At 60.1% G+C, this 56505-nt stretch carries 51 protein-coding genes (2 of these 51 cut by a window edge); 30 read left to right on the top strand and 21 right to left on the bottom strand.

The genetic code is table 11. The features are described from left to right. Positions 1-1032, top strand: the 3' portion of a protein-coding gene (sstT, locus tag ACZZ0B_RS07335) for a serine/threonine transporter SstT (protein WP_440095367.1). 201 nt of this gene lie to the left of the window's left edge; the window shows 1032 of its 1233 coding nt (coding positions 202-1233); the start codon falls outside the window, past its left edge; its stop codon occupies positions 1030-1032. Positions 1033-1185: 153 nt separating this feature from the next. On the opposite strand, the gene ACZZ0B_RS07330 is transcribed toward sstT, so the two are convergent. Next, the gene (locus ACZZ0B_RS07330; RefSeq protein WP_008077741.1) at positions 1186-1695 is read right to left on the bottom strand and encodes a DUF1993 domain-containing protein; all 510 of its coding nucleotides are present in this window, start codon (positions 1693-1695) and stop codon (positions 1186-1188) included. Between the two features lie 125 nt (positions 1696-1820). Between ACZZ0B_RS07330 and ACZZ0B_RS07325 the strand changes: the two genes are divergently transcribed. Continuing rightward, positions 1821-2468, top strand: a complete 648-nt coding sequence (locus ACZZ0B_RS07325) for a YceH family protein (RefSeq protein ID WP_463544734.1) — start codon at positions 1821-1823, stop codon at positions 2466-2468. A 133-nt stretch (positions 2469-2601) separates the two neighbouring features. On the opposite strand, the gene ACZZ0B_RS07320 is transcribed toward ACZZ0B_RS07325, so the two are convergent. Continuing rightward, complete coding sequence (locus ACZZ0B_RS07320) at positions 2602-3120, bottom strand: cupin domain-containing protein (RefSeq protein WP_463544733.1); 519 nt, start codon at positions 3118-3120, stop codon at positions 2602-2604. A gap of 203 nt (positions 3121-3323) precedes the next feature. After that, positions 3324-4142 (bottom strand): shikimate 5-dehydrogenase, encoded by an 819-nt coding sequence (locus ACZZ0B_RS07315; RefSeq protein WP_008077746.1) that lies wholly within the window; start codon positions 4140-4142, stop codon positions 3324-3326. A gap of 256 nt (positions 4143-4398) precedes the next feature. On the opposite strand from ACZZ0B_RS07315, the gene ACZZ0B_RS07310 reads away from it, so the two are divergent. The 3 genes from ACZZ0B_RS07310 to ACZZ0B_RS07300 all read left to right on the top strand — a co-directional run bounded on the left by ACZZ0B_RS07310 (position 4399) and on the right by ACZZ0B_RS07300 (position 5468). Continuing rightward, a complete protein-coding gene (locus ACZZ0B_RS07310; RefSeq protein ID WP_008077748.1) occupies positions 4399-4758 on the top strand; it encodes a hypothetical protein in 360 nt (119 codons plus the stop codon). Between the two features lie 230 nt (positions 4759-4988). Next, the gene (locus tag ACZZ0B_RS07305; protein ID WP_016984641.1) at positions 4989-5183 is read left to right on the top strand and encodes a hypothetical protein; all 195 of its coding nucleotides are present in this window, start codon (positions 4989-4991) and stop codon (positions 5181-5183) included. A 102-nt stretch (positions 5184-5285) separates the two neighbouring features. Continuing rightward, positions 5286-5468 (top strand): hypothetical protein, encoded by a 183-nt coding sequence (locus ACZZ0B_RS07300; RefSeq protein ID WP_008077753.1) that lies wholly within the window; start codon positions 5286-5288, stop codon positions 5466-5468. Here the strand turns inward: ACZZ0B_RS07300 and ACZZ0B_RS07295 are convergent. Beyond that, on the bottom strand, positions 5465-6526 hold the full coding sequence (locus ACZZ0B_RS07295; protein WP_008077756.1) for an AI-2E family transporter: 1062 nt from the start codon (positions 6524-6526) through the stop codon (positions 5465-5467). The two genes, ACZZ0B_RS07300 and ACZZ0B_RS07295, sit on opposite strands and share 4 nt — an antisense overlap. Positions 6527-6682: 156 nt before the next feature. Between ACZZ0B_RS07295 and trhP the strand changes: the two genes are divergently transcribed. Then, on the top strand, positions 6683-8005 hold the full coding sequence (trhP, locus tag ACZZ0B_RS07290) for a prephenate-dependent tRNA uridine(34) hydroxylase TrhP (protein WP_463544732.1): 1323 nt from the start codon (positions 6683-6685) through the stop codon (positions 8003-8005). Between the two features lie 59 nt (positions 8006-8064). Here the strand turns inward: trhP and ACZZ0B_RS07285 are convergent, their stop codons facing one another. Further along, positions 8065-8928 (bottom strand): LysR family transcriptional regulator, encoded by an 864-nt coding sequence (locus tag ACZZ0B_RS07285; protein WP_463544731.1) that lies wholly within the window; start codon positions 8926-8928, stop codon positions 8065-8067. 101 nt (positions 8929-9029) lie between these two features. On the opposite strand from ACZZ0B_RS07285, the gene ACZZ0B_RS07280 reads away from it, so the two are divergent. Continuing rightward, on the top strand, positions 9030-9926 hold the full coding sequence (locus tag ACZZ0B_RS07280; RefSeq protein ID WP_463544730.1) for a DMT family transporter: 897 nt from the start codon (positions 9030-9032) through the stop codon (positions 9924-9926). 145 nt (positions 9927-10071) lie between these two features. Here ACZZ0B_RS07280 and ACZZ0B_RS07275 read toward each other — a convergent pair whose 3' ends face one another. After that, complete coding sequence (locus ACZZ0B_RS07275) at positions 10072-10302, bottom strand: hypothetical protein (protein WP_008077765.1); 231 nt, start codon at positions 10300-10302, stop codon at positions 10072-10074. Positions 10303-10394: 92 nt separating this feature from the next. Further along, a complete protein-coding gene (locus ACZZ0B_RS07270; RefSeq protein ID WP_008077767.1) occupies positions 10395-11108 on the bottom strand; it encodes a FadR/GntR family transcriptional regulator in 714 nt (237 codons plus the stop codon). Positions 11109-11466: 358 nt separating this feature from the next. Between ACZZ0B_RS07270 and ACZZ0B_RS07265 the strand changes: the two genes are divergently transcribed. After that, a complete protein-coding gene (locus tag ACZZ0B_RS07265) occupies positions 11467-12813 on the top strand; it encodes an MFS transporter (protein WP_440095359.1) in 1347 nt (448 codons plus the stop codon). A gap of 40 nt (positions 12814-12853) precedes the next feature. Continuing rightward, a complete protein-coding gene (gudD, locus tag ACZZ0B_RS07260; RefSeq protein WP_463544729.1) occupies positions 12854-14197 on the top strand; it encodes a glucarate dehydratase in 1344 nt (447 codons plus the stop codon). Positions 14198-14346: 149 nt separating this feature from the next. Here the strand turns inward: gudD and ACZZ0B_RS07255 are convergent, their stop codons facing one another. Beyond that, complete coding sequence (locus ACZZ0B_RS07255) at positions 14347-15219, bottom strand: LysR family transcriptional regulator (protein ID WP_463544728.1); 873 nt, start codon at positions 15217-15219, stop codon at positions 14347-14349. 232 nt (positions 15220-15451) lie between these two features. Between ACZZ0B_RS07255 and ampC the strand changes: the two genes are divergently transcribed. Next, positions 15452-16546, top strand: coding sequence for a class C beta-lactamase (gene ampC / locus ACZZ0B_RS07250; protein WP_463546915.1), 1095 nt, complete (start codon positions 15452-15454; stop codon positions 16544-16546). A gap of 150 nt (positions 16547-16696) precedes the next feature. Here ampC and ACZZ0B_RS07245 read toward each other — a convergent pair whose 3' ends face one another. Next, on the bottom strand, positions 16697-17263 hold the full coding sequence (locus ACZZ0B_RS07245) for a DUF4174 domain-containing protein (protein WP_463544727.1): 567 nt from the start codon (positions 17261-17263) through the stop codon (positions 16697-16699). 208 nt (positions 17264-17471) lie between these two features. Here ACZZ0B_RS07245 and ACZZ0B_RS07240 point away from each other — a divergent pair, with 208 nt between their 5' ends. Next, positions 17472-17936, top strand: coding sequence for a GNAT family N-acetyltransferase (locus tag ACZZ0B_RS07240; protein WP_463544726.1), 465 nt, complete (start codon positions 17472-17474; stop codon positions 17934-17936). A gap of 164 nt (positions 17937-18100) precedes the next feature. Here the strand turns inward: ACZZ0B_RS07240 and ACZZ0B_RS07235 are convergent, their stop codons facing one another. From ACZZ0B_RS07235 to ACZZ0B_RS07220, 4 genes are all read right to left on the bottom strand, one after another. Next, positions 18101-18427, bottom strand: coding sequence for a hypothetical protein (locus ACZZ0B_RS07235; RefSeq protein WP_463544725.1), 327 nt, complete (start codon positions 18425-18427; stop codon positions 18101-18103). Positions 18428-18434: 7 nt separating this feature from the next. Then, entirely contained in the window at positions 18435-19220 is a 786-nt protein-coding gene (locus ACZZ0B_RS07230) for a sulfite exporter TauE/SafE family protein (protein WP_008077785.1), read from the bottom strand. Between the two features lie 201 nt (positions 19221-19421). Continuing rightward, a complete protein-coding gene (locus ACZZ0B_RS07225) occupies positions 19422-20636 on the bottom strand; it encodes an MFS transporter (protein WP_463544724.1) in 1215 nt (404 codons plus the stop codon). Between the two features lie 218 nt (positions 20637-20854). After that, positions 20855-21604, bottom strand: a complete 750-nt coding sequence (locus ACZZ0B_RS07220; RefSeq protein WP_008084920.1) for a hypothetical protein — start codon at positions 21602-21604, stop codon at positions 20855-20857. A 344-nt stretch (positions 21605-21948) separates the two neighbouring features. On the opposite strand from ACZZ0B_RS07220, the gene ACZZ0B_RS07215 reads away from it, so the two are divergent. From ACZZ0B_RS07215 to ACZZ0B_RS07205, 3 genes are all read left to right on the top strand, one after another. Then, positions 21949-23097, top strand: a complete 1149-nt coding sequence (locus ACZZ0B_RS07215) for an aldose epimerase family protein (protein ID WP_463544723.1) — start codon at positions 21949-21951, stop codon at positions 23095-23097. A 272-nt stretch (positions 23098-23369) separates the two neighbouring features. Beyond that, positions 23370-24191: an aldo/keto reductase gene (locus ACZZ0B_RS07210; RefSeq protein WP_463544722.1), complete on the top strand. Its 822-nt coding sequence runs from the start codon at positions 23370-23372 to the stop codon at positions 24189-24191. A 25-nt stretch (positions 24192-24216) separates the two neighbouring features. Continuing rightward, positions 24217-24687, top strand: a complete 471-nt coding sequence (locus ACZZ0B_RS07205; RefSeq protein ID WP_008084928.1) for a DUF1810 domain-containing protein — start codon at positions 24217-24219, stop codon at positions 24685-24687. Here ACZZ0B_RS07205 and ACZZ0B_RS07200 read toward each other — a convergent pair. Further along, positions 24652-27012: a DNA polymerase II gene (locus ACZZ0B_RS07200; RefSeq protein WP_463544721.1), complete on the bottom strand. Its 2361-nt coding sequence runs from the start codon at positions 27010-27012 to the stop codon at positions 24652-24654. The two genes, ACZZ0B_RS07205 and ACZZ0B_RS07200, sit on opposite strands and share 36 nt — an antisense overlap. 465 nt (positions 27013-27477) lie before the next feature. Between ACZZ0B_RS07200 and ACZZ0B_RS07195 the strand changes: the two genes are divergently transcribed. Further along, positions 27478-27918, top strand: a complete 441-nt coding sequence (locus tag ACZZ0B_RS07195; RefSeq protein ID WP_463544720.1) for a CBS domain-containing protein — start codon at positions 27478-27480, stop codon at positions 27916-27918. Positions 27919-28059: 141 nt separating this feature from the next. Here ACZZ0B_RS07195 and ACZZ0B_RS07190 read toward each other — a convergent pair whose 3' ends face one another. Further along, positions 28060-28683 (bottom strand): glutathione S-transferase, encoded by a 624-nt coding sequence (locus tag ACZZ0B_RS07190; RefSeq protein ID WP_008084933.1) that lies wholly within the window; start codon positions 28681-28683, stop codon positions 28060-28062. A 1181-nt stretch (positions 28684-29864) separates the two neighbouring features. Between ACZZ0B_RS07190 and ACZZ0B_RS07185 the strand changes: the two genes are divergently transcribed. The 12 genes from ACZZ0B_RS07185 (at position 29865) to ACZZ0B_RS07130 (ending at position 43164) form a co-directional block, all read left to right on the top strand. Beyond that, on the top strand, positions 29865-30683 hold the full coding sequence (locus tag ACZZ0B_RS07185; protein WP_463544719.1) for an energy transducer TonB: 819 nt from the start codon (positions 29865-29867) through the stop codon (positions 30681-30683). A gap of 67 nt (positions 30684-30750) precedes the next feature. Further along, positions 30751-31437 (top strand): MotA/TolQ/ExbB proton channel family protein, encoded by a 687-nt coding sequence (locus ACZZ0B_RS07180; RefSeq protein WP_371857721.1) that lies wholly within the window; start codon positions 30751-30753, stop codon positions 31435-31437. Further along, positions 31437-31838, top strand: coding sequence for an ExbD/TolR family protein (locus tag ACZZ0B_RS07175; RefSeq protein ID WP_007918272.1), 402 nt, complete (start codon positions 31437-31439; stop codon positions 31836-31838). The genes ACZZ0B_RS07180 and ACZZ0B_RS07175 overlap by 1 nt, the downstream gene beginning before the upstream one ends. Before the next feature lie 206 nt (positions 31839-32044). Beyond that, positions 32045-34756, top strand: a complete 2712-nt coding sequence (locus ACZZ0B_RS07170; protein WP_463544718.1) for a TonB-dependent receptor — start codon at positions 32045-32047, stop codon at positions 34754-34756. 147 nt (positions 34757-34903) lie between these two features. Next, complete coding sequence (locus ACZZ0B_RS07165) at positions 34904-36769, top strand: extracellular solute-binding protein (RefSeq protein WP_463544717.1); 1866 nt, start codon at positions 34904-34906, stop codon at positions 36767-36769. Between the two features lies 1 nt (position 36770). Next, positions 36771-37835, top strand: coding sequence for a microcin C ABC transporter permease YejB (locus ACZZ0B_RS07160; RefSeq protein WP_463544716.1), 1065 nt, complete (start codon positions 36771-36773; stop codon positions 37833-37835). Beyond that, complete coding sequence (locus tag ACZZ0B_RS07155) at positions 37835-38857, top strand: ABC transporter permease (RefSeq protein WP_008084946.1); 1023 nt, start codon at positions 37835-37837, stop codon at positions 38855-38857. Before ACZZ0B_RS07160 ends, ACZZ0B_RS07155 begins: the two co-directional genes overlap by 1 nt. A 14-nt stretch (positions 38858-38871) precedes the next feature. Further along, complete coding sequence (locus ACZZ0B_RS07150; protein ID WP_463544715.1) at positions 38872-40485, top strand: ABC transporter ATP-binding protein; 1614 nt, start codon at positions 38872-38874, stop codon at positions 40483-40485. Between the two features lie 192 nt (positions 40486-40677). After that, positions 40678-41199, top strand: coding sequence for a DUF3455 domain-containing protein (locus ACZZ0B_RS07145; RefSeq protein ID WP_440095341.1), 522 nt, complete (start codon positions 40678-40680; stop codon positions 41197-41199). Between the two features lie 163 nt (positions 41200-41362). Beyond that, on the top strand, positions 41363-41896 hold the full coding sequence (locus ACZZ0B_RS07140) for a sigma-70 family RNA polymerase sigma factor (protein WP_463544714.1): 534 nt from the start codon (positions 41363-41365) through the stop codon (positions 41894-41896). Then, positions 41893-42585, top strand: coding sequence for an anti-sigma factor (locus ACZZ0B_RS07135; RefSeq protein ID WP_463544713.1), 693 nt, complete (start codon positions 41893-41895; stop codon positions 42583-42585). The genes ACZZ0B_RS07140 and ACZZ0B_RS07135 overlap by 4 nt, the downstream gene beginning before the upstream one ends. A gap of 216 nt (positions 42586-42801) precedes the next feature. Beyond that, positions 42802-43164 (top strand): hypothetical protein, encoded by a 363-nt coding sequence (locus tag ACZZ0B_RS07130; RefSeq protein ID WP_008087491.1) that lies wholly within the window; start codon positions 42802-42804, stop codon positions 43162-43164. Between the two features lie 70 nt (positions 43165-43234). Here ACZZ0B_RS07130 and ACZZ0B_RS07125 read toward each other — a convergent pair whose 3' ends face one another. Next, positions 43235-44317, bottom strand: a complete 1083-nt coding sequence (locus tag ACZZ0B_RS07125) for a DUF1615 domain-containing protein (protein ID WP_463544712.1) — start codon at positions 44315-44317, stop codon at positions 43235-43237. Between the two features lie 287 nt (positions 44318-44604). On the opposite strand from ACZZ0B_RS07125, the gene ACZZ0B_RS07120 reads away from it, so the two are divergent. Continuing rightward, the gene (locus tag ACZZ0B_RS07120) at positions 44605-46809 is read left to right on the top strand and encodes a TonB-dependent receptor (RefSeq protein ID WP_008081469.1); all 2205 of its coding nucleotides are present in this window, start codon (positions 44605-44607) and stop codon (positions 46807-46809) included. Between the two features lie 218 nt (positions 46810-47027). After that, positions 47028-48563 carry an FAD-dependent oxidoreductase gene (locus ACZZ0B_RS07115; RefSeq protein WP_463544711.1) on the top strand — a complete coding sequence of 512 codons (1536 nt, stop codon included), beginning with the start codon at positions 47028-47030 and terminating at the stop codon, positions 48561-48563. A 124-nt stretch (positions 48564-48687) separates the two neighbouring features. On the opposite strand, the gene hemB is transcribed toward ACZZ0B_RS07115, so the two are convergent. Both hemB and ACZZ0B_RS07105 read right to left on the bottom strand, forming a co-directional pair. After that, positions 48688-49662 (bottom strand): porphobilinogen synthase, encoded by a 975-nt coding sequence (gene hemB, locus ACZZ0B_RS07110; protein ID WP_008081471.1) that lies wholly within the window; start codon positions 49660-49662, stop codon positions 48688-48690. A gap of 246 nt (positions 49663-49908) precedes the next feature. Then, positions 49909-50607: a glutathione binding-like protein gene (locus ACZZ0B_RS07105; protein ID WP_463544710.1), complete on the bottom strand. Its 699-nt coding sequence runs from the start codon at positions 50605-50607 to the stop codon at positions 49909-49911. Between the two features lie 332 nt (positions 50608-50939). Between ACZZ0B_RS07105 and ACZZ0B_RS07100 the strand changes: the two genes are divergently transcribed. Further along, a complete protein-coding gene (locus ACZZ0B_RS07100; RefSeq protein ID WP_008081474.1) occupies positions 50940-51614 on the top strand; it encodes a hypothetical protein in 675 nt (224 codons plus the stop codon). 110 nt (positions 51615-51724) lie between these two features. Here ACZZ0B_RS07100 and mnmH read toward each other — a convergent pair whose 3' ends face one another. The 3 genes from mnmH to ACZZ0B_RS07085 all read right to left on the bottom strand — a co-directional run. After that, positions 51725-52828, bottom strand: coding sequence for a tRNA 2-selenouridine(34) synthase MnmH (gene mnmH / locus ACZZ0B_RS07095; protein WP_463544709.1), 1104 nt, complete (start codon positions 52826-52828; stop codon positions 51725-51727). Beyond that, positions 52828-53862 (bottom strand): selenide, water dikinase SelD, encoded by a 1035-nt coding sequence (selD, locus tag ACZZ0B_RS07090; protein WP_008081478.1) that lies wholly within the window; start codon positions 53860-53862, stop codon positions 52828-52830. Before selD ends, mnmH begins: the two co-directional genes overlap by 1 nt. Positions 53863-54055: 193 nt before the next feature. Continuing rightward, positions 54056-56505, bottom strand: the end of a protein-coding gene (locus tag ACZZ0B_RS07085) for an autotransporter-associated beta strand repeat-containing protein (RefSeq protein ID WP_463544708.1). 8074 nt of this gene lie beyond the right edge of the window; the window shows 2450 of its 10524 coding nt (coding positions 8075-10524); the start codon falls outside the window, past its right edge; its stop codon occupies positions 54056-54058.

Here is a 56505-nt window from a genome sequence, read left to right as displayed (position 1 = left end):
TCGATTGCCAACCATAAACACGGCCAGGAAACCCACATTCGGCCGATTCTGTTCCTGTACTTGCTGGGCACGTTCGCCGCCGCAGTGGTGGCTGTGGTTGCCAGCATGGCATTCCCGTCGCATCTGGTGCTAGCCACCGAAAACGTTGCGGTGACTGCGCCGGGCGGCATCGCTGAAGTGTTGCAGAGCCTGCTGCTGAGCGTGGTGGACAATCCGGTGAAGGCGCTGATCGAAGCCAATTTCATCGGCATTCTGGCCTGGGCCATCGGCATGGGCGTGGCGATTCGGCATGCCGGTGACACCACCCGTGAAGTGCTCGGTGATCTGTCCAACGGCGTGACCCTGATTGTGCGCGTGGTGATTCGCTTTGCCCCGCTGGGCATTTTCGGCCTGGTCGCCTCGACGCTGGCCACCTCCGGTTTCGGCGCGCTGATCGGCTACGCGCACCTGCTCGCCGTGCTGCTCGGCTGCATGCTGTTCGTGGCGCTGGTGATGAACCCGCTGATCGTGTTCTGGAAACTGCGCCGCAACCCGTACCCGCTGACCCTCAAGTGCCTGCGCGAAAGCGGTATCACCGCCTTCTTCACCCGTAGCTCGGCGGCGAACATTCCGGTCAATCTGGAATTGAGCAAGCGCTTGGGCCTGCACGAAGACACTTACTCGGTATCGATTCCACTGGGCGCGACCATCAACATGGCCGGCGCGGCAATTACCATCACTGTGCTGACCCTGGCTGCCGTGCATACTTTGGGCATTGCGGTGGACATCCCGACGGCGATTCTGCTCAGCGTGGTCGCGGCCATCTGCGCCTGTGGCGCTTCGGGCGTGGCCGGTGGTTCGTTGCTGTTGATCCCGCTGGCGTGCAGCCTGTTTGGCATTCCAAGTGAAATCGCCATGCAGGTGGTGGCGGTCGGTTTCATCATTGGTGTGTTGCAGGATTCTGCCGAAACGGCGCTGAACTCCTCCACCGACGTGCTGTTCACCGCAGCGGCGTGCCTGGGCGAAGAAGCGAAAGCCCAACGCGCTGCGTAACCCCTGTAGGAGCGAGCCTGCTCGCGATAGCGATGTGTCATTCAAAGATATTTTGACCGATAGATCGCTATCGCGAGCAGGCTCACTCCTACAAAAAGCGATAAAAAGCCCGCCAAGGCGCAAACCTTGGCGGGCTTTTTGTTGCCGGAAGTTTTAGAACGCGCCCATGTAATCGCGTTTACCCACTTCAACACCGTTATGACGCAGCAGAGCATAAGTGGTGGTGACGTGGAAGAAGAACTGCGGCAGGCCGTAAGTCAGCAAGTAAGCCTGGCCGCTGAAGCGCTTCTCTTTCGGCGTGCCCGGACGGGTAACGATTTCGATGCCTTCCTTGCCATCGATCTGCTCTGGCTTGATCTCGCCGATGTAAGCCAACACCTTGGTGATCAAGGCTTGCAGTTCGGCGAAGGTGGTTTCGGTATCGTCGTACTTCGGCACTTCGACTTCAGCCAGACGCGAGGAAACGCCTTTGGCGAAGTCCACCGCGATCTGCACCTGACGGGTCAGCGGGAACATGTCCGGAAACAGACGCGCTTGCAGAAAAGCGTTCGGGTCGATGTTTTTCTCGGTGGCGTGGGCTTCAGCCTTTTTCAACACATCGCTCAAAGCGTTGAGCATTTGTTGAAAAACCGGGACGGATGCGGCGTACAGGGAAATAGTCATGGCAGTCTCGTGTGGTGGCTGGGTGGAACAAGGAGGCGATTATAGCCATGCTTGATGACCACACGGCTTGCCTTTTGTTAGGCAAGGATTAGGCTAGGCGCCTTCGACTGCTGAGGGAACGCGCGATGACCACCGAACATGAATCCACCTTCGACGAGCCTCGGCTCAACGCCACGGAAATCCGCATTCTCGGTTCGCTGATCGAGAAACAGGCGACCAGCCCGGAAACCTATCCGCTGACGCTCAACGCGCTGGTCACGGCATGCAACCAGAAAACCAGCCGCGAACCGGTGATGAACTTGACTCAAGGTCAGGTCGGCCAAAGTCTGCGAGCCCTTGAAGGTCGCGGTTTCGCCAAGCTGGTGATGGGCAGTCGCGCCGACCGCTGGGAGCACAAGGTCGACAAGGCGCTGGAACTGGTGCCGGCGCAGGTGATTCTGACGGGATTGTTGTTTCTGCGCGGCCCGCAAACCATTAACGAACTGCTGACCCGCAGCGGGCGCATGCATGATTTCGAAGATGCCGAGCAGGTGCTGCATCAGCTTGAGCGTTTGATTGCGCGGGGGTTGGCGGTGCTGATTCCGCGTCAGGCCGGGCAACGCGAAGACCGTTACACCCATGCACTGGGCGATCCGGCGGATATCGAGGCGATTCTGGCGGCGCGCAGTAATCCGCAGGAGCGCGGTGCGAGTGGCGGTGTTTCGCTTGAGCGTATCGAAGAGCTGGAAGCACGCATTGCCGCGCTGGAAGAGCGCCTGGCTCGCCTCGAATAACCAACATAAACCCCTTGTAGGAGTGAGCCTGCTCGCGATAGCGGTGTGTCAGTCACATCATCTTTGAATGACACACCGCTATCGCGAGCAGGCTCACTCCTACAGGGTTGTGCGTCAATTCAGGATCTGTGTGCTATTCGCCGTCCCAGTAATCCACGCCATCCGCCTGCCGCGCCACGGCGACGAAACCTGAGGCATTGCCCTCGGCATCGACCGTGAAGTTATCCATCACCGCGTATTTATTCGAATCCGGGTACTCACAGATTTCCGGCTGCTGCTGGGTGCTAACCGCCAGATAACGCAATTCAGCCTGACTGGTATTGATGATCTGATGCGCCTTCTCCGGCCCACCCGGTGGACAGGCGATCACATCACCCTCGCGAATCGGAAAGCGCTCGGCACCAAGGCGCACCTCTCCCTCCCCGGCCACCACGTAGAACATTTCTTCATTGACCCGATGACTGTGAAACGGACTGCCGCGCATGCCTGGCGCAAGCACGTACAGGCGATAACCGAGTTTTTGCGAGCCCAGTTGCTGGCCGATTCGCGCCATGCGTTGCTGGTAGCGTCCGGCGGTTTCGCCTTCGGGGGCCAGGGCTTCGGGCAGCGGTTCGAGTTCGACCTGATGCAGGTTGAGGATAGGCGGATGCATGGGGGCCTCGGGCACGGTTTTTATGGAGGGGCAAGTCTTTGCTTGCTGGTGAGGCAGTATAGGCAGCAGGTGAAACCGAGGTGAATTCATCGCTGGCAAGCCAGCTCCCACAGAGTTTGGGGCGGCCCCAAAGACTCCTGCTCCCACTCGGTACCTGTGGGAGCTGGCTTGCCAGCGATGAGGCCAGTCAATTCAACACATCATCAGCTGCGGGCAAACGCCACCGCCGCCGCAAACTGCTGCTCATTCGGCCGCACGCCGGTGTACAGCACAAACTGCTCCAGCGCCTGGATCGCTATGACCTCAAGCCCGGTAATGACCTTCTTGCCCTCCGCCCGGCCACGCACGATCAACGGCGTCTCCGAAGGAATCGCCACCACATCAAACACGGTATCAGCGGCTTTGATCACGTCAGGCTCGAACGCCAGTTGCCCGGCTTCCGGGCCGCCGTCCATGCCCACCGGCGTGACATTGATCAGCATCTGCGGGCGCTCATCGCCCAGTTCGGCCTGCCAGCGGTACCCCAGCGATTGCGCCAGTGCTCGCCCGGCAGGCTCATTGCGCGCCACAATCAGACCATTCTGGTAGCCACCATCACGCAGGGCGCTGGCCACCGCTTTGGCCATGCCGCCACTGCCGCGCAGGGCGAACGTGGTTTCTGTGGGCACCGCATGGGTTTCAAGCAACTGGGCGATGGCGATGTAATCGGTGTTGTAGGCCTTGAGATGGCCTTGAGTGTTGACGATGGTGTTGATCGACTGGATCGCCGCCGCCGACGCATCGAGTTCATCGACCAAAGCAATACAGGCTTCCTTGAATGGCATCGACACGCCACAACCACGGATGCCCAAGGCGCGAATGCCGCCGACCGCGCCGGTCAAGTCCTGGCTGCTGAACGCCTTGTAATAGAAATTCAGGCCCAGCTGCTCATACAAATGGTTATGAAAACGCAGACCGAAATTCCCTGGGCGACCCGACAGGGACATGCACAGTTGGGTGTCTTTGTTCGGGTTCATCTGCATGAAACTTCTCCTTCAAACGCACTTTCGGATAGACGGGATTAGCCAGCCCATCGGGTTCTGAACGATCATAGAGGCCTGTTTTAAACGCATTGCGCGGCCCTTGCACGGCCCGGTAAAGAAGCCGGTACAGACCTTACACAAAATTTACCCAGCGGCTGTGCTGATTTTCACGATTTCGCTGTCTTAGAAGTATCCCCGCGACAACTGTGGGCCTGGTGCAGGCCCTGCCGCCGGGTCGAAGAACCGAGGAATTATCATGATTCGTAAACTCCCTATCGTGGCCCTGCTGATCGGTGCATTTGCTGTCGCAGGGCAAGCAGAAGCCCATGGCGGCAACAACTGGCAAGGCCCGGCGGTGTTTGGCGCGATCGTTGGCTCGGCCATCATCGGCTCGGCACTGATCAATCAGGATCGCCCGGTGTATGTGCAACAACAGCCGGTTTATGTTCAGCCACAACCGGTCTACGTGCAACAGCCACCACCACCGGTCTACTACCAGCCTGCACCGGTGTATGTGCAACAACCGGTTTACGTTCAACCGGCCCCCGTCTACTACGGCCCGCCTCGCGGTTATTACGGTCGGCCACATGGCTATTACGGCGGCCCACGCTGGTAATCGAAATACAGAGCCCCGCTTATATAGCGGGGCTTTTTTATGACCGTTGGTCGGCCAGCGTCTGAAAAAATCTCGCCAAGGTCGCTGTGAGGACAGTTTCAGCGGCTAAAGTCGGCATGATGGATTGACCGTTATGGACATTTCCACAAAACGGTCATCGCTTTGTCATGACGGAACCGCACTCTGAATCCGTCCGTAAACAACAGGTTGATAACAACAAGGACGACCGCATGCCAACACAAAACCCGCACCGCATCGTCGGTTTGTGCACCTCAAGCAAGGTGTACAGCGCGCTGACCGAGCTCAAGCATCTGGAAGGCCATCGCTGTGCCAAGTTTCTCTCCTTGCTGGCGGAGAATCTGGTGCACAAAGGCCTGCTCAATGAGCGCGAAGTCATGCACATGCTTGATCAAGTGGTCGATTGAGGCAGCCCTCAACGGCATCAATGACCACTATCAAAAGCGTTGATTGTCCGTAGAACCTGCAAATCCCTAAGGTAGCTCCATAGATTGATGGAGGTACTTTTCATGGCTCAGGTTCAAATCATGTCCGTTATCGGCAGCGCCGTTCCCGCCTCGCTTAGGGCGTCGGGTCTGCTTGCCTGCTGGTATCTGATGCGCGACGGCGAGGCGATCAGCGGCCCGCTCACCTCGTTACCCGCCGCTCAGGCGTTGTCGCAAAAGCTTGTCAGCGAACCGTTTCGCGCCTAAGGCAGTTGCACCTTGGGCTTGGTTTCGACGAACAGCGCCCAGCTCGACATGAACAGCGCCGCGATCAAAGGCCCGATCACGAAGCCGTTCAAGCCGAACACTGCCAGACCGCCCAGGGTCGAGATAAGGATCATGTAGTCGGGCATGCGCGTGTCCTTGCCCACCAGAATCGGGCGCAGTACGTTGTCCACCAGGCCGATCACAAAAACCCCGAACAACCCCAGCACCACGCCCTGCCAGACCATCCCGCTGAGCAGGAAATACGCGGCCACCGGCGCCCAGACAATCCCCGCGCCCACCGCCGGCAACAGCGACAGAAACGCCATCAACACCGCCCAGAGCAACGCACTGGGAATGTCGAGAAACCAGAAAATCGCCCCGCCCAATGCGCCCTGCGTCACCGCGACGACCAGATTGCCCTTGACGGTCGCCCGCACCACCCGGTTGAACTTCAGTTGCAGACGACGCTTGTGGTTTTCTTCCAGCGGCACCGCCGTGCGCATCTTGCGCGCCAGTTCGGGACCGTCACGCAAAAAGAAAAACAGCAGGTACAACATGATGAAAAAACTCACCACGAACTCGAATGTGCCCTGGCCGAAACTGAAGGCCTGACTGGCCAGCACCTGGCTGCCCTGCATCGCTGCCTTGACGATTTTCTCGCGCAGCGCATTGAGTTCACCGACGCCAAAACGATCAAGCAAATGCTGAAAGTACGGCGGCAGGCTGTGTTTGAACTGCGCCAGATACGCCGCAATATCGAGTTCACCGCTCTCGATGTTCTTGTAGACCGTCGCCCCTTCCTGCACCAGTAACACGCTGAGGATGATCACCGGCAAAATCGCAATCACCAGACAAACGCTCAACGTACACAGCGACGTCAGATTGCGTTGCCAGCCGAACTTCGCCTGCAGCCGGCGCTGCATCGGCGCAAAGACAATGCCGAGGATGACGGCCCAGAACACCGCGCCGTAGAACGGCAGCAAGATCCAGATGAAGGCCACCGTCACCAATAACAGCAGCACGGTGAGGGATTTGAATTGAAGACTTTTTTCGTTCATGTCCGATCCATGTCAGTCAGGCGCCACGCACGCCTGCCCCACTTAGTCAGCCGCCATCCGCGCGAGTGCCATCTTTGTTTATGGAGCATAGATCCAGATCAATAAAGCCTCGTCGCCACTGACTTACCCTGCCGCGCTTTTGCGACCGACGCTGCCATGACCCCTACCCTCGCCGCCCCGGAACTGCTGGCCCCCGCCGGCACCCTGAAAAACATGCGTTACGCCTTCGCCTACGGCGCCGATGCCGTCTATGCCGGCCAGCCGCGCTACAGCCTGCGGGTGCGCAACAACGAGTTCGATCACGCCAACCTCGCACTCGGCATTCGTGAGGCTCAGGCGCAGGGCAAACGCTTCTACGTAGTGGTCAACATCGCGCCACACAACGCCAAACTGAAGACCTTTCTCAAGGATCTGGCACCAGTGATCGAGATGGCACCGTCCGCGCTGATCATGTCCGACCCGGGCCTGATCATGCTGGTGCGCCGGCATTTTCCACAGATGCCGATTCACTTGTCGGTGCAGGCCAACACGGTGAACTGGGCCAGCGTCGAGTTCTGGCAGCAACAGGGACTGAGCCGAATCATTCTGTCGCGCGAGCTGTCGCTGGAAGAAATCGGCGAAATTCGTGAGCAGGTGCCTGGCATGGAGCTGGAAGTTTTCGTCCACGGTGCGCTGTGCATGGCTTACTCCGGGCGCTGCCTGCTCTCGGGTTACATGAACAAGCGTGACGCCAATCAGGGCACCTGCACCAACGCCTGCCGCTGGAAATATTCGACGCATGAGGCCACGGAAAATCAGCTGGGCGAGATCGTCCAGACCTTCGAGCCGGAACCGACCCTGGGGATCGGGGCGCCGACTGATCAGGTGTTTCTGTTGCAGGAAGCCAATCGCCCCGACGAATTGATGCCCGCATTCGAGGACGAACACGGCACCTACATCATGAACGCCAAGGACCTGCGCGCGGTGCAGCACGTCGAGCGCCTGACCCGGATGGGTGTGCACTCGCTGAAGATCGAAGGGCGGACCAAATCGCACTTCTATTGCGCGCGTACCACGCAGGTGTATCGCCGCGCCATTGATGATGCCGTGGCCGGGCGTGAATTCGATCGCAGCCTGATGACCGATCTCGAATCACTGGCTCAGCGCGGGTATACCGAGGGATTTCTGCGTCGGCATGTGCATGACGAGTACCAGAATTATCAGCACGGCAGCTCGGTGTCGGAGCGCCAGCAATTTGTCGGCGAGTTGACGGGGGAGCGGCACGGGCGGCTGGCCGAGGTCAAGGTGAAGAATCGTTTTGCCTTGGGTGATCACCTCGAACTGATGACGCCACAGGGCAATTTCCACTTTGATCTGCATGAGCTGCAAAGCCTCAAAGGTGAGGCGATCGACGTCGCACCGGGGGATGGGCATACGGTGTACCTGCCAATACCGGAGGCGCTGGATCTGCGTTTTGGCCTGCTGATGCGCGATCTGTAGGAGCGGCCGCAGGCAGTGATCTTTTGATCTTTAAAAACAAAAGATCGCAGCCTGCAGGGTCAGGTGAATTCTTCGTGCAGCATCGCGACGAATGCTTCTCGCGCCGGGTGCACGCCGGCGTTTTCATGCCAGTAGAACAGGTTGTCGATGGCCGTCAGTTCGGGGAATTCAAAACCGACGCAGCCGGCGCCTTTGGCGTATTGATCAAACACGCCCTTGGGCACCAGGGCCACACCGGCACCGGCGCTGACGCAGCCGACGATCGCCCCGTAACTGGCGAGGCTGACAATCGGCAGCGCCTGGCCCTGGCGCAACAACCAATGCTCCAGCGCCGCCCGATACGGGCAACCTTGCGGCCACATGAACACGGTTTTGTCCTGCAGATCCTCGATGCTGCGCACCGGCCCGAACGATGTCGAAGCAATCAACAGCAACTCCTCGCGGTACATCGGTGTGCGTCGCAACTGCGAACGTTCGACGTCCACCGCAACAATCGCCCCGTCGAGGCGATGGCTGACGGTGTCGTCGAGCAACTGGCCCCAGGTGCCGGTGGTGAGTTCCAGCGCCACCTGCGGATAGCGTTTGTGAAACTTCGCCAGTAACTTGGGCAAGCGGCCCGTGGCCGACGATTCGATAGCGCCGATACGCAATGGCCCCGACGGCTCGGCCGAGGGATCCACCGCGCGTTTTGCCTCAGCGGTCAGCGCCAGAATTTTCTCGGCATAGCTCAGAAACGTCTGCCCCGCCGGGCTGATACGCAGCCCGCGCCCTTCGCGCAAAAACAGCGCCACGCCCAACTCGGCCTCCAGCGCCTTGATGCGCGCGGTGATGTTCGACGGCACGCAAAACAGCTTTTCCGCTGCCCGGGCGATGCTGCCGACGTCGGCCACGGTCTTGAACATGCGAATTTGTGCCAGCTCCATATTCATCACTCTGAGTGAACATTCAGCGCAGTATAAGTCAGTTGTGGCGAACAATCGGCCACCCGGATACTCGGCGCATTCCTCCTCCTGGTGCGCCGATCATGCCGTCCCCTTCTCCCTGGAAAATCCTCTTGGCCATGGCCTTTGTCGTCGGCTGCTGGGCGTACTCACCGACCGGCATTCACATCGGTCTGCAGGCGTACGACCCCGGGTATCTGGCACTCATGCGATTTCTGCTGGCGTCGTTGTTGATGGCGGTGATTGCTGCGTTCAAGGGCATTCGCTTGCCGCAGGGGCGTGATGTGCCGCTGCTGTTCGCGCTGGGGTTCTTCGCGGTCAGCCTGCATCACGTGGCCCTGAACATTGGCCAGCAGAGTGTCAGCGCCGGGGCCTCCAGCGTGCTGGCGCAGTCGAGCCCGTTGTTCAGCACGCTGCTGGCGCGGTTTGTTTTCAGGGATCAGGTCAGTGCCTGGCGCTGGGGTTGCGTGTTACTGGGATTGGTCGGTGTGGTGATTGTGGTCAGCGGCGACAAAGGCCTGGGCGCAATCGATGCGCACGGCTTGCTGATCTTGCTCGCGGCGCTGTCGTGGAGCCTCTACTTCGCCCTGCAAAAACACCATGCCCGGCGCTACGACGGCTTCAGCCTGGCGTGCTACGCGGTGTGGTCAGGCACCTTGCTACTGCTGATTTACCTGCCGGGGCTGGGCGACACCGTGATCAATGCGCCGCTGCGCGTGCAATGGGCGGTGTTGGCCCTGGGGGTTTTTCCCAGTGCGCTGGCGTATCTGGCGTGGGGGTATGTGCTCAAACATGTGGATTTGAGTCGGGCGACAATGACGCTCTACCTGATCCCGCCGACGGCGATGGGGATTGCTTCGGTGGGGCTCGGCGAGCGACCGACGTTGATGGTGCTGGTGGGCTCGGCGGTTGTGTTGGTCAGTGTGCTGGCGTTGAATCTGGAGCGGCGGGTTGTGGGGGGGCGGGCTATCGGGGTCTGAGTCGAGAGCTTTGTTTATCGTGGAAGCGCTATCGCGAGCAGGCTCACTCCTACAATGAAGAGGGGATACACCTCAAACATTGTAGGAGTGAGCCTGCTCGCGATGAGGCCCTGAGCGACAACACATTACCGAAAGCAAACCACGATCAGCGCCGATCATCCGACAATGGCGTTGGCTCATCCGCCGGCGGCACGTCTTCATCGGCGCCCGGGTCCTTCCAGTCTTCCGGCCGATCGGCATCACTCAAAGGATCGCGTCCCGGACTCATCCCCGGCGGTGCATCGTGATCGGCCAATGTTGGCTCATCCGTCCCCGGCATCGGCCGGGTTGGGTCGGTCGGCAACACACCACCTTGAAACAGCAAATCGTTAGCCATGACGCACCTCACCAAGGAGGTCCGGAATACCCGGGCCGTACAGCTTGGAATCGACCGGTTGTACACCGTGCTATCGAACAGACCAACGGCGCTCAACCCTGCGCGGAAAACCGATCGCGGCTGTTGGTCAAGTGCAACCACATCGCCGCGCGCGCCGCATCCGGGTCCTGACGCTTGATCGCATTCAGAATCGCCTCGTGTTCCAGATTGGCCAATTGCCCAAGCTTGCTCAGGTCCGCCGCCCCGCGCTCGACCGCGTTGAGCCGCTGACGAGGAATCATGGCACTGCCCAGATGCTGCATGATCTCGCTGAAGCAGACGTTGCCAGTCGCCTCGGCAATCAACAGATGAAAACGCCGATCAGCTTCGACGCAGCTGTCGTTGTTCGCCAGCAAGCGCTGATAGTCATCCAGCGCCTGCCGCATCTGCAGCACCTGCTGCTCGCTGCGCCGTTGCGCCGCCAGCGCCGCCGCTTGCGTCTCCAGGCCCAGGCGCAATTCAAGAATGCTGCGCACCCCCAGCGCCGTATCGACGTTCAGCCGCAGCCCCTGCTCCGGGGCACGCTCGATCACAAACGTGCCAATGCCGTGCCGTGTCTCGACCAGCCCCGACGCCTGCAATTTCGAGATTGCCTCACGCACCACCGTGCGGCTGACCCCGTGTTCCTGAACGATGGTGTTCTCCGATGGCAACTTGTCACCTGGTGACATCTGGCCGAGCAAGATGCTCTGAGTGAGCTTCTCAACCAAGTCATGGGCGAGGTTGTGCGCACGTTTGCGCGCGGGGGCGTCGAGGTCTTCTTGCATGGTCGGTTCCGGTGATCGGGGGCTCGTCGATCGTAGCATTGCAAGGATGGCTGACGAGACTGAATTTAGCGCTAAAACATAACCAACTTGTATGACAACACTCAAATAGAGCGTGAAACCTTTCTTAACCCGAAGCCCATACCTTGACTGTAGGCAGAGAAAATTCGCTCCCTTAACAAGGAAAAAAACCAACAAACGCTGGCCATAAACACAAAAAAGTATAAAAACAGGGCCATCCAGAGAAAATTAATCGGGCCAACACACTTGTAGGACAAAAAATTCAGGTTGTATGATGTCTATCAACAACGCAGCAACCCAGCCCTACCCCGCATAAAAATAATCAGTGGGAGAAAACCAAGTGAAAACCTCCGTCTCCGGGATGAACGAGGGCGTCGATTCGACACTCGCATCGGCCATCTCGAAAGTGAAACGCCACGTCCTGCCGCTCTTCGTGATCATGTTCATCGTCAATTACATTGACCGGGTGAACATCGGTTTCGTCCGCACCCACATGGAACATGATCTGGGCATCGGTGCTGCCGCCTACGGCTTCGGCGCCGGTCTGTTCTTCATCGGCTACGCGCTGTTCGAAGTGCCCTCCAACATGCTCCTGCAGAAAGTCGGCGCACGCATCTGGCTGACCCGCATCATGCTCACCTGGGGCCTGGTTGCCGCCGGCATGGCGTTCATCCAGAACGAAACCCACTTCTATGTTTTGCGCTTCCTGCTTGGCGTGGCCGAGGCCGGGTTCTTTCCCGGGGTGATCTACTACTTCACCCGCTGGCTGCCCGGCGCCGAACGCGGCAAGGCAATTGCGATCTTCCTCAGCGGTTCGGCCGTGGCCTCGTTGATCTCCGGCCCGTTGTCCGGCCTGCTCCTGCAAATCAACGGGCTGGGCATGCACGGCTGGCAATGGATGTACTTCATCGAGGGGATGTTCTCGGTGTGCCTGTGCGTGTTCGTCTGGTTCTGGCTCGACGCCAAACCCCACGACGCGAAATGGCTGAGCCGTGCCGAACAGGACGCACTGGTCAACGCCATCGACGACGAACAAAAGGCCCGCGAAGCCGCGACGCCGATCCGTCCGTCGATGGGCAAACTGCTCAAGGACCGGCAGATCATTCTGTTTTGCCTGATCTACTTCTTTATTCAGTTGACCATCTATGCGGCGACCTTCTGGCTGCCGAGCATCATCAAGAAAATGGGTGAGATGAGCGACTTTCAGGTCGGCCTGTTCAACTCGATCCCCTGGTTGCTGTCGATCATCGGCATGTACGCCTTCGCCTCGTTCTCGGCCAAGTGGAAACACCAGCAGGCGTGGGTCGCCACCGCGCTGTTGATTGCCGCAGCGGGGATGTTCATGTCGACCACCGGCGGACCGATCTTCGCCTTCGTCGCGATCTGCTTTGCGGCGCTGGGGTTCAAATCCGCATCGTCGCTGTTCTGGCCGATTCCCCAGGCGTATCTGGATGCCCGCATCGCTGCGGCGGTGATTGCGCTGATCAACTCGGTGGGCAACCTCGGCGGCTTCGTCGCGCCCACCACGTTCGGCCTGCTCGAAGAACACACCGGTTCGATTCAGGGCGGCCTCTATGGTCTGGCCGCGACCTCGATCATCGCCGCGATCATTGTCTTCTTCGCGCGCACCACAGCGAAACCTGCTGCTGACATTCCTCTGGCCGATGCCGCGCCAAAGCACGCCTGACGTCCATTTTTAAAGATTGCGAATTAGAAGGATAAAAACCATGACCGCACACGACACTGCCAAAGCCCCGATCATCACCGACATGCAAGTCATCCCGGTGGCTGGCCACGACGGCATGCTGCTCAACCTGAGCGGCGCCCACGGGCCGTTTTTCACCCGCAACATCGTCATTCTCAAGGACAACGCCGGCCACACCGGCGTCGGCGAAGTGCCCGGCGGCGAGCGCATTCGCCAGACCCTGGAAGACGCGCGCAGCCTGGTGGTCGGCAGCCCGATCGGCACGTATCAGAAAATCCTCAATCAAGTGCGCCAGACCTTCGCCGACCGCGATGCCGGCGGTCGTGGTTTGCAGACCTTTGACCTGCGCATCACCATCCACGCGGTGACCGGCCTTGAAGCCGCCCTGCTCGATCTGCTCGGCCAACACCTCGACGTACCGGTTGCCGCGCTGCTCGGCGAAGGTCAGCAACGCGACGAAGTGAAGATGCTCGGCTATCTGTTCTACGTCGGCGATCAGCGCGAAACCGACCTCGCCTACCGCAGCGAACCAGACGCTGACAACGACTGGTTCCGCGTGCGCCATGAGCAGGCGATGACTGCCGAAGCGGTAGTACGCCTCGCCGAAGCGGCCCATGCCAAGTACGGTTTCAAAGACTTCAAGCTCAAGGGCGGCGTGCTCAGCGGCGATGCGGAAATCGAGGCGGTGACGGCACTCGCCGAACGCTTCCCCGAGGCGCGTATCACCCTCGATCCGAACGGCGCGTGGTCACTGAAAGAAGCCATCCGTTTGTGCCGCGACCAGCATCAGGTGCTGGCCTATGCCGAGGACCCGTGTGGCGCGGAAAACGGCTATTCCGGGCGCGAGGTGATGGCCGAATTTCGCCGTGCCACGGGGCTGAAAACCGCGACCAACATGATCGCCACCGACTGGCGCGAAATGGGTCACGCGATCCAGTTGCAGTCGGTGGACATTCCGTTGGCCGACCCGCATTTCTGGACCATGCAAGGTTCAGTGCGTGTGGCGCAGATGTGCCATGAATGGGGCCTGACCTGGGGCTCGCATTCCAACAATCACTTCGATATCTCACTGGCAATGTTCACCCACGTCGCCGCTGCCGCACCGGGCGACATCACCGCGATCGACACCCACTGGATCTGGCAGGACGGCCAGCGCCTGACCAAGGCGCCGCTGCAAATTGTCGACGGCCTCGTGCAAGTGCCGAAAAAACCGGGGCTGGGTGTCGAACTGGACATGGACCAAGTGGCCAAGGCTCACGAACTGTATAAAGGCATGGGCCTCGGCGCGCGGGATGACAGCGTGGCGATGCAGTTTCTGATCCCGGGGTGGAAGTTCGATAACAAACGGCCGTGTTTGGTGCGTTGAACACTAGCCTGGGTTGAATCAGATTTTGTATTTTGACAAATGAACCTGTGGGAGCTGGCTTGCCAGCGATAGCGGTGGGTCAGCCGACATCGATGTTGACCGTGCCGGCCCTATCGCTGGCAAGCCAGCTCCCACAGGGACGATGTGAGTCAGACAGAGATCTGCAGCAGCCAGTTTTTGAATGCGAGCATCGCCGCTGTTTCAAGCCGTGACTGCAACCGGGTCAGCCAGTAACTCCCGGTGGTGATTTCAATCGCAAACGGCTGACGAATCGCGTCCGCCGCCAGTTGCCGGGCGAACATCAGCGGCGGTGCCAGCGCCACCCCACTGCCCTGCAACGCCGCTTCCATCATCGCCAGCGACGAGTCGAAGACGATGCTCTGTGGCGGTGCGGCCTGAGCCGCCAACCCGGCGGCGTGAAACCATTCCGGCCATTCATCAGTGCGATACGAACGTAACAAAGTCTGCCGCAGCAGATCACCTGGCGTATGCAACTGCCGGGCGATTTCCGGTACGCACAACACTGACAGCGGCGCATCGAGCAAACGTGTCGCTTCGATACCGTACCAAGCCCCGGCGCCAAAGCGGATCGCATAATCCAGCCCCTCCGCCGCCACATCCACGCGGTTGTTATTGGTCGACAGTCGTAAATCTATAAGCGGATGTTTCGCCCGGAAGTCCGCCAGCCTCGGCAACAGCCACCCCACGGCAAATGTGCCCACCGCACCGACGGTCAACATCTCACGGTACTGGCCACCGGCGAGGCGTTCGAGAATCTGCGCGATGTGATCAAACGAAGTACTCAACACCGGCAGCAGGGTTTCGCCCTCACTGGTCAGCATCAGCCCACGGGGCAGGCGTTTGAACAAAGTGACGTTGAGCTGCACTTCGAGGCTTTTGACCTGATGGCTGACCGCTGCCTGAGTGACACACAGCTCCACCGCCGCGCGGGTAAAGCTCAAATGGCGCGCAGAGGCTTCGAAAGCGCGCAGTGCATTGAGCGGCAATTGAGGTCGAATCATGCCCAGTCCCAAATTTTTCTAATGGCTCGTGCGAAAATTCGTCGTTTGCCGATCACCGTCGAGCTGACTAAATTAGCCGCGCTGATCAGCCGCCCGACGGGAAAATCGTCCGCAGTGTAGCGGGATAAAACCATCAACACTCATGGAGAGTGGTTCACTCATGTCATCCATCCACCCGATCAAAGTCATTTCCTGCAGCGCTTTCGGTCTGCTGTTCAGCGCTGCCTCCTGCATGGCCGCCGCACCTGGCGACGCGCGACTGCAAGCGCTGGTCAACGCCGCCGTCACTCCGATCATGCAGCAACAGGACATTCCCGGCCTGACCGTGGCGCTGACCGTCAAGGGTCAGGCGCATTACTTTAACTACGGCGTCGCCGCCAAAGACACCGGGCAAAAGGTCAGTGAAAACACCTTGTTCGAAATCGGTTCGGTGAGCAAAACCTTCACCGCCACCCTCGCCGGTTACGCCCAGGCCACCGGCAAACTGGATCTGTCGAGCAAGGCCAGTCAGCTTTGGCCGGATTTGAAAGGCAGCGCTTTCGACCACATCAGCGTGCTGCAACTGGGCACCTACAGCGCCGGCGGCTTGCCGCTGCAATTCCCGGAAAGCGCGGATTCGGCCGACAAGATGCTCGGCTATTTCCAGCGGTGGAAACCGATCTATCCGGCAGGCAGCCATCGGCAGTATTCCAACCCGAGCCTTGGGCTGTTCGGTTACCTGGCCGCGAAAAGTCTCGGCCAGCCATTCGATCAAGCGATGACGCAAACCCTGCTGCCGAAACTCGGTTTGCAGCACACCTACCTCAGCGTGCCCGCCGCGCAAATGAGCCTGTATGCGCAGGGCTACAACAAGGACGGCAAACCGCTGCGCGTCACACCCGGTGCGCTGGACTCGCAGGCTTACGGGGTAAAAACCAGCGCCGTGGACATGCTGCGTTACGTACAAGCCAACCTGAGGCCTGAAACACTGGAACCGCTGCTGCAACAAACCATCGCCAACACGCACACCGGTTACTACAGCGTCGGCGACATGACCCAGGGCCTGGGTTGGGAAATGTATCGCTACCCGATCAGCCTCGACCGTTTGCTCGCCGGCAACTCGACGGAAATGGCCATGGAGGCACACAAGGTGCAGTGGCTGAATCCGCCGCAACCGCAGCCGGAAGACGTATTGATCAACAAGACCGGCTCAACCGGTGGTTTCGGGACTTACGTGGCGTTTGTACCGAGCAAGGATGTTGGCATCGTGATCATGGCCAACAAGAACTTCCCGATTCCTGAGCGGGTGAAGATGGCTCATAAAATCCTCAGCGCTGTGGCTGAATAAAGATCAAAAGATCGCAGCCTGCGGCAGCTCCTACATTGACCGAGTGAAAACCCGATTGTGTAGGAGCTGCCGCAGGCTGCGATCTTTTTGCAGGCAAAAAAATGGGCGATCTTTCTTGGATCGCCCATTTTTCATTGCTCTTTTACGTGATCAATCATCCGGCATTTCCGGCGGCTTGGTTGGTTTAGCCGGTTTAGTGGGTTTGGCGTTCTTGGCGCCTTTGGCCGGTTCCGGCTCGGCAGCAACCGGCGCTTGGGCAGCAGCAGCGGCTGCTTCTTTCTCAGCCATCGGCATGGCGTCGATGGTGTCGAAAATCTTCTTCAAGTCCACCGCCTTCGCTTCATCCCCCGAGGCCGAGAGTTTGGTCTCGCCGTCCTTGCCCACCAGAAACACTTTCGGGTACGCCCCGGCGCCCAGCTTCAGCGAGCGCAGCAACGCCATGGTGTCTTGCTGGCCCATGTCCTTGCCGTCGAGCTGGCCGGACATGTTGAGGATGGTGTAGACCTTGATGTTGCGGTCGGTGACGCCCTTTTTATTCGCGGGGTCTTCCAGCGACTTTTTCAGGCTGACCCACACGGGGTCGACGGTGCTTTGCGCGATCACGATCAGCGGTCGGGCGCGGCCCATATCCCCGGCGATGGGCGAATCGTTGTCAGCGGCGAACAAGGGGCCGGCAATCGCCAGCAAGAGTGTCAGGGTCAATGACCTGATGAGCATGCGCATCTCCTTTTGATATCCACGCTCTAATGATTGCGCATCGTGGCGATTGTTCCGGGGCGACCCGGCAAATATCTTCCGCCTAGTCAGAAGCTTAGGACAGGCGCGACATTGCGCAACATATCCGATGTGATCGCAACGCGGATTTGATTACCTTTTATGACCGCATTAGGGTGGACGCTTCGCCAATGAAATGGAGTTCACCCGCATGCACATCGATTACCTGTGCGATCACCCCGAATTGATCGCAGAACTGGCCACGCTCAACTTCAAGGAATGGGGCGAGTTTCGTCCCGGGCAAACCGTTGAGCACCGCATCGAGCATATGCGTGAATCTTGTGGCAAAGGTGCAGTGCCCAGCGTGGTGGTTGCGCTTGAGGGGTCACGACTGCTGGGCGGCGCGTTGCTCATCGAAAACGATTTGAAACTGCGCCCGAACCTGACGCCATGGTTGGCTGGGGTTTATGTGAAAGCTGAAGAGCGCGGTCGCGGGATTGCTTCGCAACTGGTCAAGCGTGTGGTTGAAGAAGCGGCGGCGCTGGGTGTGCCTGAGTTGTATCTGTACACCGACACGTCGCAGTCGCTGTATGCACGGCTGGGTTGGGAAGTGATTGAAGAACTCGTCTACGACGATTTGCCGGTGACCGTCATGAAATACACCCTCCACCGCTAACCCCTGTGGCGAGGGGATTCATCCTCGTTGGGTTGCGAAGCAGCCCCAAAACCACCCGACACGGAGTCTCAGGCAGACCCGGTCGTTGTGACCCAGGACCCGCTGCGCAGCCCAACGGGACGCGACGACGTTTCGCTAAATCCCCTCACCACAAAGGTAGCGCTTCAGTTCAGGGTTGAGTCGAGCACTGCGAGCAACTGCCCAGCATCGACTCGCCGCTCGCCGATTCTGAGCTCACCGCTGTCGAGACCAACACTCACCATCACCGACCCGCGATCCCCCGGGTACTTACGCAACATCAACTCGATGCTATCGGGAGTTTCGTCAGCAGTAGCGATCAGATCCCACAGGCTGTCGCTCAGATCCAGCAGCACCTGCTGGCGCTGCTGATCAACCACTTTCGGCGCATACAGCCAATGGCTCATGCGCATTTCACGCGGTTCGACGGTAATCGCGACACGGCCATCGCAGTGATAAGTGGTTTCACTCATGGCCGAATCAGAACGCCAGTTTGTAGCCGATCAGCACCAGCATCGTTGCCAGGCACGGACGCAAGACTTCGTCGGAGATACGCCCGGTCAAGTGGCTGCCGAGCCAGATGCCCGGCAGCGAGCCGACCAGCAGAAAGCCCAATACCCCCCAATCCATGTTGCCCATGCTCGCATGGCCCAGGCCTGCAACCAGCGTCAGCGGTACTGCGTGGGCGATTTCCGTGCCGACCAGGCGGCGGGTCGGCAGCAGCGGATAGAGGATGAACAGCGCCACGGTGCCCAGTGCGCCAGCGCCGATCGAGGTCAGCGCGACCATGGTACCGAGGATCAGACCGGTGATTACCGTCAGCAGATTCAAACGTGAACCGCTTGGGTTGTAGTTGCCACCCGCGCGTTTGTGGGCGAACTCGAGCAAGCGTTTCTTGAAGAAAATCGCCAGCGCGGTGGCGAACAGGACGAAACCCAGCGCCTGTTTGATGATGGCGTTCATCGCCTCCGGCGCGGTGTGCAGGGTGCTGAGAAACCACAGCGTCATCGCCACCGCTGGCACGCTGCCAAGGGTCAGCCAACCGGTGATGGCCCAGTCGATGTTCTTGTTCTTTCTGTGCACCAGCACGCCGCTGGATTTGGTGATGGCCGCGTACAACAGGTCAGTACCCACCGCCGTGGCCGGGTTGATGCCGAACCACAGCAGGATTGGCGTCATCAAGGAACCGCCGCCGACACCGGTCATGCCGACAATAAAACCCACCACCAGCCCGGCAATCACCAGGCCGAAATTTGCCAATTCCATTAAACCGTCCAGAAAAACGACAGGAAAAATCTGGCCCGCAGCATAGCGATTTTTCTTATAACTACATATATCGATACGGTCTATCGTTATACCCCAACACCCCACTCCCCCTGTAGGAGCTGCCGAAGGCTGCGATCTTTTGATGTTGTTTTTAAAGATCAAAAGATCGCAGCCTGCGGCAGCTCCTACAGAGGTGCGTTGTCAGTGCTGGCGGCGGCCGGGTTTGAAGCTGTGCTGGCTGTTGATCCACACGGTGGCCAAGGCGATCAGGGACAGAATCAGCAGTGCCCACGGAAACGACATTGCCCCGGCTCGATCCAGCAGCAAACCGCCAAACATGCCACCCCCGGCAATCGCGACGTTCCACGAGGTGGTGAGCATTGCTTGCACCACGTCGACATGTTCGCCGGCCGAGTCCGCCGCCGATGTCAGCAACAAGGTTGCCGACCCACCGAACGACAAGCCCCACACCGCCATGCAGGCATAAATCACCGGCGGTGACGGCGCAGCCAGCGCCAGCACCAGCGCGGTCAGTGCAAACACCGCAAGGCTGATCAGCGTCAGCCAGCGCAACCAGCGATCCACCAGCAGACCGATGATCCAGATGCCGCCCAGCGAACACAGACCGAACACTAGCAGCACCAGATCGACCCGGTCGGACAGCCCGGCCTGCATCAAAAACGGCGCAATGTACGTATAGAGAATGTTGTGCCCGAGCATCCACGTCAGCACCACGAACAGTACGGGACGCACGCCCGGCAGGCGCAGCGATTCGAGCAGCGGTAAACGCTCCTCGCTGGATTGCCCCGGACGATCCGGCACGGCGATGACGATCCACGCCGCCAGCACCAGAGCCAGCGCCGACATGATCCCGAACGACGCGCGCCAGCCGATCAAATTGCCCAGCCACGTGCCCGCCGGGGTGCCCAGTGACAGCGCCACCGGTGTGCCGAGCATGGCAATCGCCAGCGCCCGCCCCTGTTGATGCACGGGAACGATGCCGCGCGCATAACCGGCCATGATTCCCCACGACAACCCCGCCGCCATCCCGGCCAGAAAGCGCGAAGCCAGGGTCAGGCCGTAATGGCTGGAGAACGTGGTGACCGTGTTGAACAGCAGAAACCCGCCCACCGTCATCAACAGCACCCGCCGCCGCGGCCAGCCGCGCGTGACGACGGTCAGCGGAATCGCCGCGACAATCGAGCCCAGCGCATAGAGGGTCACCAGTTGCCCGGCGAGCACTTCGCTGACGTTGAGCCCGGCGCCAATTTGCGGCAACAGCCCGGCCGGCAGGGTTTCGGTGAGGATGGCGATAAAACCGGTCATGGCAAACGCCAGCAACGCGGCGTAGGGCAATTTGTCCGTGCGAGTGGCGCGATCGACGCGGCTGAAATCGGCGCTTGCGGGGTCGGTCATGACAGGGGCGGCTCCATTTTGACTCAATTATGACGGATGATTGTATACAACTTATCCCCGTGCCACGCCACCCACACCGTAAGGACTGACAAAACGCCGAATCCCTGTAGGAGCTGCCGAAGGCTGCGATCTTTTGACCTTATAAACAGCAAGATCAAAAGATCGCAGCCTTCGGCAGCTCCTACAGGGGAAAAATGTTTGCAGACCATCGCGGATGGTTACTGCACCGGCAAGAAATTCAGGAACAGCAGGCTCTGCGCGTAGTTGAGGCCGATGCGCCGGTAACGCTCGTCGAGCATCTGCGTGATCAGGTCCAGGCGCGCGACGATTTTGCCGAACTCGGTGGCGAAGCTCAGGTTGCTGCCCTCCTCCGAGATCTCGTTGGAAAACAGCAGCGGCTGGCCGGCGGTGTTCTGCCGCTGGGACAAAATCCATGTGGCTTTTTCGATATTGCGTGCGGCGTTGTGCACGAACGTCGGATTGATCGCATCGGTCATGTAGAACTCGGTGCGATTGCCGTGGGCGGTGACCAGCATGCTGCCAATGGCATAGATGAACGCGCCGACACGATCACCGAGAAACTCCGGGCTCATTGCATAGCTGAGCGCTGCGAGGTCCTTGCGCCCGCCCAGCACCGGCAGCGGCTGTTGCTGCTCGACGGCCAGCCGCACCTGTTTCACGGCGGCATGGATATTGAGAAAACCTGACTTGCGCAACTCGTCCGGGTTGCGCAAATACAGCTTGGCCTGCAAGCGGTAAAGACTGTTGAGGTTGTCGCGCATCGCCAGGGTGGCCATGCGGTCGACGCTGGTCTGCAAGAATTCCTGCGGTTTGCCCTCACGCATCTGGTTGAAAAAACCGTTGCCGTCCTGATGGCTGCAACCGCTGAACAACAGCGACGACAAACAGGCAAGCAACAGGCACGGGCGACGGACAAACGCAGTGATCAGGTCAAAAGCTCTGGGCATGAATTCTCGAACAGGGACATTCCTGTGCGGCGGGAGTCACCGCATCCTTGGCCATGGATAGAGCCACCGATTGCGAAAAAGTGCAGTGCGGCAGGCAATCAGCCGACCTCCGGCGACTTCCCCCGGATCATTTAGTCAGTCTTTATTATTGAAATAAACGATTCATCAGCTATAAATCTCCACTACACCCACAAATAGCATGACTAGTTACCATGTAGGAGCTGCCGAAGGCTGCGATCTTTTGACTTTGATTTTTAAAGCCAGATCAAAAGATCGCAGCCTTCGGCAGCTCCTACACGAGATCGCGCCGTTTTTGAAAACAACAACAAGAAGGAAGGTCAACCATGCTTCAATCACGTCACCTGCTCTCCGGCCTCGGACTGTCCCTGATGATCGCCACCCTTTCCGCCCAAGCGGCGGGCCTGACCGCCGAACACAAAGCCTTCGGCAAAACCAATGACGGCACGCCCGTCGAGCAATACATCCTGCGCAACAGCCATGGCATGCAAGCCACCGTCATCACCTACGGCGCGACCCTGCAATCGCTGAAAGTCGCCGACAAGCACGGCAAGTTCGACGACGTGGTGCTCGGTTTCGATGATGTGCAGGGCTATCAGAAAGGCACTGCGTACTTCGGCGCAACCATCGGCCGCTTCGGCAATCGCCTGGCCGAGGGTGCGTTCGAACTCGACGGCAAGCGCTATCAAGTACCGCAGAACGACAAGACCAATGCGCTGCACGGCGGCACGCTGGGCTTCGACAAAAAGGTCTGGAAAGCGCAGGAAACCAAGGACAAGGATTCCGTCGGCGTGACCCTCACCTATCTGTCGGCAGACGGTGAAATGGGCTTCCCCGGCAACCTCACCACCGAAGTGACCTATCGCCTCACCGACAACAACGAACTGCGCATCGACTACAAGGCCAACACCGACAAACCGACGGTGCTCAACCTGACCAACCACAGCTACTTCAACCTCGCCGGCGCCGGCAATGGCGACATTCTCAAGCAGGTCGCGACCCTGTACGCCAGCCATTACACGCCGGTAACGGCAAAACTGATCCCGACCGGTGAATTGGCGCCAGTGGCCGGGACACCGATGGACTTCAGCAAACCGACGGCGATTGGCACGCATATCAAGGCTGATCATGAGCAGTTGAAATTTGCTGAGCCGAAACAGGGTGGTTTCGATTTCAACTGGGCGCTGGATACCAAGGGCGATATCGGCAAAGTTGCTACTGAGGTGAGTGATCCGCAGTCCGGTCGCGTGCTGCAGTTGTTCACCACGGAACCGGGCGTGCAGTTCTATACCAGCAACTTCCTCGACGGCACGGTCAAGGGCAAGGGTGGCAAGGTGTATCCGCATTGGGGCGCGTTTACCCTGGAGACTCAGCACTATCCGGATTCACCGAATCAGCCGAACTTCCCGAGTACCCGCCTCGATCCGGGGCAGACCTATGCCCACAGCGTGATACTGAAATTCACCGCAAAATAACCCGCCTCCCCCCTGTGATGAGTTGAGTTACCTGTGGCGAGGGGATTTATCCCCGTTGGCCTGCGCAGCGGGCCCAAAATCAGACAACCCGGTTTAACTGATACTCCGCGCTGAATGGTTTTGGGGCTGCTTCGCAACCCAGCGGGGATAAATCCCCTCGCCACAATGTATTTCAGCCACTTCATAAAGACTCCTGATCTGGAAGCTTTCGGAACCCCTGGGCTATCCTGCTGCCCACTAAAGGTATCGACAACTTCAGCAAGGAGGTTTGCATGCGTACCCTCGAATTGGCCGGCGTGCAGGTGCCGGTGATTGGCCAGGGCACCTGGCGCATGGGCGAAGACCGTTCGGCGCACAAGCGTGAAGTGGCGGCGCTGCGCACCGGCATCGAGCTGGGCATGACCCTGATCGACAGCGCCGAAATGTACGCCGAGGGCGGTGCCGAATCGGTGGTCGGCGAAGCGATTGCCGGTCTGCGCGATCAAGTGTTTCTGGTGAGCAAGGTCTACCCGCACAACGCCAGCCGCAAAGGCATCCCGCAGGCCTGCGAACGCAGCTTGCGCCGGCTCGACACCGATTACATCGACCTCTATCTGCTGCATTGGCGCGGCCAGTATCCACTGGAAGAAACCGTCGAAGCCTTCGAACGTATGCGTGAGGACGGCAAGATCGGCCGCTGGGGCGTGTCGAATTTCGACGTCGACGACCTGGAAGAACTCTCCAGTTCGGCCTGCGCCACCAATCAGGTGCTCTACAACCTCGAAGAGCGCGGTATCGAATTCGATTTGCTGCCGTGGTGCCAACACCAACGCATGCCATTGATGGCCTACTGTCCGATCGGTCAGGGCGGCGCCATGCTGGCTGAACCGGTGCTGAACCAGATTGCCATTCGTCACGGCGTGACCCCGGCACAGGTTTCGCTGGCGTGGATTCTGCGTCAGGATGGTGTGATTGCGATTCCCAAGGCTGTGCGACCCGAACACGTGCAACTCAATGCACAAGCGGCGCAGCTGCAACTGGAGGCCGGGGATCTGGCGGCGCTGGACCAGGCTTTTCAAGCGCCACAACGCAAGCAGCGGCTGGCCATGGTCTGAGCCGCCGACTGGCGAGGGCTTCGCGATGAGAAGCACAGATCAATTGGATCCCTTCAACCTTCAGCGTTTCGTGCTGGCCCAGGATTCGGTGTTCGAACGGGTGCAACGCGAACTCGAAGACGGCCGCAAACGCAGCCACTGGATGTGGTTCATCTTCCCGCAGTTCGCGGGTCTGGGCGGCAGTGAAATGTCCCGGCGCTTCGCCATCGGCTCGGCCGAGGAAGCGCAGGCCTATCTCGAGCATGAATTGCTCGGCGCCCGCTTACGCACGTGCACGCAACTGGTGCTGAATGTACGCCAGCGTTCCATCGCGGAGATTTTCGGCCATCCCGATGACCTGAAATTTCACTCTTCGATGACGCTGTTTGCCCAGTTCACTGCCGACGGCAGCCTGTTCTCGCAAGCACTGGAACGCTACTTCCACGGCATTCTCGATGAGTGGACGTTGCAACTGCTCGACTCAAAACAGGCCCAGTTGCCCACCGATCAAGGTTGAGAAATCGTCGTCGACAAACGGCAGAATCGCGTCCGCCACCGGTTGCAGTTGCCGGGTGATGTAGTGGTCGTAATCGATGGCCGCGCGGCGCACTTCCAGTGGCTCGGGGCCGGCCAACGTGATCACGTAACTGATCCAGCCGCCGTTCTGATATTGCCGTGGCCGTCCGTGTTGCGCGTTGTAATCGTCAGCCAAGCGCGCCGCGCGCACATGCGGCGGCACGTTGCGTTCGTAATCGTCGAGGGTGCGGCGCAGGCGTTTGCGGTAAATCAGCCGATCATCGAACTCACCGGCCAGCGTCTTGCGCACATAATCGCGCACGTAATCCTGATACGGCTTGCGCTGGAAGATCCGCTCGTAGAGTTCCTGCTGAAATTGCCGGGCCAACAGCGACCAGTCGGTGCGCACGGTTTCCAGGCCTTTATAGACCATTTCATCGCTGCCATCGGCGCGGGTGACCAGACCGGCGTAGCGCTTCTTGCTGCCCTCCTCTGCGCCACGAATGGTCGGCATCAGGAAGCGTTTGTAGTGGATTTCGAATTGCAGTTCGAGTGCGCTTTCCAGGCCATATTCATCGCGTACATGTTCGCGCCACCAGTCGTTGACGTGCTTGACCAGCGCCTGACCGATCTTTGCCGCTTCTTCCTGACCATGCTGGCGACGCAGCCAGACAAACGTCGAATCAGTGTCGCCATAGATCACCGCGTGGCCCTGCTCCTCGATCAGCTTGCGCGTGCGCAGCATGATCTCGTGACCGCGCAGGGTGATCGACGAGGCCAGCCGCGTATCGAAGAAGCGGCAACCGCTGGAACCAAGCACACCGTAAAAAGCGTTCATGATGATTTTCAGTGCCTGCGACAGCGGCGCATTGTGCTCGCGCTTGGCGGTCTCACGGCCTTCGGCAACGCGCGAGACGATCGACGGCAGGCAATGGCGGGTGCGCGAGAAGCGTGCGCCACGGAAACCCGGCACTGAATCGGCGTCGTCCGGGTGCTGCAAGCCTTCGATCAGGCCGACCGGGTCGATCAGAAAAGTTCGAATGATCGACGGATACAGACTCTTGTAATCGAGCACCAGCACCGATTCGTACAGCCCCGGCTGCGAGTCCATGACGAAGCCGCCGGGGCTGGCCTGTGGTGGATTGGTGCCAAGGTTCGGCGCGACAAAACCCTGTCGGTGCATCAACGGCATATACAAATGCGTGAACGCCGCCACCGAGCCGCCGCTGCGATCCGCCGGCAACCCGGTGACGCTGGCGCGTTCGAGCAGGAAGGTCAGCAGTTCGGTCTTGGCGAAGATCCGCGTGACCAGTTCGCAGTCCTTGAGGTTGTACTTGGCCAACGCCGGTTTGTCCTCGGCGAACATGCGGTTGATTTCGTCCATGCGCTGGTACGGATTGTCGATGGCCTTGCCTTCGCCGAGCAGGGTCTGGGCGACGTTTTCCAGACTGAATGACGAGAAGCTCCAGGTCGCCGAACGCAGCGACTCGATGCCATCGATGATCAGCCGCCCCGCCGCCGAGGCGAAGTAGTGATTGCGGCTGCCGTGTTCACGCCACTGCATCTCTTCACCGCCACGGCCGATTTTCAGCGGCACGCCTAGGCGCCGGGCGTGTTCGTGGAGGATGCGCAAATCGAACTGCACAACGTTCCAGCCGATGATCGCGTCGGGATCGTGGCGGGCGAACCACTCGTTGAGTTTCTTCAGGATGACCGTGCGCGAGTCGCAGTATTCGAGGTCGAAATCGACAATGCTGGCATCGCCGTTCGGCGCGCCGAGCATGTACACCTGACGCTCGCCGCAACCTTCGAGGGCTATTGAATAGAGCTCGCCGGTTTCGGTGGTTTCGATGTCCAGCGAGACCAGCCGCAGCTTCGGCCGGTAATCGGGCGCGGGCTTGAGGTGGGCGTTGTGCAGGATGCCGTCAGCATCGGCGGTGCCGCTGAAAAACACCGGCGCGGTGATGAAGCGCTCCATCAGGTAGCGTTCGGGTGGGCGCACGTCCGCTTCGTAGACGTCGACGCCGGCGCGATTGAGCGCGGTCTCCAGGCGCATCAACTGGCCGTGTTGCTGGCAATACAGGCCGAGTACCGGACGATGTTCGAAATCCTGCAGGGCCAATGGGCGCAGTTCGACGTTTTTTTCGTCATGCAGCAGGCGTTCGGCCGCTGCGCGCTGTTCGGCGGGAATAAACGCCACTGACGGCTGATGCGGCAGGCGCACACGGCGCGGCCCGGCGTCGGTCGCCAGCCAGAACTCGACTTCGGTGCCGGCCGGCGTATCACGCCAATGCCGGGTCAGGACGAAGCCCTGCGGTAAATCCACCACTGCAACCTCGGGTACTGAAACAGAGGGGCATTCTACGCTGCCCTTCCAGCGCCCGCGTTTTCAGTTTGGAATACTTTGTAGTAGCGATTTATCTGTGGTGAGTGGATTTATCTGTAGTTGGCGGGGTTATCTGTAGTGAGTGGGGTTATCTGTGGCGAGGGGATTTATCCCCGATGGGGCGCGAAGCGGCCCCGTTTTTGACTTACAAGCGGGACTGCTGCGCAGTCCATCGGGGATAAATCCCCTCGCCACAGATACCCCCCTCAGCACAGATCCCCCTCAGCACAGATAAATCCCCTCACTACAGATAAATCCCCTCAGCACAGGTCTTCTTTCACAGGATGAACGGGGGTTTGTTAGGCAAATGACGTTTTTTGCGTGTTATCTGCCGCTTTGCCACCTTGCCCTGCGCGCTTGCGTCTACGATGCTTGGATAACAACGACAACACCTGAGTAACCGCCATGAAGACCGTCGCCCAACTGCTCAAGCTCAAAGATCAGAAAAATCAGGAAGTGCACCAGATCAAACCTGATCACATGGTGCTCGAAGCGCTGATGAAGATGGCCGAGAAAAACGTCGGCGCCTTGCTGGTGGTCGAAGACGATGAAGTGGTCGGCATCATCAGCGAACGGGACTACGCGCGCAAACTCGTGCTGCATGGCCGCTCATCGGTGGGCACACCGGTACGCGACATCATGGTCGCGAACGTGATCACCGTGGACACCCATCAGACCGTCGATACGTGCCTGGGCATCATGTCGGACAAACGCCTGCGGCACTTGCCGGTGGTGGAGAACGGCAAGCTGATCGGCCTGCTGTCGATTGGTGACCTGGTCAAGGAAGCGATTGCCGAGCAGGCCGAGCTGATCAAACAGCTGGAGCAATACATCCGCGGAGAATAAATAGCAAAAACACTGTGGCGAGGGGATTTATCCCCGATGGACTGCGCAGCAGGCCCTGTTTCTTTGGGGGTGCTTCGCGCCCCATCGGGGATAAATCCCCTCGCCACAGGGCTCACTCCTACACTTTTTTGTGTGGTGGGTTCAGGCTGGCCAATGCCGGGCGAACACCGGTGCCAACACCGGATGTCGATCGATTCTCTGTAGCCACGCATAAAACCCCGGCCGCGTCTGGCGCAAATGCTCGCGGCTCCCCGCCCAGCGCGTCACCACCGCCGCCAGCACATCCAGCGCGCCCGGTGTTTCGTCATCCAGGTACAACTCGGCGGAGAACTGGTCGGCAAACACCTCCCAACTCCAGTGCAAACGCTCACGCGCGCCGGCCATCAGGTTTTGCCGCGACGCTTCGTCGGGCATCAGCAGCCAGCGCTCGGGGTAATCGATGACGCCGATCGCCGCATAACAGTTGCTGACGATGTAGACCATGCCGCGAATCGACTGGTCTCGATCAGCCGCCTCAACCGGCAGCAGGCCCGATTGTGGAAACGTCAAGCCGAGGTGAATCAGAATCGCCGCACTCTCGGTCAGTGCACTGCCATCGGGCAACTGCAAGGTCGGGATCTGTTTCAGCGGATTGAGTTTGGCCAACGCCTCAGCGGCTTCGGTGCTGGCTTCGATATCGATGAAGCGATAGGCAATCTGGCACAACTCCAGCGCCGCTTCAATCGCGGCTGCGCCCGAATTCCTGTGCCCGTAGAGCTGGTACATAGCCAATCCCCCGAATTAAGCCTTTGCCAAGGGTAGATGGTGGCAGGCCCGGTGTAGAAAAATTCTGCGTGTGTATCGGTTTTGGCACGAATTTCCCATGCACTCGCGACTTGCGAATTCAATCCTCGCAAAACAGCGCTGGCGGTGCCCATCCCGCACCAAGAGCAATCATCGAACGCTATCCGCGTTCTTGTAAGGTGCGATACCGAACCAAAAGTTCGTGTGTCCGAGCTGGCAACAAGGAGTTCACCGCGTGAATCTTCAATCGTTCTGCCGCATCACTGCCTTCGCTTCTCTTTACGCCAACAGCCGAGTTCACCTGAACAGCACCGGCCACCTGCGCGTTTACTGTATTACCTGAACCCAACTGACCACCACTGTGTTTGGCGATGAGTTATTCGCCGAGCACAGCGTATTATTTATTTTTTAAATACAACGCTGATTATCATTGCGCAAGCCATGTATTAATCGGCCCTCAGCTGAATTGTCAGACAATATTAGCTGCTTTTTATTTGCACCAAAAACGCACCAGCGACTGTAACTAAGCAACGATCGAAGTATTGATTTCATTTAAACAAGAACAAGGAACACACCCCGTGACCCGCTAAAACATTGACCCGCACCAAATCAGTCCGCCGCGCACCAGCAAGTGCCCCGACCGACACGAGAACAGCCGCTCTGCCTCGCCAATCCGCGAGATAGAGCGCACGGCCAGACTCGCCCATCAAAAACCCCCGGCGTACGGGGCGACGGGGCTGTATGCGCCGAAGTTCAACAAGGCAGCCAACAAAACTTATATAAATGCGACATGGGTAACATCAATGAAATAACTCACCTACATTCCAGCAACATTTGGCACAACGGTTGCAAAACACAAACCGAACACCCCTGTAGGAGCTGCCGCAGGCTGCGATCTTTTGATCTTGATATTGATCTTTAAAGAACAGGATCAAAAGATCGCAGCCTTCGGCAGCTCCTACATATAGAACAACACCAGGGAATGGGTAATGAACCGACGAAGTCAATGGCGCCAAGCCAGTAAGTTTGCACAAGCCTTGTTAACCGGATAGTTCAACTATCGGCTTCTGCACACCTTGAAGAAAGTTGCACCCACTCACTCGAATATCCCCTGGATATTCGGACGGCACCTTATTGCCCTTCATCAACCCGAGGGAGCTTTAATGAACGATGCGGTAAAGCACAGAACCCTGCCGGGGCCGTTGCGGCAAGCGCCGGTTCCGCCGCCACCGGGCAGGCCGGCGTTTAAAGCCAATACCTCGCAACCCGGTGGTTTGAACAAACAGCAAATGGTCTTGTTGGTCGCTGTGTCGGCGCTGATACATGGCGGTGCCTGGTGGTTTCTCCAGCAATCGCGAACCGAGCCGCTGCCGACACCGCCACAGATCCCGGAAATGACCGTCGAGCTGACCAGCCCGACGCCACCGGCACCGCCCACGCCCGAGCCGCCACCGCCGCCACCTCCCCCGCCGGAACCTGAACAACCGGTGGAAGACGAGGACGCGGTCAAGCCACCGCCGAAACCGGTGGAGAAGCCCAAACCAATCGAAAAACCGAAACCGGTCGAGAAGCCAAAACCGGTAAAAAAGGTCGAGCCACCGAAAGCCCCACCCGCGCCGGCACAACCGGCTGCACCCGCTGCACCGGCCACCCCGAGCGCGCCGCCGGCACCTGCCGCCGCGCCCGGTCCGGTCAAGGAGTCGGCAGCCGTTTCCGGACTCGCCAGCCTCGGCAACCCGCCGCCGGAATACCCGTCACTGGCGCTGCGGCGTAATTGGGAAGGCAGCGTGGTGCTGCGCATTCAGGTGTTGGCCAACGGTCGCGCTGGCTCGGTGACGGTGACCAAGTCCAGCGGCAAGCCGCAACTGGATGACGCGGCGGTCGCTGCGGTGAAGAACTGGAAATTTATTCCGGCCAAACGCGGTGACACGCCGATCGACGGCTTCGCCACCCAGACCATTGATTTCAAATTGCCGCAATAACCGAACGCTCAATCAACGCACAACCGAATAACGCAAGCGAGGTATCACCATGAACGATTTGTCTTCGATGATTGTCCCCGGCGTGCTCTGGGGTCTGGTGCTGTTTTCCGTGGTCAGCTGGGCGATCCTGCTGGTCAAGTCGGCGCAGTACCTGCGCCAGAAAGCGCAGAACAAACAGTTCAGCAAAGCCTTCTGGGGCGCGCCGGATCTGCTCACCGCCGCCGAACACGCCAGCCAGTATCCGGGCGCACTGGCGCGCATCGCCAGCAGTGGTTTCGAAGCGCTATTGGTAGAAGACTCGCCGCGCACCACGCAACAACTGGCGCACACCATCAACCGCTCGGATCGCCTGGAACGCAACCTGCGCCAGCAGATCCAGAAGGAACGCCGCTCGCTGGAAAACGGCCAGGCGATCCTCGCCAGTATCGGCAGCACCGCGCCGTTCATTGGTTTGTTCGGCACCGTGTGGGGCATCATGGAAGCGCTGAAAAGCATCGGCGAAACCGGTTCGGCCAGCCTTGAAGCGGTCGCCGGGCCGATCGGTCACGCGCTGATCGCCACCGGCGTGGGTATCGCCGTCGCGGTGCCGGCGGTGCTGATCTACAACTTCTTCCTGCGTCGTCTGAAGCTCGCTTCGGCGGACATGGACGACTTCGCCCACGACTTCGACGCCCTCGCCTCGCGCAGTGCGTTTTCCATCAGCCGTCAGGCCATCGCCAGCAAAACCACAGCCGCCGTGCGGGAGGCCAGCTGATGTCTTTCTCGACTCAGGACAGCGATGAAGTGCTCAGCGAAATGAACGTCACGCCACTGGTCGACGTGATGCTCGTGCTGCTGGTGGTGTTCATCGTCACCGCGCCGCTGATGACCAACGCAATCAAAGTCAACCTGCCGAAAACCGACGCCGTCGCTCCCGCCGAAAAGAAAGACCCGGTGGTGGTCAGCGTCGATCAGGACGGCAAGTTCTATCTGGCCAAGACCGAACTGGCACCGGAATCTTTGGAAGCCAGCCTCAAGGAGGTCAAGGCCAAGGATGCCGAAGTGCGCGTGCAGTTGCAGGCCGATTCCGCCGTCAATTACGGCCAGGTAGCCAAGGCCATGGCGTCGATCGAACGCTCGGGCATTACCAAGATTTCGGTGATGACCACCCACTGAGTACGGTGCCGGGCGCGCAGTGAAAGACGCGCCCGCCACCGCCCGCTGAATCCTGTCGCAACCAGCCGACCGAAAAACGCCAGGCGTCTTCGGAGGGGATCGGCTTGCTTGAAGAAAGTGGTTTTCCGCACGCGGTATCACCGAAAGCGGAGCAATGAGGGGCTCACAAGGCCAATTCGATAACGTCTGAAAAGTCGGAAATAACCATGCTGATGAACACTCCACGCTTCACGCTCAAACCTTTGGTGGCCACGATTTCTCGCCACCGTTTTGTTCCGTTATATCTGGTGGCCATGGGGATGGGCGCCGGGACCGTGCAAGCGGCCGAGGACGACAACGCCGCCGTGCCCGCTGCAGCCGCCGTGGTTGCGCCGACCACGCAACTGCAACGGGTCGAAGTGACGGGTTCGGCGATTCGCCGGGTCGATGCGGAAACCGCAGTGCCGATCACCATTCTCAAGGCTGACGAGCTGCGCAAACAGGGCGTGACCACCACCGCCGAACTGGTCCAGCGCATTACCGGCAGCCAGTCGCTGAACAACAGCGCCGGCTCGGTCGGTGCAGCCACCGGCGGCGCTTCGTTCGCCGACATGCGCGGCATCGGCGCGAACAAGACGCTGGTCTTGCTCAACGGTCGCCGCCTGGCCAACAACGCCTTGTCGGGCACCAACTCGGCCGGCGGCGCGGTGGATCTGAACATGATCCCGTTTGCCGCCATCGAGCGCGTCGAAGTGCTGCGTGACGGCGCCTCGGCGCTGTACGGCACCGACGCTATCGGCGGTGTGATCAACTTCATCACCAAGAAATCCATGACCGACGGCCAACTGACCCTCGGCGGCGAAACCCCGACCCACAGTGGCGGCGGTGCGACCAAGGACATGAGCGCCAGTTGGGGCTACGGTGATCTGGAGGAGGACCGCTTCAACGTCCTCGGCGTGTTCAACTACAACAAGCAGCAGAACCTCGACGCCAACGATCGCTCCTTCGCCCGTGACTACGATCCCGGCCGAGGTCTGGATCAGACCTCCGGCACCGCGTTCCCCGGCAACTATAGCCAGAACGGCAACGCCACCAACCCGCTGGCGAACAGCAATTGCAACGGGCCGAACCTGGTGGCGCGCGACGGCCTGTGCCGCTTCAGTACCCGCGAATACATCGACCTGGTGCCGCAGACCGAGAAGACTTCGTTCTTCGGCAAGACCACCGGCAAACTGGCCGACGATCACAACGTCAATCTCGAATACTTCTGGTCGCGCAACAACAACGCCACCTCGATCGGCCCTGCACCGCTGACCGGTCTGAGCCTCGACGGCTCGTCGCCCTACTACCCTGGCAACGGCATCACACCGGGGCCGACCGACTTCACCCTCGACCCGACCCAACCGGTCGATGTGAACTGGCGAGAAACCGCTGCCGGTCCGCGTGAGTCGAAAGATCAGAACACCAGCCAGCGCTTCTTGCTCAGCTTCGATGGTCTGGTCGGCGGTTGGGATTACAACGTCGGCGCCTCGTACAACCAGAACAAAATCGTCTCCAGCGTCACCAGCGGTTATGTCAGCGATCAGGCGATGATCGACGGTCTGGCCAGCGGTTTGCTCAACCCGTTCGGGCCGCAGTCCGCCGCCGGTCAGCAATACATCGATCAAGCGGCTTACCACGGCGCCTATTCCACCGCTGTTGGCCGTGTGGCCGGTTTTGATGGACGCATCAGCCGTGAAATCGGTGACTGGTTCGGTGCCGGTCCGTCCGGTCTGGCGCTGGGCGGCGAGTACCGCAAAGAGAAATTCCATCAGGACTTCGAGTCGTTCGCCGGTGACATCCAGAGCCTCGGCATCGACCCCAACGGCAGTGTCGAAGGTGACCGCAGCGTGAAAGCCGCCTACGCGGAAATCAACGTGCCAGTGCTCGACAGCCTCGAACTCTCCGCCGCCGTGCGTCACGACAAATACAGCGACTTCGGCAGCACCACCAACCCGAAATACTCGTTCCGTTATCAGCCGCTGAAAGAGCTGGTGGTGCGCGGCGCGTACAGCGAAGGCTTCCGCGCGCCGTCGCTGTACGAGCTGTATTCGCCCAACAGCATCACCTTCACCCAGGGCTACTACAACGACCCCGTGCTGTGTACCGGCGGCGTGGTGCAGCCCGGCGGTAACGGCGGCCGCGATTGCGGTCAGCAGTTCCTCAACCAGATTGGCGGCAACCAGGATCTGGCCCCGGAAAAGGCCCGCAACGTGACCCTGGGCTTCGTTTATCAGCCGATCAACAACCTCTCGGTGGGTCTCGATTTCTGGTGGATTCACATTTCCAACCAGATCCAGCCATTCCCGGAATCCACTGTGTTTGATCAGGCCGGCTCCTACCCGGATCGCTTCGTGCGCAACGCCGACGGCACGCTCAATTACATCGTTACCGGCAACGCCAACCTTGGCATCGTCGAAACCAACGGTATCGATGTGTCGCTCGACTATCGCTTCCCGAACACGCCGTACGGCCAGTTCGGCCTGGGGCTGCAAGGCACTTACGTTGACGAGTACGACTTCCAGAGCACCATCAAAGGCCCGTTCACCGACAAGGTCGGCGACTTTCAGGGTGACGGCGTGATCGCGCGCTGGAAACACAACCTCACCGGCAGCTGGACCTTCGGTGCGGCGCGGGCGTCGCTGACCAACCGCTTCACCACCGGCTACAACGATTACGACCGCGATACCCATGCGCGCGTGGCGTCGTATTCAGTGTGGGATCTGTCGGCCGGTTACACCTTCAACAAGGTGCTGGATGTCGATGCCGGGATGAAGAACATGTTCGACCGCAACCCGCCGTTTTCCAACCAGGCCTACAACTTCCAGAGCGGCTATGACCCGCGCTACACCGACCCACTGGGCCGCACCTTGTTTGCGCGCATGACGTACCACTTCTAACCGAGAGCACCAAACCCCTGTAGGAGTGAGCCTGCTCGCGATAGCGTTTTTTCAGTCAACCTTGCAGGGTCTGACTTGGCCTCATCGCGAGCAGGCTCACTCCTACAGTTTTGATCTGTGTGTATTCAGGATTCGAGGAGTGATTTCATGAGTTTTTTGCGCAACATGGCTGCTTTGCTGCTCGGCAGTGCTTTGCTGTGCACCGGCCCCTCGGCGCTGGCCGCTGGCAGTTATGCGCTGACGGTGTACGGCGAGGCGCCGAAGTATCCGGCGAACTTCCAGCATTTCGATTTCGTCGATCCACACGCGCCCAAGGGCGGTTCGCTCAGTCGTGCGTCGATGGAAATCGGCGGGTTCAACTACATCAGCCCATACGCCGATCAGGGCATTTCCGTGGTGCAAGTCAACGACTGGGTGTATTCGCCATTGGCGTTCCGTTCGCTTGACGAGCCCTACACCGTTTACGCACTGGTCGCGCAGCAGATCGAACGCGATCCCGATGGACTCTGGGTGCGTTTCACCCTCAATCCAAAAGCACGTTTCGCCGACGGTACACCGATCACCGCCGAAGACGTGCGCTACACCTTCAACCTGCTGATGACCAAGGGCAGCCTGAGTTATCGCCAGCAGTACGCCGACGTCCAGGACGTGCTGATCGAAGGCCCACGACAGGTGCGCTTCACCTTCAAGAACAACCTCAACCGCACCCTGGCGCTGGACCTGGCGACCATGCGTGTGGTCCCCGAACACTGGTGGCAAACCCGCGACTTCGCTAATGGCGGCGGTTTTGAGCCACCACTGGGCAGCGGCCCGTACCGAGTGAGCAAGGTCGACGCCGGCCGCAGCATCAGTTTTCAACGCGATCCGGACTGGTGGGGCAAAGACCTGCCAGTGAGTCGCGGGATGTACAACTTCGACACCCTCACGGTGAATTTCTACGGCGACACCGACGTCGCCCGGCAGCTGTTGCAGGCCGGCGCGTTCGACTACAACCGCGAGTTTTCCTCCTCCGGTTACGTGGTCGGTTACGACAGCCCGGCGTTGCGCGACGGCCGTTTGCAGCAGTCGATTCTGGCCCCGGAAAAACCCACCGCCGCCCAAGGCTTCGTGTTCAACCTGCAAAACCCGATCTTCCAGGATCGCCGCGTACGTCAGGCGATCAGCCTGCTGTGGGATTTCGAGTGGACCAACAAGCAGATGATGCGCGGCTTCTACGTGCGCCAGAACAGCTTCTGGCCGAAGAGTGAAATGGCCGCCACCGCTCTCCCTGATGCCGAGGAATTGAAAATCCTCGAACCGCTGCGCGGGCAGATCCCCGACGAGGTCTTCACGACCGTGTATGAAGCGCCGAAAACCGATGGCAGCGGCTATATCCGCGACAAGCAACTGCAAGCGCTGAAGCTGCTCGCCGAGGCCGGCTGGACGCCGCAACACAATCGCCTGGTCAACGCGGCCGGCGAGCCGCTGGAGTTCACCTTCCTCGACGGTCAGGGCGGTTTCGACCGCATGTTGCTGCCGTTCAAACGCACCCTCGCGCAGATCGGCATCACCCTCAATCTGCGCCGTATCGATTCGGCGCAATACGTCAACCGCCTCAACGCCCGTGACTACGACATGATCGTCACCAGTTTCCCCCGTAGCGGCGATCCGATTGTCTCTCCCGGCCGCGAGTTGTACAGCCTCTACGCCTCGCAAAGTGCCACGCAAATCGGCAGTTCCAACTCGATGGTGCTGGCCAATCCGGCGGTCGATCAACTGATCGACGGGCTGGTGCAGGCCAACACCCGCGAAGCCATGGTGCATTACGCCCGCGCCCTCGACCGGGTGCTGCAATGGGGTTACTACATGATTCCCAACTACTACTCCAAAGGCACGCCGACGGTGTATCAAAACCGCTTCGGCATGCCGCCCGTGCAACCGGCCTACGACGAAGGCCTCAACACCTGGTGGGAGGTGTCGAACAAGGCGTTGACCAGCCAGCAGATGCACAGCCAACTCGCGGGAGGCCAGTGACATGTTGCGTTATCTGAGTCGACGTTTGCTGCTGATCATCCCCACGCTACTGTGCATTCTGGTGGTGAATTTTCTGATCGTGCAGGCCGCGCCGGGTGGCCCGGTCGAGCAGGCGATTGCCCGCTTGCAAGGCTTCGGCGGGCACAGCATGGGCGGCGGTGGCGAGGTCGCCGCGATTGGCGGCGCCGGGCGCAGCAGCCGTGGTCTCGACCCGGCGCTGATCGAGGAAATCAAACACCATTACGGCTTCGACAAACCCATGCACGAACGCCTGTGGCTGATGCTGAAAAACTACGCGCAGCTGGATCTGGGCAGCAGTTTCTTTCGCGGCGCCAAGGTCACCGATCTGATCGTGCAGAAGCTGCCGGTATCGTTGTCGCTGGGCTTGTGGGCGACGTTGATCACTTACCTGATTTCGATCCCGCTGGGCATTCGCAAAGCGATCAAGAACGGCAGCGCGTTTGATGTCTGGAGCAGCACGGCGATCATCATCGGCTATGCGATGCCGGCGTTCCTGTTCGCGATTCTGCTGATCGTGGTGTTCGCCGGCGGCAGCTACGTCAATTGGTTCCCGGTGCAAGGGCTGGTCTCGGATAACTTCGACAGCCTCAGCACGCTGGGCAAGCTCGGCGATTACTTCTGGCACTTGGTGCTGCCGGTGACGGCGCTGGTGATTGGTGGTTTCGCCACGCTGACGATTCTGACCAAGAACAGCTTCCTCAACGAGATCAGCCGCCAGTACGTGATCACCGCGCGGGCCAAGGGTTTGACCGAGCGCCGCGTGCTTTACGGCCACGTGTTTCGCAATGCGATGTTGCTGGTGGTGGCCGGTGTGCCGTCGGCGCTGATCGAGGTGTTTTTCGCCGGTTCCCTGCTGATCGAAACCATCTTCAACCTCGACGGCCTCGGCCGCATGAGTTACGAAGCGGCGGTGTCGCGCGACTACCCGGTGGTGTTCGGCGCGCTGTTTCTGTTCACCCTGTTCGGCCTGTTGATCAAGCTGATCGGCGACCTCTGCTACACCCTGCTCGACCCGCGCATCGACTTCTCGGCGAGGACTGCCTGATGTTCACACTTTCCCCTCTCGGCCAGCGCCGCGTGGCGCAGTTCAAGGCCAATCGGCGTGGACGCTGGTCGTTGTGGCTGTTTATCGGTCTATGTCTGATTTGTCTGGGCGGTGAATTGATCGCCAACGACAAGCCGCTGGTGATCCGTTACCACGACGGCTTTTACTTTCCGATCCTCAGCGATTACCTGGAAACCGATTTCGGCGGCGAGCTGCCGTTTCAACCGGATTACGCCAGCAGTTATGTACACAAGCTGATCGAGGATCAGGGCGGCTGGATGCTCTTTCCGCCGATCCCGTTCAGCTACGACACGGTCAATTACGACCTCAGCGAACCGGCGCCAAGCCCGCCGTCCTCAAGCAACTGGCTGGGCACCGACGATCAGGCGCGCGACGTGTTGGCGCGGGTGATTTTCGGCACGCGGATTTCGATTCTGTTTGCGCTGATTCTCACTGGCATCAGTGCACTGATCGGCATCGTTGCCGGGGCGTTGCAGGGTTATTACGGCGGTTGGGTCGATTTGCTCGGGCAGCGCGTGTTGGAGATCTGGTCGGGGCTGCCGGTGCTGTACCTGCTGATCATTTTGTCCGGGTTCGTCTCGCCGAGTTTCTGGTGGTTGCTGGGGATCATGGCGCTGTTTTCCTGGCTGGCATTGGTCGATGTGGTGCGCGCCGAGTTTTTGCGTGGGCGCAATCTGGAATACGTCAAAGCCGCGCGGGCACTGGGCCTGACCGACAACGAGCTGATGTGTCGGCACATCCTGCCCAACGCGATGACCTCCACCCTTACCTACCTGCCGTTCATTCTGACCGGCGCCATCGCCACGCTGACCGCGCTGGATTTTCTTGGCTTTGGCATGCCCGCAGGCACCGCATCGCTGGGCGAACTGATCGGTCAGGCCAAGCGCAATCTGCAAGCGCCGTGGCTGGGGCTGACGGCGTTTTTTGCCTTGGCGCTGATTTTGTCGTTGTTGGTCTTCATCGGTGAGGCTTGCCGTGATGCATTTGATCCACGATCTTGATCCCCGGAGCTGACATGAACGACAACCTGATTGAAATTCGCGACCTGCGCGTCGCCTTCGCCGGGCAGGAAGTGGTGCACGGTTTGAACCTGGATATCCGCCGTGGCGAGTGCCTGGCGCTGGTCGGTGAATCCGGCTCGGGCAAGTCGGTGACGGCGCATTCGATTCTGCGCTTGTTGCCGGGCAAGAACGTCAGCAGCAGCGGCACGATCCGCTACAACGGTGTGGATTTATTGCACGCCAGTGAGCAGCAGATGCGTGGCTTGCGCGGCAACCGCATTGCGATGATTTTCCAGGAGCCGATGACTTCGCTGAATCCGTTGCACACGGTGGAAAGGCAGGTCAGCGAAGTGCTGGAGATTCACAAAGGTCTCAAGGGCCGCGCTGCCCGTGAACGCACGTTGGAGCTGCTGGAACTGGTCGGCATTCGCCAGCCGTTGCAGCGCTTGAAAGCCTATCCGCATCAGCTTTCGGGTGGGCAGCGGCAGCGGGTGATGATTGCGATGGCGCTGGCTAATGAGCCGGAGCTATTGATCGCTGACGAGCCGACCACGGCGCTGGACGTGACGGTGCAGCAGAAGATTCTTGAGTTATTGATCGAATTGCAGCAACGCCTCGGCATGTCGCTGTTGCTGATCAGTCACGACCTCAATCTGGTACGGCGCATCGCTCAGCGCGTGTGCGTGATGCGCCACGGCGAGATCGTCGAGCAGGCGGATTGCGAAGCGCTGTTTCGCGCGCCGCAGCATCCTTACAGCCGCTTGTTGATCGAGGCTGAACCGAGCGGTGCACCGGTGCCGAGTGAGTACGAGCACAACCTGCTCGAAGTCGATGATCTGAAGGTGTGGTTTCCGCTGCCCAAGGCGTTGTTCAGTCGCCAGCAGGATTACATCAAAGCGGTGGACGGCGTCAGTTTCACCCTGCAACGGGGCAAGACCTTGGGCATTGTTGGCGAGTCCGGTTCAGGCAAATCGACGCTGGGTCAGGCGATCCTGCGACTGGTCGAGTCCGAGGGCAATATCCGTTTCGGCAACAAGCAACTGAGCCTGCTCAACCAGCGTCTGATGCGGCCGTTACGGCGGCAGATTCAGGTGGTGTTTCAGGACCCGTTCGGCAGCCTCAGCCCACGGATGTCGGTGCAGCAGATCATTGCCGAAGGCTTGCTGACCCATGGCATCGGCACCGAGGCCGAGCGGGAAGCCGCAGTGATTCGCGTGCTGGAGGAAGTCGGCCTCGATCCGCAGAGCCGCCATCGTTACCCCCACGAGTTTTCCGGTGGCCAGCGCCAGCGCATTTCCATCGCCCGCGCATTGGTGCTGGAACCGGCGTTGATTCTGCTCGATGAACCGACTTCGGCGCTGGATCGTACGGTGCAGAAGCAGGTGGTGGCGTTGTTGCGCCAATTGCAGATCAGGCATGGGCTGACGTATTTGTTCATCAGCCATGATCTGGCGGTGGTGCATGCGCTGGCGCATGACTTGATGGTGATCAAGGATGGCAAGGTTGTGGAGCAAGGCTCTTCACGGGAAATTTTCGCCGCACCACAACACCCCTACACCCAGGAACTCCTGAAAGCCTCCGGCCTCGCGATCCCCCGCAAAATCGCGGAAATTGCCGAATCCCTGTAGGAGCTGCCGCGGGCTGCGATCTTTTGATGTTGGTTTTAAAAACAGGATCAAAAGATCGCAGCCTGCGGCAGCTCCTACAGGGGATGGGTTTATTTTTTGGCACGGGTGCATCCAAATGCCTCCGCCATGGGTAGTCCTTGTAACAGCCCGCTTCGGCTGTCAGCGGTTTACCCATTTTGGAGAAACATACTGATGAACATCACCCAACTGATCTGCCTCAGCGGTTTGCTCGCCGCCAGCGCCACGACCTTTGCGCAAAGCAGTTATCCCGACGCGATCAAGGTCCCGGATGGCCACAAGATCGCGATGGAAACCACTGGCGTCGGCGAGATCACCTACGAATGCCGCGACAAGGCCAATGCCCCGGGCCAGACCGAGTGGACCTTCGTCGGCCCGAAAGCGGTGCTCAATGATCGCAGCGGCCAGCAGGTCGGCACCTACTTCGGCCCGCCGGCCACCTGGCAGGCCAAGGACGGGTCGAAGGTCACTGGCACGCAATTGGCCGTGGCGCCGTCGAGTCCGGGCAACCTGCCCTATCAGTTGGTCAAGGCTAATCCTGCCGAGGGTAAAGGCGCGATGGCTGGCGTCAGCTACATCCAGCGTGTCGCGCTCAAGGGCGGCGTGGCGCCAGGCAGTGAATGCACGGCGGCGAACAAGGGCAAGCAGGAAGTGGTGAAGTACCAGGCCGACTACATTTTCTGGGCCGCGAACTGACCCCTCGGGCTTATCCTAACCCCCTGTAGGAGTGAGCCTGCTCGCGATGGCGGAGTGTCAGTCGGCATATTTCTTGACTGACACACCGCTATCGCGAGCAGGCTCACTCCTACAGAGAATGGGTTGTCTGGATGTTTGGGGAATGTGAGCTAGATTGCACGACATGCCTTTAGCCGAACCCGTGTTTGATTACGAAGCCCGTCTCGCTGCCTGTGCCCGCGGCGAGCGCTCGGCCCTGCGCGATTTGTATGTGCAGGAAGGTCCGCGTCTGCTCGGCGTGGCCAAGCGGCTGGTGCGCGATACGGCGCTGGCAGAGGACATCGTCCATGAGGCCTTCATCAAGATCTGGAACGGCGCGGCGGGGTTTGACCCGGCGCGCGGTTCGGCACGCGGCTGGATGTTCAGCGTGACCCGGCATCTGGCGCTGAACCTGCTGCGTGATCAGGGTCGCGAGACGTCGCTCGGCGCTGAGCATGAAACGACCGTGGATGCTGATGACTTTGAGGCCCAGGCGCATTCGGCGCGCATCAACCGCTGCCTGGAACAACTTGATCCGCAACGGCGACGCTGCATCCTTCACGCCTACGTCGATGGTTATTCTCACGCGCAGATTGCGACGCGTCTCGACACGCCGCTGGGCACGGTCAAGGCGTGGATCAAGCGCAGCCTTAACGCTTTGCGGGAGTGCATGGGATGACCACGGAATCGGCGCAGGAACGTGATGAACTGGCCGGTGAGTATGTGCTCGGCACGCTGTCGGCCGAGCAGCGGATCGAGGTGCAGCGACGCTTGCCGAATGAGCCCGAGTTGCGCGCGGCGGTGGATGCATGGGAGCGACGCCTGCTGGAGCTGACGGATTTCGCCGCGCCACAACAGCCGTCGGCGCAGCTGTGGCCGCGCATCGAACGCAGCATCAACCGACTGACGCAGCCAGCGCCGTCGACTTCATGGTGGAATCTGTTACCGCTGTGGCGCGGATTGAGCGCGGTGGGCCTGGCGGCGACGTTGATCCTGGGGTCGATCCTGTTGACCCAGACCACGCCGAAACCGAGTTATCTGGTGGTGCTGGTCGCGCCGCAGGACAAGGCGCCGGGGTGGGTGATTCAGGCGAGCAATTCGCATGAAATTCAGTTGATTCCGCTGGGGGTGGTCGAGGTGCCGGCGGACAAGGCGCTGGAGTTCTGGACCAAGGCCGATGGTTGGCAAGGGCCGGTGTCGTTGGGGTTGGTCAAACCCGGGCAGGCCTTGTCGGTGCCGCTGGACAAGTTGCCGCCGTTGCAACCGAACCAGTTGTTCGAGTTGACGCTGGAAGGCGCCGGCGGTTCGCCGATCGGCAAACCGACCGGGCCGATCCAGGCGATCGGCCGCGCCGTCAAAGTATTGTGATACCCCCTGTAGGAGCTGCCGCAGGCTGCGATCCTTTGATCTTGGTTTTCTAAAGCAAGATCAAAAGATCGTCCGAACGCGGCCCGAACCTGCGGCAGCTCCTACATGAACCATCATTGGCGTCGATGTTTACCATCACGGCAATGAAGTTCTCATAAAAAATCCCCGGCGTAAGATCGGCTCCATACCAACCAATAACACCCCGGAGCAAACATCATGAAACGCCAAACTCTTCTCAGCATCGCTTTCTCGGTTTTCGCAGTAAACGCTTTCGCCGCTACCCCGGTTCACACGATGATCGCCGCTGACGGCTCGGATCGTCTGTACCAGAACGCTGTCGCTGCTGATGGCTCCGATCGTCTGCAAGGCAACACCGTCGCAGCTGATGGCTCCGATCGTCTGCAGGGCAATACCGTCGCCGCTGATGGTTCGGATCGTCTGCAAGGCAACACCGTCGCCGCTGATGGTTCGGATCGTCTGCAAGGCAACACCGTCGCCGCTGATGGTTCGGATCGTCTGCAGGGCAATACCGTTGCAGAAGGTGGTTCGGATCGCCTGCTTGAACGCCGCGCTGTCTGAATGATTGCGCTGATCGCAACAACCCAGAAAAACCCGGCATCCCCTGCCGGGTTTTTTATGTCCGTGTGATTTATCCGCCCTTGGCCATGCAGCGTTTGTAACGCTCATCCACACGCTTGGCGAACCAGGCCGTGGTCAGTTTGCGGGTGATTTTCGGGCTTTGCAGGACGATGCCTGGTAGGACCGCGCGCGGCAGCGTCTTGCCCTCGGCTTTTTCCGCCAACTCAAACACCCGTTGATAGAGCTTCGTGTCTTCGAATTCGAGGGTTTTGCCCTTTTCCAACTGATCACGAATGGTCGGATTACGCATGCCGAGCGACTTGCCAAGGGTGCGCACCGCCAGCTCCGTGCCGCCGGGCATGATCGAGTCATAACGAATCAGATCGCCGTCGAGTGCCAGCGGGATGCCCGAGGCGCGGCTGACTGCGTTCTGGAATGCGGCATTGCGGCTGGCGTACCAACCGGCGTTGAAATCGGCGAAGCGATACAGCGGCTCGCGATAACTCACCGGGTAACCGAGCAAGTGCGCGATGCCAAAATACATGCCACCGCGGCGGCTGAACACTTCGTGGCGAATGCTGCCGTCGACCGGGTACGGATAGTCCTTGGCGTGCTGTTCGGCAAACTCGATGCTGACCTGCATCGGCCCGCCGGTGTGGACCGGGTTGAAGCCACCGAATAGCGTACGGCCCATCGGTACCCTGCCGATGAAGTCATCGAAAATCGCGCTCAACTCCTTCTCGCTGCGCGCGGCGTTGAGGCGTTCGCTGTAGGTCTTGCCATTGGTCGAGCGCACTTGCAGGGCGCCGCTGACCAACAGGCTGGGGATGTGCACTTTGCCGGCGCGACGGTCGATTTCGTCGCGGGCAATCTTGCCGAGGCCGGGCACCGTGGGGTCGGCCTGAAAGGTCGATTCCTGTTCAGCCACCGCCAGCACCGAGCACAGATTCTGTGTGGTCGGGCTGATGTCTTGCGCGGCAAATGCGGCGTAAATGTCGGTGGCCCAGCCCTGACGATCCGCGACCTTGGCCGGCATCAGCCGGACGATTTCAGCCTTCACTTCAGCAGGCGCACGGGGTACCGGTTCGCTGCTGCGCTGCCCCGCGCAACCGGCGAGGCTCAACACTGCGGCGAGGGTCATGAGTAATCGCATCTTGCTCCATCCAGTCCACTAAGCCAGAACCACCATACACAATCCCTGTAGGAGCTGCCGCAGGTTCGGGCCGCGTTCGGACGATCTTTTGCCTTTGATTTTAAAAAACCGGATCAAAAGATCGCAGCCTTCGGCAGCTTCTACAGGGTGTCATGGGGCGTAGTGACAAACTGATTGCAAAACGTTACTGAGAAAACCTATCATTTGCGCCTGGAGTCGCATTTGCGCAAGGAGTTCCCGCGCCGCCCTTACTTTTTCCCAATGGCCGTGCGCCTCCAGGTAAAAAAATGCCCGCTCCAGTTCGACTCGCCGTCCCGTTTCGCCCGACGCTTCTCGCCCTGCTGTGCTCTCTGACGGTCACCGCTCACGCCGCTGAAGGCGATAACAAAGAGCTGGTGCTCGACAACGTCAACATCAACGCACAAGCCCCGACGCCCGATGCCCTGCCCCCGGTTTACGCCGGTGGTCAGGTTGCTCGCGGCGGCCAGTTGGGCGTGCTGGGCAATCAGGACATGATGGACGTGCCATTCAGCGCCGCGTCCTACACCGAGCAACTGATCCAGGATCAGCAAGCCGAAGACGTCGCCGACGTGCTGCTCAACGATTCATCGGTGCGCCAGGCTTCCGGTTTCTCCAACCAGGCGCAGATCTTCATGATCCGTGGCCTGCCGCTGACTGGCGATGACATTTCCTATAACGGCCTCTACGGCGTGCTGCCACGGCAGATCATTTCCACCGATGCGCTGGAGCGCGTGGAAGTGTTCAAAGGCCCGAATGCCTTTATCAACGGTGTGACCCCGACCGGTTCCGGCATCGGCGGCGGCGTCAACCTGCAGCCCAAGCGTGCCGGTGACGTGCCACTGCGCCGCTACACCACCGACATCAACAGCGAAGGCCGCATCGGTCATCACTTCGACATCGGTCAGCGTTTCGGTGAAGACAACCGTTTTGGTGCGCGGGTCAACCTGTCGCAACGCGAAGGCGACACCGCCATCGATCACGAAAACCAGCGCTCGAAACTGTTTGCCATCGGCCTCGATTATCGCGGCGATGCACTGCGCGTTTCCGGCGACTTCGCCTACCAGAAAGAGCGCGTCAACGGTGGCCGCAACTCGGTCAACCTCGGCACTGCCACGCACATTCCGGACGCACCGTCGGCCGACACCAACTACGCGCCGAAGTGGGGCTACACCGACATCGAAGACACCTTCGGCATGCTCCGCGCCGAGTACGACCTCAACGACAACTGGACCGCCTACGCCGCCGGTGGCGCCAAGCACACCCGTGAAGTCGGGCGCTACAACTCGACCACACTGGTCGGCAACAACGGTGCCTCGAACACCACCGGCTCGTTCATCCCGCACGACGAAGACAACACCAGCGTCATGGCCGGCCTCAACGGCAAATTCACCACCGGCCCGGTCAGCCACAAGCTCAACTTCGGCCTGACCGGCATCTGGACCGAACAGCGCAGCGCTTACGACTTCGACCTGACCAAGTACGCCAACAACATCTACCACCCGGTAGAAACGCCATCGCCGGTCGGTAACTTCGCCGGCGGCGACAACAGCGATCCGGGCATCACCGGCAAGACGTTCAACCGCAGCGCGGCGATTTCCGACACCCTCGGCTTCTTTGATGATCGCCTGCTGATCACCGCGGGCCTGCGTCGTCAGCAACTGGTGGTGCAGGGTTACAGCTACGCCAGCTACGGCAGCGGTCCGCGCTCTTCCAGCTACGACGAATCGATTACCACGCCGGTCTACGGCATCGTCTTCAAGCCGTGGGAACACGTGTCGTTCTACGCCAACCACATCGAAGGCCTGGCGCAAGGTCCGACCTCGCCGACCACCTCCGGCTCACGCGTCGTGATCAACGGCAACGAAGCCTATGCACCGGCACGCTCCAAGCAGACCGAAGCCGGGGTAAAAGTCGACATGGGCACTTACGGTGCGAGCCTGGGTGTTTATCGTATCGAACAGCCGAGCGACGGTTACTCGGAAATCATCGACGCCAACACCTCGCGTTATGTGCGTGAAGGCGAGCAGGTCAACAAAGGCGTGGAAATGAACGTGTTCGGCGAGCCGATCAGCGGTCTGCGCCTGATCAGTGGCCTGACCCTGATGGACACCGAGCTGAAGAACACCCAGAACGGCGCCAATGACGGCAACCGTGCGATCGGCGTTCCGACCTTCCAGTTCAACGCTGGTGCCGATTGGGACGTACCCGGCCTGCAAGGCGTAGCGCTGAACGCGCGGATGCTGCGCACCGGTGGGCAATACGCCGATGCGGCGAACAACCTGAGCCTGCCGACCTGGAACCGTTTCGATGCGGGTGCGCGTTATGCGTTCAAGGTTTCGGAGAAAGACGTGACCGTACGTCTGGGCGTGGAAAACCTCGCGAACAAGAAGTATTGGGAATCGGCTCAGGGCGGTTACCTGACGCAGGGTGAACCGCGTGTGGCGAAGTTGTCGGGCACTATCGACTTCTAAGCGTCACCGTCATGTAAAAAGGCTCCGTGGCTTTGATGGCTGCGGGGCCTTTTTTGGTTTTGTGGGGGATTTTCCGGCCTCATCGCGAGCAGGCTCACTCCTACATTTGATCCAGGTACATCAAGCCTGTAGGCGTGAGCCTGCTCGCGATGGCGGTTGAACTGGCCAGCCCGTCCTTCTGATCCATACTTGCTGCACAGCAACAGGAGGACAGGCCCATGAACCGCAGCGACGTTCTGATCATCGGCGCCGGCCCCACCGGGCTGGTGTTGGCCCTGTGGCTGAGCAAACTCGGCGTGCAGGTGCGCATCATCGACAAGACCTCTGCACCTGGCACCACTTCGCGGGCGCTGGCGGTGCAGGCGCGGACGCTGGAGTTGTATCGGCAACTGGACCTGGCCGACACCGTGGTGCGCAACGGTCACCGGGTGGCAGCGGCGAATTTCTGGGTCAACGGCAAACCGGTCGCACAGTTGCCGCTGAACCGCATCGGCGAGGGCCTGACGCCTTACGCGTTCGTCGAAATCTTTGCGCAGGATGAGCACGAAAAACTACTGATCGAACGTCTCGAAGATTATGGCGTGACGGTTGAACGCAACACCACGCTGGAAAGCTTCGAAGAAAGTGGCGACGGCATCAGCGCGCATCTGCGTCTGCCCGATGGCGAACAGGCAATTTGCCAGGCGTGTTATCTGGCAGGCTGCGACGGTGCCCGCTCGGTGGTGCGCAAAAGCCTCGATGCAGGATTTCCCGGTGGCACCTATCAGCAGATTTTCTATGTCGCAGACGTGCAGGCCAGCGGCCCGGCACTGAATGGCGAACTGCATCTGGATCTCGACGAGGCCGATTTTCTCGCGGTGTTTCCACTGGCCGGCGAAGGCCGCGCGCGGCTGATCGGCACCGTACGTGATGAACGCGCGGAGCGTGCCGAAACCTTGGCGTTTTCCGATGTCAGCAGCCGCGCCATCGAGCACCTGAAAGTCCATATAGAAGACGTGCACTGGTTCTCGACCTACCGCGTGCATCACCGCGTGGCCGAGCACTTTCGCAGCGGGCGCGCGTTCCTGCTCGGCGATGCTGCGCATGTGCACAGCCCGGCGGGCGGTCAGGGCATGAACACCGGCATTGGCGATGCGATCAATCTGGCGTGGAAACTCGCGGCGGTACTCAGCGGCGGTGCCGAGCCGGGTCTGCTCGACAGCTACGAAACCGAGCGCATTGCCTTCGCGCGCCGGCTGGTGTCGACCACCGATAAGGTGTTCAGTTTTGTCACTGCCGAGGGGCGTCTGGCCGATCTGCTGCGCATGCGCGTGGCACCGTTTCTGATCCCGAAAATGGCCGCGTTCGAAGCCAGTCGCGAGTTCCTGTTTCGCACGGTGTCACAAGTCACCCTCAACTATCGCGGCATGCCGCTGAGCCAGGGTGCCGCCGGCCACGTCCACGGCGGTGACCGCTTGCCGTGGGCGCATGATGGCGAAGGGGATAATTACGAGCCGCTACGCCAGCCCTGCTGGCAAGTGCATGTGTATGGCGACACCAGCGACGAAATGATTGCCTGGTGCCACGAGCATCATTTGCCGCTGCATGTGTTCGACTGGCGTCCGGCGTTTGAAACAGCAGGCTTGGGGCGTAACGGTTTCTACCTCTTACGCCCGGACACCTACGTGGCGCTTGCCGACAACAGCGCCGACCCGAAAGTGATCGAACGCTACTTCCGCGATCACGGCATCCGCCCCTTCTTCAACGCCCCTTGACCACACAAACCCCTGTAGGAGTGAGCCTGCTCGCGATGGCGTCGTGTCAGTCAATGTTGATGTCGACTGATATGACGCCATCGCGAGCAGGCTCACTCCTACAGTTTGGGTTATGCGTTGTTGCTTAGATTCCGGCCAGGGCCAGGTCCATCGCAAAGTAGGTGAAGATCAGATCCGCACCCGCGCGTTTGATCGCGCCCAGGCTTTCACGCACCACGCGATCTTCATCAATCGCGCCGGCCTGCGCGCCAAATTTGATCATCGCGTACTCGCCGCTGACCTGATACGCCGACAGCGGCAGGTTCGAGGCTTCACGAATGTCGCGGATGATGTCCAGGTAGGCACCGGCCGGTTTGACCATCAGCGCATCCGCGCCTTCCTGCTCATCAAGCAACGATTCACGCAACGCTTCGCGGCGGTTCATCGGGTTCATCTGATAGCTTTTGCGGTCGCCCTTCAGCGCGCTGCCACCGGCCTCGCGGAACGGGCCATACAGCGCCGAAGCGAATTTGGTCGAATACGCCATGATCGGAATCTGCGTGAAGCCGGCTGCATCGAGTGCCTGGCGAATCGCCCGCACTTGGCCGTCCATCGCCGCCGACGGCGCGATCACGTCAGCACCGGCATGCGCGGCTGCCACGGCTTGTTTGCCGAGGTTGATCAGGGTCTGGTCGTTGTCGACTTCATGGTTGTGCATCACGCCGCAGTGGCCGTGATCGGTGTATTCGCAGAAGCAGGTGTCGGACATCACGATCATTTCCGGCACGGCGTCCTTGGCGATGCGCGACATGCGCGAGACCAGACCGTCTTCACGCCAGGTGTCGCTGCCATTGCCATCCAGATGGTGCGACACGCCAAAGGTCATCACCGACTTGATACCCGCGCGGGCATAACGCTCGATCTCGCTGGCCAGTTTGCGCTCGGGAATACGCATCACGCCGGGCATGCTTTTGATCGGCACGAAGTCGTCGATTTCTTCCTCGACGAAAATCGGCAGGACCAGATCGTTCAGGCTGAATTCGGTTTCCTGGAACAGACTGCGCAGGCTCGCATTGCGGCGCAGACGGCGGGGACGTGCTTCGGGGAACTGGCTGGACATGAGGCTTTCCTGAAATCGGAAGATGAGACGAAAGTCGTAGGGGGCGAAGCTTATGCCTTGCGGGGGTTGAGGTACAAACCTGGATCAATCAAGAGTGCATTACCGGGCGCGCAACAATCTCACCGGATTGTGCACATCCCTTGTAGGAGTGAGCCTGCTCGCGATAGCGGTGTGTCAGTCGATATCAATGTTGACTGACACACCGCTATCGCGAGCAGGCTCACTCCTACAAGGGTTTGTGTTTAGTCAGGAGGGAATGGTCAGGCCGCGGATGACCGCCGGGCGGGCGAGGAAGCGCTCGAGCACGCGGGTGACGTTGGGGAAGCTCTGGATGCCGACCAGATCTCCGGCCTCATAAAAGCCGATCAAGTTGCGCACCCACGGGAACGTCGCGATGTCGGCAATCGTGTAGCGCTCACCCATCAGCCAGTCGCGGCCTTCCAGGCGGGTATCGAGAACTTTCAGCAGGCGCTTGCTCTCATCGACATATCGGTCACGCGGGCGCTTGTCCTCGTAATCCTTGCCGGCGAATTTGTTGAAAAAACCGAGCTGGCCGAACATCGGGCCGATACCGCCCATCTGGAACATCAGCCATTGGATACTTTCGTAACGCAGCGCGCCTTCCTGCGCCAGCAACTGCCCGCTCTTGTCGGCCAGGTAAATCAGGATCGCGCCGGATTCGAACAACGGCAGCGGCTGATCTTCCGGGCCATGCGGATCGAGAATCGCCGGGATCTTGTTGTTCGGGTTCAGCGACAGAAACTCCGCGGACAACTGATCGTTGCTGTCGAAAGCGACCTTGTGCGGCTCGTACGGCAGGCCGATTTCTTCGAGCATGATCGAGACTTTGACGCCGTTGGGGGTCGGCAGGGAGTAGAGCTGAATCCAGTCAGGGTACTGCGCCGGCCATTTCTGGGTGATCGGGAACGCGGACAGATCGGTCATGGGAAGCATCCAGTCACAAATTGAACCCCGATATTAATGTAGGAGCTGCCGAAGGCTGCGATCTTTTGATCTTGAGCCTTCAAGCAAGGTCAAAAGATCGCAGCCTGCGGCAGCTCCTACATGAACCGTAACATCCTGTGGTTAAGCTGCGACCAGACCGTTGAAGGTTGCCGCTAAAGTGCGGGATCGAACCAAATCGGCCTCAGAGGACTCTGAGCTATGCCTTTGTTGCAAAGGAAGCCGTTCACGACAGGGAAAACACCCGGTGCTGGGAGCCCGCGGTGTAAAGGCTTGTCCGCCTTAACCGAAATTGCTGAAGAACCCCTTATTTCATGACGAACTTGATAAGTTTCGCCAAACGCTTCAAACAACGCGCTTACGTGGTCCTGCCCTCCCTGCTGGCGGCCAGTGCGCTGTTTCTGTCGCTTGAATCCAGCGAAAGCCGCGCACAACCGGCAGATGGCACGCAGACGCTGGTGTTCCTGCGCCACGCCGAAAAGCCCGAGGGCGGTCTCGGCCAGCTCAACTGCCAGGGTTTGAACCGCGCCATCGACTTGTCGACGCTACTGCCGGAAAAATTCGGCAAGGCCGACTACGTGTTCGCCGCGAACCCGACGCGCAATGTCGAGGAAGGCGAGCTGGACAATTCCTACAGCTACATTCGCCCGCTGATGACCATCAGCCCGGCAGCGATCAAGCTCGGCTTGCCGGTGAACATCGAGTTTTCCGCCAATGACACCAGCGACCTGGCCCGCGAACTGCTCACCGACAAGTACCACAACTCGACGATTTACACCGCGTGGTCCCATGGTTATCTGCCGGAATTGATCAACAAGGTCGCGGGCACAGCGGTCGGCGGCAAACAGAACATTACCGATGACTGGTCGGGCGACGATTTTGATTCGCTGTACGTGCTGACCCTGACCTGGCACAACGGCAAGGCCAGTTTGCAGAGCCACAGCTACAAGCAGGGGCTGGACCACGGCAAGGAAACCTGTCCGACCTGAGTCATTTGTTGCCTGACCCGGCCCCATCGCGAGCAGGCTCACTCCTACAGTTGAAATGCGTTCCCCCTGTAGGAGTGAGCCTGCTCGCGATGAGGCCAGTCAATTCAACATCAATCCTTCTGACTCACCCGCCCACGCAAATACTCGATCACCGCCCCGCTCTCCCCCGCAAACTCGATCCGCCCGCCCTTTTTCTCGCGCTGGAACACATACATCGGATCGTAATACTCGCGCAGGAGGCCCTCGATCCAGCCGCGATGCAGATCCACTGCGCCGCTACGCCCTTGCTCGATCAACGCCGCTTCCATCAATAGCAACATGCGCTGATGACGCTCACCGCCGAGGCGTTTCTGCACGTTATTGAGGCTTTCCAGCAGCCGCTCCGAGAACAACGTGAACCCCTCCTCCCCGTGCACCGTCGAAAATTCCGCCGACAGATCCACCACGTAATCGCGCAGAATCCGCTCCACGCGATCGTCAAAACTGTCTTCCAGCCAGACCATCGGGTACTGCTGCATGCCCTGATACAGCGGCAGCGGCAAAGCGCAACTGCCGACCACCCGGCTCTCGTCTTCCAGCACGAACTGCTCGATGCCGGCAGCACGTTTCTTGAGGATGTCGATGGCCAGACGGTTTTCAAAATCGATGTTGGAGGGCTGCCCGGTAGCCCGTTTGCCGAAACTGGAACCGCGATGATTGGCGTGACCTTCCAGGTCCAGGCCGTTGCGCAGTTGCCCCAGCACTTCAGTCTTGCCGGTGCCGGTCATGCCGCCCAGCAGGACAAAATCACACTGGGCGATGGCCTGCTCAGTGGTGTCGATCAGAAAGTTGCGCATCGCCTTGTAACCACCGCCGACGCGCGGATAGTCGATACCCGCTTCGTCACGCAGCCACTGTTGAGTGATCTGCGAACGCAGGCCGCCGCGAAAACAATAGAGATAACCATCAGGATGGGCGCGGGCGAAATCGGCCCAGGCCTGAATGCGCTCGGCTTTCACCGCGCCGCTCACCAGTTGATGACCCAATTCGATGGCCGCCTGCTGACCGTGCTGCTTGTAGCAAGTGCCGATCTTCTGCCGCTCGATGTCGGTCATCAGCGGCAGATTGATCACGCCGGGGAATGCGCCCTTGTGAAACTCGACCGGCGCACGGGCATCCATCAGCGGCCGGTCGTTGAGGAAAATGTCTCGGTAGTCAGTGCAGTCGCGGAGCATCAAATCACCTCGACTGCGTTCGTCTGTCGCTCAACCAGTTCGCCGATTGGCGCCAGGTTCAGGCCCAGTTCGGCGGCGACGGCAAGGAACTCGGCATCGCCTTCAGGGGTAACGGCAATCAGCAGGCCGCCGCTGGTTTGCGGGTCGCAGAGCACACGTTTGTGCAGCTCCTGCACGCGGCCGACCTTGCTCGCATAGCTGTCGAAATTGCGCAGGGTACCGCCGGGTACGCAGCCCTGATCGAGGTAATACTCGACGCTGTCCAGACGTGGCACCCGGTCATAAACGATGCGCGCCGTCAGCTTGCTGCCATCTGCCATTTCCACCAGATGGCCGAGCAGGCCGAAACCGGTGACGTCGGTCATCGCCGTGACGCCGGCGAGTTTGCCGAAGCGGCTGCCAGGCTTGTTCAGGGTGCACATCCAGTCACGGGCCACGCCGACGTCGGCGGCGCGCAACTTGCCCTTCTTCTCGGCGGTGGTGAGGATGCCGATGCCCAGCGGTTTGGTCAGGTACAACCGGCAACCGGCGGTGGCGGTGTCGTTGCGTTTCATGTGGCGTTTTTCCACCAGGCCGGTGACGGCGAGGCCGAAGATCGGCTCCGGCGCATCGATCGAATGCCCGCCTGCCAACGGAATGCCTGCCGCGTCGCATACCGCACGGCCGCCGCGAATCACTTCGCGCGCGACTTCCGGCGCCAGCACATTGACCGGCCAGCCGAGGATCGCAATCGCCATCAGCGGATCGCCGCCCATCGCGTAGATGTCGCTGATCGCGTTGGTCGCGGCGATACGGCCGAAGTCGAACGGGTCGTCGACAATCGGCATGAAAAAGTCGGTGGTCGAGACCACGCCGCGCTCGGCATCGATCTCGTACACCGCGGCATCATCGCGCGAGGCGTTGCCGACCCAGAGTTTCGGATCAAGGTTCTGCGCACCGCTGCCGGCCAGAATCACCTCCAGCACCTGCGGGGAAATCTTGCAGCCGCAACCGGCGCCGTGGCTGTATTGGGTCAGACGAATCGGCTCGCTCATGGGGAAGTCTCAGGCTGTGAATGAGGCCGATTCTAGCAGAGCACGGACAGCCGGACTGAAAGCCAACAGATCAAAGGATCGCAGCCTGCGGCAGCGCCTACACAAATCCCATGTAGGAGCTGCCGCAGGCTGCGATCTTTTGATCTTAAAAAAAACCGCCCTTGCGGGCGGCTAAAAGTGCTTCGACCCTAAATCAGAAGCCAAGGCTGAAGCTGATGGTCATCGCGTGGTCGTTGTTGTCATTCGACAATTGCCCCGAATAACCCACTCCGAGCTTGCCGGTCGGGCTGATCTGGAAGTCCACCCCTGCTTCGACCAGCGCGCTGTCCTTGGCGATCGGTACGCCTTGGGTGCTGAACGAGGCGCCGCCGTCGATGAAGCTCAGGTCGGCGTCAGGTTTGGTGTCGCCGAAGGCATGGCGCCAGCCGATGGCCGCGCGCGGGGTGAATTGCCCGCCGTTGGCCAGGGTGATGACTTTGCCGGCGCGCAGGCCGAGGGTCGAGAAGGTGATGTCCTGATCGGCTTCAGCCTTCAGTCGCCCTACCCCGCCTTTTTCCTTGGCCTTGTCGGAGTCGTAGTTGACATACGACAGACCGGCGAAGGGTTCCAGGGCAATGCCGCCGGCTTCAATCGTGTAACCGACTTCACCAAACACCTGAGCGCTGCGCGCGTAGTAATTAGCCTTCAGGCGATCGTTGTAGCTGCCGACGCTGACGTCGCGTTTGGTCTCGATGTCGTGCCAGCTGTACGCCGCGCCGAGGCGCACGGCCAGTGCATCGAACTGCGAGTTGAGGTACGCCGCCAGGTGGTAGCTTTCGACGGTCGCGTCCGAACGACGATCATGTGCATCGAGGTCGCTGCGGGTGTAACCGGCGGCCATGCCCACGCGCCACTGATCATCGAGTTGCTTGTCAGTGCCGAGCATGAAACCGCTGAGGTTGCGATCGAGACTGGCGGCGTTGCTGTCGCCATCCGACTCGCCCCAGGCACCGAGTGCGCGGGCCCAGCCGACCATTTCGCCGTGGCAACCGTTGCTGCTCAATTGGTTGTCACTCGGCGCCAGGGCGCGGCGTGGATCATCCGCGGCGCTGCACGATGGCTGGCGCATGCGGTCGTTGACTGCTTCGCGCACGTAACGCGAATCCTCGAGGATGGCGCTGGCGGTGCTGGCATGGATTTCCCCCGACAGGCTGTCGAAGGCATTGCGCGCACCGGCGACGCTGAGGTTGACGATTTCGCCCTGCAACGCCGCACCCGCCGCACCATTGCGCATCAACGCCGAGGCAGTGTTGCGCTGGTTCTGGGTGGCGGCGACATCGACAAAGGAATTGCCGTTGCGACTGACCACCAGATTGACGGCGTTGGTGTCGTACACCAGTGCCGAATCGAGGAACGCGTACTGCGGCAAGTCCGCAGCACTGAAGGTCCCGACCACACCGCCACCTGCGGTGATCAGCAAGTACACGGTATTGCCGGTGAACGGCGCCAGCGAATTCACCTGCAAGCCGCCACCCAGCGTCGCCGTGCCACCGACCGCCAATGGCGTGGCGGTTGGCGAGCTGATGGTCAGGGCCAGCACGCCATCGGAGGCGTTGGTCAGGTTGCCGGCAACGCTCAGCGTGCCCGCCTCGGAACCGGATTGCACGACGCCGTGGTTGATGATCGAACCGACGCTGCCGTTACCGCTCAGGCCTGCACCGTTGGCCACGGTGACTTGTCCACCGAGCGAGGCCCGCGCCGAGCGGCTGCCGACTTGCAGCACGCCTTGATCGACCGAGACCGTACCGTTGAACGGTTGATTGCCGGTCAGCAACAACGTGCCGTCGCCGCGTTTGACCAAGGCGCCCGTGCCACTGAGCACACCGTTGAACTGGCCGTTGGCATTTTGCTGGAACACCAGCGACGCGTTGTCGAGGATGTTGCCCTGCAGACTGGTGGTGTTACCGATCAGCGTACCGCCGCTGACCGTGGTGCCACCGCTGTAGGTGTTGGCACCCGTCAACACCAGCGTGCCGGAGTCGAGTTTCTCGATACCGCCGGTGCCCACCAGCGGCACGGAGATTTGCGCGCTGGCCCCGGCATTGACGCGCACCGGTGCAAGGCTGCCATCCGGACCGTTGACTGGTGTCAGCGTACCGCCGGCACCTGGCGTCAGGCTGTAACCATTGGTGAGAAATTGCAGGCCGGTAAAGTTCTGATTGCCCTGCACGGTGACTGTGCCGCTCTGGCCACCGAACACTGCAAATTGACCATTCGAACCGAGGGCCTGAGTGCCTGTCGGGTCCGTCCAGTTGGTGCCTGGCCCCCACACGCCACTGCCGCCGCCGATGCTGCCATCGGGATTGGTGGTGCCGCCGTTCCAGAACTGCACCTCACCCGGAGTGCCTTGCACCAGCAGGTTGATCTGATTGGCGATGGCCGTTTGCAGGGTCAGGTTGGCCGCCGCTACCGGTAGGCTGCCATAGACCAGACCGTTGTCGGTCAGGCTGCCACCGTAGCGAAACAGTTGATACACCCCGGTACCGAAGCCGCCGGCATTGCTGACGTTCAGCGTGCCGTCGAGGGTCAGGTTGCCGGCGACATCAACCACCGTGGTCGAGCTGGTCGCCGAGCCGAGGCTGAAGTCCAGATTGGTCCCCGACG

It is taken from the genome of Pseudomonas sp. AC247, assembly GCF_979258015.1.
Note: the sequence above shows the minus strand (reverse complement) of the source record. Positions and strands in the feature narration are given on the sequence as shown.

What these genes read in the sequence shown, in the direction of transcription:
- ACZZ0B_RS07195 (WP_463544720.1), top strand. Translation starts at nt 27,478, where the DNA reads ATGAAGACCGTCGCCCAACTGCTCAAGCTCAAAGATCAGAAAAATCAG.
- ACZZ0B_RS07150 (WP_463544715.1), top strand. Translation starts at nt 38,872, where the DNA reads ATGAACGACAACCTGATTGAAATTCGCGACCTGCGCGTCGCCTTCGCC.
- ACZZ0B_RS07270 (WP_008077767.1), bottom strand. Translation starts at nt 11,108, where the DNA reads ATGCAAGAAGACCTCGACGCCCCCGCGCGCAAACGTGCGCACAACCTC.
- ACZZ0B_RS07210 (WP_463544722.1), top strand. Translation starts at nt 23,370, where the DNA reads ATGCGTACCCTCGAATTGGCCGGCGTGCAGGTGCCGGTGATTGGCCAG.
- selD (WP_008081478.1), bottom strand. Translation starts at nt 53,862, where the DNA reads ATGAGCGAGCCGATTCGTCTGACCCAATACAGCCACGGCGCCGGTTGC.
- ampC (WP_463546915.1), top strand. Translation starts at nt 15,452, where the DNA reads ATGGCCGCCGCACCTGGCGACGCGCGACTGCAAGCGCTGGTCAACGCC.
- ACZZ0B_RS07255 (WP_463544728.1), bottom strand. Translation starts at nt 15,219, where the DNA reads ATGATTCGACCTCAATTGCCGCTCAATGCACTGCGCGCTTTCGAAGCC.
- ACZZ0B_RS07275 (WP_008077765.1), bottom strand. Translation starts at nt 10,302, where the DNA reads ATGGCTAACGATTTGCTGTTTCAAGGTGGTGTGTTGCCGACCGACCCA.
- ACZZ0B_RS07145 (WP_440095341.1), top strand. Translation starts at nt 40,678, where the DNA reads ATGAACATCACCCAACTGATCTGCCTCAGCGGTTTGCTCGCCGCCAGC.
- ACZZ0B_RS07140 (WP_463544714.1), top strand. Translation starts at nt 41,363, where the DNA reads ATGCCTTTAGCCGAACCCGTGTTTGATTACGAAGCCCGTCTCGCTGCC.
- ACZZ0B_RS07295 (WP_008077756.1), bottom strand. Translation starts at nt 6,526, where the DNA reads ATGAACGAAAAAAGTCTTCAATTCAAATCCCTCACCGTGCTGCTGTTA.
- ACZZ0B_RS07125 (WP_463544712.1), bottom strand. Translation starts at nt 44,317, where the DNA reads ATGCGATTACTCATGACCCTCGCCGCAGTGTTGAGCCTCGCCGGTTGC.
- ACZZ0B_RS07220 (WP_008084920.1), bottom strand. Translation starts at nt 21,604, where the DNA reads ATGCCCAGAGCTTTTGACCTGATCACTGCGTTTGTCCGTCGCCCGTGC.
- ACZZ0B_RS07105 (WP_463544710.1), bottom strand. Translation starts at nt 50,607, where the DNA reads ATGACCGATCTGTCCGCGTTCCCGATCACCCAGAAATGGCCGGCGCAG.
- ACZZ0B_RS07300 (WP_008077753.1), top strand. Translation starts at nt 5,286, where the DNA reads ATGGCTCAGGTTCAAATCATGTCCGTTATCGGCAGCGCCGTTCCCGCC.
- ACZZ0B_RS07165 (WP_463544717.1), top strand. Translation starts at nt 34,904, where the DNA reads ATGAGTTTTTTGCGCAACATGGCTGCTTTGCTGCTCGGCAGTGCTTTG.
- ACZZ0B_RS07130 (WP_008087491.1), top strand. Translation starts at nt 42,802, where the DNA reads ATGAAACGCCAAACTCTTCTCAGCATCGCTTTCTCGGTTTTCGCAGTA.
- ACZZ0B_RS07205 (WP_008084928.1), top strand. Translation starts at nt 24,217, where the DNA reads ATGAGAAGCACAGATCAATTGGATCCCTTCAACCTTCAGCGTTTCGTG.
- ACZZ0B_RS07240 (WP_463544726.1), top strand. Translation starts at nt 17,472, where the DNA reads ATGCACATCGATTACCTGTGCGATCACCCCGAATTGATCGCAGAACTG.
- ACZZ0B_RS07155 (WP_008084946.1), top strand. Translation starts at nt 37,835, where the DNA reads ATGTTCACACTTTCCCCTCTCGGCCAGCGCCGCGTGGCGCAGTTCAAG.
- ACZZ0B_RS07230 (WP_008077785.1), bottom strand. Translation starts at nt 19,220, where the DNA reads ATGGAATTGGCAAATTTCGGCCTGGTGATTGCCGGGCTGGTGGTGGGT.
- ACZZ0B_RS07320 (WP_463544733.1), bottom strand. Translation starts at nt 3,120, where the DNA reads ATGCATCCGCCTATCCTCAACCTGCATCAGGTCGAACTCGAACCGCTG.
- ACZZ0B_RS07305 (WP_016984641.1), top strand. Translation starts at nt 4,989, where the DNA reads ATGCCAACACAAAACCCGCACCGCATCGTCGGTTTGTGCACCTCAAGC.
- ACZZ0B_RS07310 (WP_008077748.1), top strand. Translation starts at nt 4,399, where the DNA reads ATGATTCGTAAACTCCCTATCGTGGCCCTGCTGATCGGTGCATTTGCT.
- ACZZ0B_RS07225 (WP_463544724.1), bottom strand. Translation starts at nt 20,636, where the DNA reads ATGACCGACCCCGCAAGCGCCGATTTCAGCCGCGTCGATCGCGCCACT.
- ACZZ0B_RS07100 (WP_008081474.1), top strand. Translation starts at nt 50,940, where the DNA reads ATGACGAACTTGATAAGTTTCGCCAAACGCTTCAAACAACGCGCTTAC.
- ACZZ0B_RS07120 (WP_008081469.1), top strand. Translation starts at nt 44,605, where the DNA reads ATGCCCGCTCCAGTTCGACTCGCCGTCCCGTTTCGCCCGACGCTTCTC.
- ACZZ0B_RS07245 (WP_463544727.1), bottom strand. Translation starts at nt 17,263, where the DNA reads ATGCTCATCAGGTCATTGACCCTGACACTCTTGCTGGCGATTGCCGGC.
- ACZZ0B_RS07315 (WP_008077746.1), bottom strand. Translation starts at nt 4,142, where the DNA reads ATGCAGATGAACCCGAACAAAGACACCCAACTGTGCATGTCCCTGTCG.
- ACZZ0B_RS07115 (WP_463544711.1), top strand. Translation starts at nt 47,028, where the DNA reads ATGAACCGCAGCGACGTTCTGATCATCGGCGCCGGCCCCACCGGGCTG.
- gudD (WP_463544729.1), top strand. Translation starts at nt 12,854, where the DNA reads ATGACCGCACACGACACTGCCAAAGCCCCGATCATCACCGACATGCAA.
- ACZZ0B_RS07185 (WP_463544719.1), top strand. Translation starts at nt 29,865, where the DNA reads ATGAACGATGCGGTAAAGCACAGAACCCTGCCGGGGCCGTTGCGGCAA.
- ACZZ0B_RS07235 (WP_463544725.1), bottom strand. Translation starts at nt 18,427, where the DNA reads ATGAGTGAAACCACTTATCACTGCGATGGCCGTGTCGCGATTACCGTC.
- ACZZ0B_RS07215 (WP_463544723.1), top strand. Translation starts at nt 21,949, where the DNA reads ATGCTTCAATCACGTCACCTGCTCTCCGGCCTCGGACTGTCCCTGATG.
- ACZZ0B_RS07180 (WP_371857721.1), top strand. Translation starts at nt 30,751, where the DNA reads ATGATTGTCCCCGGCGTGCTCTGGGGTCTGGTGCTGTTTTCCGTGGTC.
- ACZZ0B_RS07285 (WP_463544731.1), bottom strand. Translation starts at nt 8,928, where the DNA reads ATGGAGCTGGCACAAATTCGCATGTTCAAGACCGTGGCCGACGTCGGC.
- ACZZ0B_RS07280 (WP_463544730.1), top strand. Translation starts at nt 9,030, where the DNA reads ATGCCGTCCCCTTCTCCCTGGAAAATCCTCTTGGCCATGGCCTTTGTC.
- hemB (WP_008081471.1), bottom strand. Translation starts at nt 49,662, where the DNA reads ATGTCCAGCCAGTTCCCCGAAGCACGTCCCCGCCGTCTGCGCCGCAAT.
- ACZZ0B_RS07175 (WP_007918272.1), top strand. Translation starts at nt 31,437, where the DNA reads ATGTCTTTCTCGACTCAGGACAGCGATGAAGTGCTCAGCGAAATGAAC.
- trhP (WP_463544732.1), top strand. Translation starts at nt 6,683, where the DNA reads ATGACCCCTACCCTCGCCGCCCCGGAACTGCTGGCCCCCGCCGGCACC.
- ACZZ0B_RS07160 (WP_463544716.1), top strand. Translation starts at nt 36,771, where the DNA reads ATGTTGCGTTATCTGAGTCGACGTTTGCTGCTGATCATCCCCACGCTA.
- ACZZ0B_RS07135 (WP_463544713.1), top strand. Translation starts at nt 41,893, where the DNA reads ATGACCACGGAATCGGCGCAGGAACGTGATGAACTGGCCGGTGAGTAT.
- ACZZ0B_RS07190 (WP_008084933.1), bottom strand. Translation starts at nt 28,683, where the DNA reads ATGTACCAGCTCTACGGGCACAGGAATTCGGGCGCAGCCGCGATTGAA.
- ACZZ0B_RS07170 (WP_463544718.1), top strand. Translation starts at nt 32,045, where the DNA reads ATGCTGATGAACACTCCACGCTTCACGCTCAAACCTTTGGTGGCCACG.
- ACZZ0B_RS07325 (WP_463544734.1), top strand. Translation starts at nt 1,821, where the DNA reads ATGACCACCGAACATGAATCCACCTTCGACGAGCCTCGGCTCAACGCC.
- mnmH (WP_463544709.1), bottom strand. Translation starts at nt 52,828, where the DNA reads ATGCTCCGCGACTGCACTGACTACCGAGACATTTTCCTCAACGACCGG.
- ACZZ0B_RS07330 (WP_008077741.1), bottom strand. Translation starts at nt 1,695, where the DNA reads ATGACTATTTCCCTGTACGCCGCATCCGTCCCGGTTTTTCAACAAATG.